Genomic DNA, 56503 nt, shown 5'->3' with positions numbered 1-56503 from the left:
GACCCGCATGGACGAGCAGGCACTGCATGCCGCTGCCTGCACCTGGGGCCAGCGGATCAGCGAGCACCACGAATAACCGGCTGGCAGCTGCGGCTGCCGACCTGTAACACCTTTAATCAAAGTTTCAGAGGACCGTTCCATGAGCAACGTCGACCACGCCGAAATCGCCAAGTTTGAAGCCTTGGCCCACCGCTGGTGGGACCGCGAGAGCGAATTCAAACCGCTGCACGACATCAACCCGCTGCGGGTCAACTGGATCGATGAGCGGGTCAAGCTGGCCGGCAAGAAGGTCCTCGATGTTGGTTGCGGCGGCGGTATCCTCAGCGAAGCCATGGCCCAGCGCGGCGCCACCGTTATGGGCATCGACATGGGCGAAGCGCCGCTGGCCGTGGCTCAGTTGCATCAGCTCGAATCCGGCGTAGAAGTCGAGTACCGGCAAACCACCGCCGAAGCCCTGGCCGAAGAAATGCCCGAGCAGTTCGATGTGGTGACCTGCCTGGAAATGCTCGAGCACGTACCAGATCCGTCGTCGGTGATCCGTGCTTGCTACCGCATGGTCAAGCCCGGCGGCCAGGTGTTCTTCTCGACCATCAACCGTAACCCCAAGGCCTACCTGTTCGCGATCATCGGCGCCGAATACATCATGAAGCTGCTGCCGCGCGGCACCCATGACTTCAAGAAATTCATCCGCCCTTCCGAGCTCGGCGCCTGGAGCCGCGAGGCCGGCCTGAACGTCAAAGACATCATCGGCCTGACCTACAACCCGCTGACCAAGCACTACAAGCTGGCCAACGACGTTGACGTCAACTACATGATCCAGACCCTGCGCGAGGAATGAGCATGCGCCTGAGAGCAGTACTTTTCGACATGGACGGCACCCTGCTCGACACGGCGCCGGACTTCATTGCCATCTGCCAGGCGATGCTCGCCGAGCGCGGCCTGCCAGCGATCGATGATCAAAAGATCCGCGACGTGGTTTCCGGTGGCGCCAAGGCCATGGTTTCGGTGACCTTCAATCTCGACCCTGAAGATCCGTCGTTCGAGGCCCTGCGCCTGGAGTTCCTTGAGCGTTATCAACAGGGCTGCGCAGTGCACAGCAAGCTGTACGACGGCATGGCCGAACTGCTGGACGATATCGAGAAAGGCAACCTGCTGTGGGGCGTGGTCACCAACAAACCGGTGCGCTTCGCCGAGCCGATCATGCAGCAGTTGGGCCTGGCCGAGCGCTCAGCCTTGCTGATCTGCCCGGATCACGTGAAGAACAGCAAGCCGGACCCCGAACCGCTGATCCTTGCCTGCAAAACCTTGAACCTCGACCCTGCCAGCGTGCTGTTCGTCGGTGATGACCTGCGCGACATCGAGTCGGGCCGTGATGCCGGCACCCGCACCGCAGCGGTGCGCTACGGCTATATTCATCCCGATGACAACCCCAACAACTGGGGTGCGGATGTGGTCGTCGATCATCCGCTGGAGCTGCGCAAGGTGCTTGATAGCGCGCTTTGCGGCTGCTGAATCTTGTATCGGCAAGGCTTTGCCTTGCATCGCCGGCAAGGCCGGCTCCTACAGGAGCTGGCTAGTCAGTGATGACGTCATCACCCATTTAGAGGTAACTCCATGTTCGATTACTCCGCCCGCCCCGACCTGCTCAAAGGCCGGACCATCATGGTCACCGGCGCCGGTCGCGGAATCGGCGCAGCCGCTGCCAAGGCCTACGCGGCCCATGGCGCCACCGTACTGCTACTGGGCAAGACCGAAGGCAACCTGAGCCAGGTCTATGACGAGATCGAAGCCGCCGGCTATCCCAAGCCCGCCGTGATTCCGTTCAACCTGGAAACCGCGCTGCCGCACCAGTACGACGAGCTGGCGGCGATGATCGAAAGCGAAATCGGCCATATCGACGGCCTGCTGCACAACGCCTCGATCATTGGCCCGCGCACGCCGCTGGAGCAACTGTCCGGCGACAACTTCATGCGCGTCATGCAGATCAACGTCAATGCCATGTTCATGCTCACCAGCACCCTGCTGCCGCTGCTCAAGCTGTCGCAAGATGCCTCGGTGATCTTCACCTCCAGCAGCGTCGGACGCAAAGGCCGGGCTTACTGGGGCGCCTATGGCGTGTCGAAGTTCGCCACCGAAGGTCTGATGCAGACCCTCGCCGACGAACTGGAAGGCGTGGCTCCGGTGCGCGCCAACAGCATCAACCCCGGGGCCACCCGCACCAGCATGCGCGCCCAGGCCTATCCGGGCGAGAACCCGGAAAACAACCCGCTGCCTGAGCAGATCATGCCGGTTTACCTGTACTTGATGGGCCCGGACAGCACTGGCGTCAACGGCCAGGCGTTCAACGCCCAGTAAGTTCAGCCTTCGACCAGTTCCGCCTGGACACGGGCGGACTGGTGCTGTTCCAGCTGCATGCAGCGCTCAAGGAACAGGAACATGTAGTCGTAACTCTTGCAGATCGCCCGACGCAGTTCAGTCTGCAACGCCTGGCTGGGGTTATTGCCGGCCAGGGTGCAGACGATTTCCAGTGCTTCCCACGGGTGGGCATCGTCATACTGGGCATGCATCTTCAGCCACTTCATGGCGCGCTTGCGGCCCTCTTCGGGGAAGCCCTGGGCATACACACCGGTCGAGCAGACCACCGCCGACCATTCGCCGGTTGCCCCTTCGATCGCATAGTTGGTCGCCGCTACGGCAATCACCAGAGCGTCAGCCGCGCAGGTATGCCAGCACCAATCACTCAGGGCATTGAGCTCGGTGGGCACCTCCTGGGCTTGCAGGTCTTCCAGGCTCACACCATGGGCCTGGCTCCAATACAACCAGTAGTCGGCATGATTGAGTTCGACGCGAATGTTGCGCATCAGCCAGCGACGCGCCATGTCTTCGCCGGGATGACGTGCGTAGCGGGTCTTGGTCAGGTTCTTGGCCATGTACAGGGAGAACTGCTCGACCACCGGCCAGCCACCAATCAGGTACTGGCGCATGGTCCGGCCACTGAGCCGGCCGTCACGCATGCGTTGATAGAGTTCGTGCTCGACGACCCGGCGCTTGCTCTCATGGCAATCCTTGATCAGTTGCTGGGCCCAAAGCGGGTAACTGGTGGGGTCCATCAATGGACCGGTGCGGATAAACGCGTCAATCACTGTCAGCTCCTTGTTCCTTGTGATTATCGTGCGGATCTTCAGCGAAAGGTCCCTGGTGCCTTGAACAACAAGGGCCTTGCGGTAATCCGTTGGCGTTGCAGACTGTCGCAGGTAAACGCCTGCGGTCGCTCGATCAGGTAGCCCTGAGCGTAATCGACGCCGATTTCCTGCAGGGCCTGCTCGATCAACGGCGTTTCGACGAACTCGGCAATGGTACGCTTGCCCATGACATGACCAATATGGTTGATGACTTCGACCATCGCGCGATTGACCGGGTCGTCGAGCATGTCTTTGACAAAACTTCCGTCGATTTTCAGGAAGTCTACCGGCAAATGCTTCAAATACGCGAACGACGACATCCCGGCACAGAAGTCATCCAGGGAGAACCGGCAGCCCAGGCCTTTGAGTTCGTTGATAAAGCGTATGGCGCTGCCCAGGTTGGCGATAGCGCTGGTTTCGGTGATCTCGAAGCAAATCATTTGCGGCGGGATGGCATATTCACCAAACAAGCGCCGCAGGTACTCAAGGAACTTATCATCACCAATGCTACTGCCAGACAGGTTGATCGCGCACATGGCCAGGGGGCCTGAGCGCCGTTCGTCCAGGCACTGACGAATGACGGTGAAGACGCTGCGTACCACCCAACGATCAAGGGCGGTCATCAAACCATAGCGTTCCGCGGCAGGAATGAAGCTGTCGGGGAGAATGATGCGCCCGCTTTCATCTTGCAGACGCAGGAGGATCTCAATATGCCCGGCCCCCTCATCTGGCCCAAGGGCAGCGATTTCCTGGGCATATAGGCAGAAGCGGTTTTCTTCAAGGGCCACATGCAAACGCTGAATCCAGGCCATTTCCCCAAAGCGCATGGACAACTCGCTATCGTCGGCATGGTAGACCTGCACACGGTTACGGCCTTTCTCCTTGGCCATGTAGCACGCCATGTCCGCCGCCCGTAGGGAAGCCTCGAGCGTGGTCGGCGCTTGCGCAATATGCACCAGCCCCAGGCTCACCGTGGTCATGAACGGACGGCCCTTCCAGACAAAATGCAGACTCTGCACCGCCTGGCGCAAACTTTCGGCGATGCGCTCTGCCTGCTCTTGCGGGCAATTCTCGAGGAGGATCCCGAATTCATCGCCGCCCAGGCGCGCCAGGGTGTCCCCCTCGCGCAGGCCTGCCTGGAGCACGGCACAAATGTGCCGTAACAGCTCATCGCCGGCCGCATGGCCGCAGGTATCGTTGACCAGCTTGAATTGGTCGAGGTCGAGAAACATCAAGGCATGCCGCGCCGACTTGCGCGTCAGGCCATTGAGCGCTTGCTCGAGGCGATACTCGAACTCACGGCGGTTGGCCAGGCCCGTCAGCGCATCATGGGTCGCCTGCCAGGACAGGTTGGCGATGTATTGGCGCTCCTGGGTCATGTCATGCAGCACCAGGACGATACCGCTGATCTGTCCATCAGCCATGATCGGCGCGCCCACCAGCGTCACCGAGACGGTACTGCCATCCAGGCGCTGAATCAGCTTGGTGTGTTCACTGCCGCCCTTGAGGCCACCACTGAGGATGCGCTCAACCAGGGTCAGGCTGTCTTTCTCGGCATTCTCGTCCAACAGGCTGAACAACGCCGCCAATGGCAGGCCATGGGCCTGAGCGGCGTGCCAGTGGGTGAGCTGCTCAGCGGCCGGGTTCATGTAGGCAATACAGCCTTCGACGTCGGTGGTGATCACCCCGTCGCCAATCGATTCGAGGGTGATTTGCGCGCGCTCTTTTTCCACCTGCAAGGCGTTGGCAAAGGCCTGACGCTGGGCCAGCAACTTGCTTGAACGCATCCAGGCCAGGGCGATCAGAAACAGTGCCGTGGCCAAGTTAGTCACCAGCAAAATCCGCAACAGCATCCGCGAGCCTTCGCCCAAGGCATCACTGAACGCGCGCGCGGCAGGCGTTACACCGTCGTTGATGGTGGCAATGCGCGCCTTCCAGGCGGCGACATCATCGGCACTCGCCGTCCCTGATAGAAAGCCCTGGTGCATCTGCAAGGCAACTTCGTGCAACTGGCTGAGAAAACCGTCACCCACCGCCCACAACTCGATGGCTTTTTCCAGGTAACTGACCTGGCGAAAGTTCAGGTACAGCCAGATAACGCTGGAGATGTCGTCAGGATGATTGCCGCCTTGAAGAATGCCCCGTCGCGCCGCTTCCAGATCGGGGTTCGGCATATCCAGGGCAACCCGCAGGTCATGGCCGCCCTGTGGCACGGCAAAGGCCTTTTGGTACTTGTGAAAATTGGCCTCGTCACGGCTATCGGCATACAGGTTGAGGTAGTAGATCGCGTCCTTCTGTCCCTTGGACCAGAGGCTCTCCCCCGCCACGTAACCACGCACCGCCGACAAGGCGTACAGGCTGATGCCCCCAAGCAATGCCTGAAACACTACTACCGCAACAAAGGGCCAAATGATGCCCAACAAGTTCGGTGCTTCGAGAATCCGTGTTCGCTTCATGAGGTCCCTTGCACACAGAGCCGGATAAATCTCTATCTTATAAACGCACAGCCTAGGCTATTTGCCCCCACTTCTGGAGAGCTTTTCTCTATTACCGCTATTTTTGCCTCAACTCTGTTGCAAATGCCCGTACAACTTGGCGTACAAACCGCCATCGGCGATCAGTTGTTGGTGATCGCCATCTTCGGCGACGTGCCCACCATCGAAGACCAATACGCGGTCGGCCTGCTTCACGGCGGACAAGCGGTGGGCAATGATCAAGGTGGTCCGCGCGCTGAGGAAGCGGGTCAACGCCTGATGCAGGTTGTACTCGGTGGCCGCATCCAGCGCCGAGGTGGCTTCGTCGAGAATCACCACCTTGGGCTCGGCCAGTACCATCCGCGCAATCGCCAGGCGCTGACGCTGCCCGCCCGACAAGCGCACACCCGAACGCCCGACCACGGTGTCCAGGCCATGCGGCAAGGCGGCAATGGTGGTGTCGAGCTGAGCGATACCCAGCGCCTGCCAGCAGGCGTCGTCGCTGCAGTCGCGGCCCATGGTCAGGTTGGCGCGCACCGTGTCGTTGAACAGCGACGGATGCTGCAGCACCACCGCGACATGTTCGCGCAAGGTCTCCAGGCCGATGTCCTGCAAGGTCGAGCCGCCGAAACGGATCGTGCCGGCCTGGGCGCTGTAGAGCCCAAGCAGCAGCTGCACCAGGGTGCTCTTGCCGCCGCCACTGGCACCGACGATCGCGACCTTTTCGCCAGGGGCGATGGACAGGTTCAACTGGTCAAGCACCGGCTCTTCACCGTAGGCAAAGCGCAATCCCTGCACTTCGATGCCGACCGTGTCACGGCCCTTGAACGGATCGACACCACCGGGGTACTGCGGCTCATCGGCGCGCGCCAGCAGCTCGTTGAGCCGACTCAAGGCGCCGCCGGCAGCGTAGTAGGCGTATTGCAGGTTGAGCAGTTGCTCAACCGGGCCAATCATGAACCACAGGTAGCTGAACACCGCGAGCATCTGCCCGATCGACAGGTCGGAGAACAAGACCGTGAGCATCGCCGCTGCGCGGAAAATATCAATACCGAACTGGAACAGCAGACCACTGGCGCGTCCACTGGCATCACTCTTCCATTGCGACGCCACGGCGTAATTGCGGACCTCTTGAGCCCGCAGTCCCAGACGCCCAAGGAAATAGCCCTGGCGGTTGCTGGCACGGATTTCCTGAATGGCATCGAGGGTTTCGGTCAGTGCTTGGGTGAAACGTGAGGTGCTGTCGTTCTCAAGCTTTTTCAGGTGCTTTACCCGCTTGCCCAACTGCACCGTGGCAAAGATCACCAAGGGGTTGAAGAGCAGGATCAGCAATGCCAGCTTCCAGTGCATCCACATCAGGATCGCCGCAGTGCCGGTCAGGGTCAGCATGGCCACCAAGAAACGGCTAAGGGTTTCGCCGACGAATTTATCCAGGGTGTCCAGGTCGGTAACCAGATGGGTGGTCACCGTGCCGCTGCCCAGGCTTTCGTACTCTTTCAAGGAGATACGCTTGAGTCGCTCGATCAGGCGGATACGCAGGCGATAAACAATATCTTTGGCCAGACCGGCGAACAGCTTGGCCTGTATCACGTTGAAGGCCAGTGCGGCGCAACGCAGACACAAGGTCAGCACCAACATCAAGCCGATATAACCGGCCGCCACCTGCCAACTGTCCGGCAGGAACTGATTCATCCACTTGAGCGCGGCATCGCCGTGGCCAAGCAGGACTTCATCGACCAGCAACGGCAGCAGCAAGGGAATCGGCACGCTGCACAGCGCCGCCAGTACGGCGATGCCATTGGCGACCCACAGGGCTTTGCGATGATGCAGGGCCAGGCGACGGATTTCTGCCCAGCTCAAGCGATCGGCAACAGTGGGTGCTGGCCCCGGCACAGGGTCGGGTGAGCCTGGCAGGTCAAGCACAAACGGCCTGCTGTAGCCAGCGGCCAAGCAACGGGCTCAACACCTCGAGCGGCTGATAGCCATTGGTCAGCAACGCCAGCTGGCCGTTACGTTCGGCCAGCAAGGTGGGGAAACCAGCGATGCCCAGGTCCTGTACCCAGGTGAAATCTGCAGCTGTGGCCGAACGCACGTCGGCACTGGTGAAACACTCGGCAAAGGCAGCACGCTCAAAACCCACCTGCTCAGCCAGCGCCACCAGTTTTGGCGCTAGGGTGACGTCTTCGCCACCCTGATAAAACGCTTGCTGGATCGCCGCGAGCAATGCCCAGGTGCGCTGCGGGTCCAGACCACGGGCGGCCACCAGCGCGCGGCAGGCAGGTTCTGTGTCGTAGACAAAACCGTCCGGCATCGCCCCTTCCAGAGTGAAGGGCTGACCGGTAGCTTGATTGACTGCCTGCCAGTGCTCAAGGATGTAACCGCGGGTCGATGCGTCCAGGGCGCTGCTACCGGTACGCAAGCCGCCCGGCACCAACTGGGTGTCGATCCCGGCGGCACGCGCCTGGGCGATCAGGGCCTGGGCCACCGGCGCAAACCCCCAGCACCAGGAACACATCGGATCCATCACATAGAGCAAGCGTGCAGACATCAATCAGGCCTCAGCAGCTTTGCGGTAGTTGTGACCGATCGGGTGCGGCATGTTGCGGGCCTTGGCCAATTCGATCTGCTTCTGCCGGTCAATGGCGCTGCGTCGGGTCTTTTCGCTCAGGCTGTCCCAGCAATGCGGGCAACTGATACCTGGCGAATAATGCTCGGACGCACGGTCTTCCACGCTGATCGGGGTACGGCAAGCATGGCACTGGTCGTAGTCGCCTTCGCTGAGGTCGTGACGCACGGTGACCCGGTTGTCGAACACGAAGCAATCGCCCTGCCAGCGGCTTTCGTCCTGCGGCACCTCTTCGAGGTATTTCAGGATCCCGCCTTTAAGATGATAGACCTCTTCGTAACCTTCACCGAGCATGTAGCTGGAGGCTTTTTCGCAGCGGATGCCACCGGTGCAGAACATCGCCACCTTCTTGTGCCGCGAGGGATCGAAGTTGGCCTTGATGTACTCAGGGAACTCGCGGAAGGTGGTGGTTTTCGGGTCGATCGCGCCTTCAAAGGTGCCGATGGACACTTCGTAATCGTTACGGGTGTCGATCAACAGGACTTCCGGGTCGCTGATCAGCGCGTTCCAGTCCTTGGGCTCGACGTAGGTGCCGACCTTGTAGTTCGGGTCCACGCCCTCGACGCCCAGGGTGACGATCTCTTTCTTGAGCTTGACCTTGGTGCGGTAGAACGGCTGTTCGTCGCAGTAGGATTCTTTGTGGTCGATGTCCACCAGGCGCTCATCGCTGCGCAGCCAGGCCAGTAGGCCGTCGATCCCTTCACGGGTACCGGAAACGGTGCCGTTGATGCCTTCTTCGGCCAGCAACAGGGTGCCCTTGATGCCGTTGGCGGTCATGCTTTCGAGCAGCGGTTCGCGCAACTCGACGTAATCTTTCAGGGTGACGAACTTGTACAGCGCCGCCACGACGATAGCTTGGGTCATGCAGTCAATCTCCAGGTGGTCACCCTCGCAAAGGGCGGACCGGATGGCAAAAAAAACGCGCCGACGAGCGGCGCGTTGCACATTCTAGCAAAAACCTGACGATGAAATCAGTGTTTGCTACCACCTGCACAGGTGGGTGATGCGGGTGCGGCGCCAACCTTCTGCCACTCCTCGGGGGTGTAGGTGTGCAGGGCCAGGGCATGCACCTGCCCCATCAGTTCACCCAAGGTGGCGTAGACCTTCTGGTGGCGCTTGACGCTGTTCAGGCCAGCAAACTGCTCGCTGACCAGCACTGCCTTGTAGTGGGTTTCTTGCCCACGGCTGTGCATATGGCTTTCGTCGAGCACCGACAGGTGCTGCGGCGCCAACGCGGCCAGGCTTTGTTCAATCTTTTGCTGCATGGACATGGACGGCTCCACGGTTTACTTCTTCGCTGGCGCGGCGGCCTTGCCAGCGTTCGGGTCGAGTTCCTTGGTCATGTCAGCCAGCAGCTTGTTGACCACCGGCACCGCGCTTTCCAGCTTCTTCTGGGTCAACTGGGCCGACTGCTGGGTAACCTGCGGCATCTTTTCCAGGACTTTCTTGCCCAGTGGCGACTGATAGAAGGCTACCAGGTCCTTGAGCTCTTTTTCGGTGAAGGTAGTGGTGTACAGCTTGACCATGTCCGGCTTGAGCTTGTTCCAGCCAATGGCCTGGTCCAGGGCGGCATTGGCCTTGGCCTGGTAGGTGTCGAGCACGGCTTTTTTCGAGGCTGGGGCCTTGGTCTGTTCAAAGCGCTGGGCAAACATCTGTTGCACCTGCATGTAGACCGGAGTGCCCAGCTTGTCAGCATGCGCCATCATGAGGAATTTTTCGGCACTGGCGTTGTGGCTAGCGGTATCGGCAAGCACCTGGCCGCTGGCGCAGACCAGCGCAACAGCAGTGCAAAGGGCGCGAAGACGGGTCATCGTTATTCCTTCATTAGACAGAGGAGGTAGTACCCCAGAGTAGAGCATTCTGCGCCGACTCGGGCACGGCACTCAAGTGGGTCGACGAGCGATGGAACCGCTGCGACAAAAAGGGACCTAAACTGCGAATTCAGACCACAAGGGAGTGAGCGCAGCATGAGCCGTATCGAAACTGACAGCCTGGGCGAGGTCGAAGTTCCTGAGCAAGCCTATTGGGGTGCCCAGACGCAACGCTCGCTGATCAACTTCGCCATCGGTAAAGAACGCATGCCCCTGGCTGTTTTGCATGCCCTGGCGATGATCAAAAAAGCCGCTGCACGCGTCAACGACCGCAACGGTGACCTGCCGGCCAACATTGCCCGGCTGATCGAACAGGCGGCTGATGAGGTGCTCGACGGCCAGCTCGACGACCAGTTTCCACTCGTCGTCTGGCAGACCGGCAGCGGCACCCAGAGCAACATGAACGTCAATGAAGTGATTGCCGGGCGTGCCAACGAACTGGCGGGCAAGGGCCGTGGTGGCAAGGTTCCGGTACACCCCAACGATCATGTCAATCGCTCACAAAGCTCCAACGATTGCTTCCCCACCGCCATGCACATCGCCGCCGCCCAAGCGGTCCAGCACCATCTGCTCCCGGCGATCGCCGAACTGTCATCGGGGTTGGCGGAGCTGGCGGCGCGTCACCAGCACCTGGTCAAGACCGGCCGTACACACATGATGGACGCCACGCCGATCACCTTCGGCCAGGAAGTCTCGGCCTATGTCGCACAACTCGATTATGCCCAGCGGGCGATTCGCAGCGCCCTGCCGGCCGTGTGTGAACTGGCCCAGGGTGGCACGGCGGTCGGCACCGGGCTGAATGCCCCACACGGGTTTGCCGAAGCCATTGCCGCCGAACTTGCCGCCCTCTCCGGCTTACCCTTCGTCACCGCGCCAAACAAGTTTGCCGCCCTCGCCGGGCATGAACCGCTGACCACCCTGGCAGGTGGCCTGAAAACCTTGGCGGTGGCGTTGATGAAACTGGCCAACGACCTGCGCCTGCTCAGCTCCGGCCCACGTACCGGGCTTGCTGAAGTGCGCCTGCCAGCCAATGAACCCGGCAGCTCGATCATGCCCGGCAAGGTCAACCCGACCCAATGCGAGGCGCTGTCGATGTTGGCCTGCCAGGTGCTGGGCAACGACACCGCCATTGGCTTTGCCGCCAGCCAAGGCCATCTGCAACTGAACGTGTTCAAGCCGGTGATCATTCACAACCTGCTGCAGTCGATCGAGCTGCTGGCTGACGGTTGTCGCAACTTCCAGCAGCATTGCGTGGCCGGTATTGAACCGGATGCCGAACAGATGGCCGCGCACCTGGAGCGCGGGCTGATGCTGGTCACCGCGCTCAACCCGCATATCGGCTACGACAAGGCCGCGGAAATTGCCAAGAAGGCCTATAGCGAAGGCACCACCTTGCGTGAAGCGGCCTTGAGTCTCGGCTACCTGAGCAATCAGCAGTTTGACGAGTGGGTACGCCCGCAAGACATGCTCGAACCAGGCAAGAAAGGTTGAGCTTACCGGGCCAGGCGCAGGCGCCTGGCCCGCCAACCGGCCATCAGCGACGGGCCCAGCGCGGTCAGTGCTGAGCCCAGTACCACCACCAGCGCACCAATATAGCCCAACGAATTGATTTGCTCGGCATGCACATAGTCAGGCCAGAACCAGGCGGCCAAGGCTACGGCGACAAAGGTCACCAGCGGCGTCAGTGCCAAGGTGGCGCTGACTTTCGAGGCTTCCCAGTGCGCCAGCGCTTCGGCGAAAGCGCCGTAGGCCACCAGCGTATTGAGGCAGCAGGCGAGCAACAGCCACCCTTGCAGCGGGCTGAGTTGCAGCGCTTCAAGCGGGTGCACCCACGGTGTCAGGAGCACCGCACAGCACAGGTAGATAACCATCATCACCTGCATCGAATTCCACACCGTCAACAGTTGCTTCTGGCTCAGGGCGTAGAACACCCAGATCGTGGTGGCCAGAATGATCGTCAGCACACCGGTGGTGTACACGCTAAGGGAGGTCAACAGCTCTTCCAGGCGCTGATTGAAAAACAGGCCAAAGCCCATCAGCAGGATGAGCAGGCCGATGCCTTGGCCGAGGCTGAAGCGCTCTTTGAACAGGAATACACTGGCCACCAGCAACAGCACCGGGCCAAGCTGCACCACCAATTGCGCGGTGCCGGGGCTGAGCAGGTTCAGGCCCATCAGGTACAACACATAGTTGCCGACCAGCCCGCAGGTGGCCAACGCCACCAGGCCCCAGCCCTTGCGCCCGAGGCGGTTGAACCTCGGCAGGCGCTTGCTGGCGGCCAGCCAGGCAAACAACAGGCCGCCGGAAACCGCCAGGCGAAACCAGGTGACAGTGATCGGGTCCATCACCTGCAGCACCTGTTTGAGCTTGATCGGCAGAATGCCCCAGAGCAAGGCGGTCAGTAATGACAGCGACAGACCGTAGACCCAGCGTCCGGAAGAAATATGCATAACAGCCTCAAAAGCCCTGTGGAGGGGGGAGGCTGAATTCTACGGGCTGGGCATGCGGGCCGACAGGTACAATTGCGGAAAAGAATTCAGTATTTCATTCCCTCAGTTCCTGCGCGTCGTCCGCATCGCTGGCAAGGCCGTCTGCCACAGGAAATAGCGCCTATTTCTTGTCTTTCTTGAACGCTGCCTCCAACGCGTTGTTGATGGTGCGCAGCACCTTGACCCGGGCCCAGCGCTTGTCATTGGCCTCGACCAGCGTCCAGGGTGCAATTGCGGAACTGGTACGGTCGACCATATCGCCCACCGCTTCAGCGTACTCACCCCACTTTTCGCGGTTGCGCCAGTCTTCTTCGGTGATTTTGAAGCGTTTGAACGGAATCTGCTCACGCTCCTGAAAGCGCTCAAGCTGCGTCTGCTCATCAATCGACAGCCAGAACTTGACCAGCACCACCCCGGCATTGACCAACTGTTCTTCAAAATCGTTGATCTCACCGTAGGCGCGCATCCAGTCGGCTTGACTGCAAAAGCCCTCGACCCGCTCGACCAGTACCCGGCCATACCAGGAACGGTCGAACACAGTGAACTTGCCACGCGCCGGAATGTGCCGCCAGAACCGCCATAGGTACGGTTGCGCACGTTCTTCTTCGGTGGGCGCGGCAATCGGCACGATGCGGTACTGACGTGGGTCCAGCGCATCGGCGACGCGGCGGATGGCACCGCCCTTGCCCGCCGCATCGTTGCCTTCGAACACCGCAATCAGTGCATGGCGGCGCATGCGCTTGTCGCGCAGCAAGCCAGCCAGACGCGCCTGCTCGCTGATCAGTTGCTCCTGATAGTCACTTTTGCTCAGGCTCAGACTCAGGTCCAGGCTATCCACCAGGCTGCGCTCATCAATGCTCCTGCCCAGCGGCGCAATGTTGGTGTGATGTAGCGGCGCATGCTGGACCTTTAGCGCCGCCTGCAACCCTTCCAGTAAAATGCGCCCGACCGCCAGGCTGCGATAATGCGGATCAACCCCTTCGATCACATGCCAAGGGGCATAGTCGCGGCTGGTCTGGCGCAGAACGCGCTCGCCGAAGCGCACGAAACGGTCATAGGTTTCCTCCTGCTGCCAGTCCAGCGGGCTGATGCGCCAGCTGTGCAACGGATCTTCCTTGAGCGCCTTGAGGCGTGCTTTCATCTGTTTCTTGGACAGGTGAAACCAGAACTTGAAGATCAGCGCGCCTTCATCGCAGAGCATCTCTTCCAGGCGTTCAGCGCCGCGGATCGCCTGGTCAAGTACGGCGTCCTTGAACTCGCCATGCACGCGGCCCTGCAGCATCTGGCTGTACCAGTTGCCGAAGAACACGCCCATCCGCCCCTTGGCCGGCAGTGCCCGCCAGTAGCGCCAGGCCGGTGGCCGGGCAAGCTCCTCATCGGTTTGTTGGTCAAAGGTGCGCACTTCGATCAAGCGCGGGTCCATCCACTCGTTGAGCAGCTTTACCGTTTCGCCCTTGCCGGCGCCTTCAATGCCATTGATCAGCACAATCACCGGGATACGCGCCTGTTGCTTGAGTTCGTATTGCGCCTCAAGCAAGGCCTCACGCAGCGCCGGCACCTCGGCGTCGTAGGTTTGTTTGTCGATGGCGTGACCAATTTCAGCGGATTCGAACATACCAGGCTCCCTACATGGATAAGCAAGACTAGCGGATCCGGGTAGAGTTTGTCCGGGTAAGCTAAAATGCCGCTCTAGACATGCCTGAGCCGACCATGACCGAAGTAACCCACTACGCCCAGATCGACTGGGACGACCAGGGCCGTCCCCACTCACGCCAGTTCGATGACATTTACTTCTCCAAGGATCAGAGCCTGGAAGAGACCCGTCATGTGTTCATCGAACAGAACAATTTGCGCCAGCGCTTCAGCACGATGGCCCCCGGACAGTGCCTGGTGATTGGTGAAACCGGCTTCGGCACCGGGCTGAACTTCTTCTGTGCCTGGCAACTGTTCAGCGAGTGTGCGAGTCCTGACGCACGCCTGCACTTCATCAGTGTCGAGAAGTACCCGCTCAGCCACACCGACCTGACCCGCGCCCTGGCCCTGTGGCCGGAGCTGGAGCCCTTCAGTAGCCAACTACTGGCGCACTACGTGGCGGTGCATGACGGCTTCCAGACCTTCGTCTTCGACCAGGGCCGGGTACGCCTGACGCTGATCATCGGCGATGTGCTGGAGCAGTTGCCACAACTGGATGCCGAGGTCGATGCCTGGTTCCTCGACGGCTTTTCCCCGGCCAAGAACCCGCAAATGTGGACCCCGGAACTGTTCACTGAGGTCGGACGGCTGTCAGCGGCCAATGCGACCCTGGGTACTTTCACCAGCACCGGTTGGGTGCGCCGTGGCCTAATCGCCGTAGGCTTCGAGATGAAGCGCATACCCGGTATCGGCAAGAAGTGGGAGATCCTGCGAGGCGCCTTCCGCGGCCGCCCCGCCGAGCTGCAATTGCCAGCCAGTGCCCCTTGGTTCGCCCGCCCCGCAGCCCTGCCCGGCCCGCGTCAGGCCCTGGTCATCGGCGCGGGCCTGGCCGGTTGCGCCACGGCGGCGAGCCTGGCAGCGCGCGGCTGGCAGGTGCAGGTTCTGGAGCGCCATGCAACGCCAGCGGCCGAAGCATCGGGTAACCCGCAAGGGGTGCTCTACCTCAAGCTTTCCGCCCATGGCACCGCCTTGTCGCGCTTGATCCTCAGTGGCTTCGGTTACACCCGGCGCTTGCTTGAGACGCTGCAGCGTGGCCGCGACTGGGATGGCTGTGGGGTCTTGCAACTGGCCTTCGACGCCAAAGAAGGCCAACGCCAGACGCTGCTGGCCGAAGCCTTTAACCCGCAGTTGTTGCAACGCCTGAGCCGTGAGCAGGCCGAGTCCGTCGCAGGAGTAAGCTTGGCCAGCGGCGGGCTGTACTATCCAGAAGGGGGCTGGGTGCATCCACCGGCCTTGTGCCAGGTTCAACTGCAGCACCCCAACATCACCGTGCTAACCCACCATCAGGTGCTGGAGCTGCGTAAGGTCGACGACCTTTGGCAGGCCTGGGAAAGCGACAAGCTGCTGGCCAGTGCACCGCTGGTGGTGCTGGCCACTGCTGCCGAGATTCAGCGTTTCGAACCCTGCGCGAACCTGCCGCTCAAACGTATTCGCGGCCAAGTCACCCGCCTGCCAGCCACGGCGCCAAGCCAGGCCTTGAACTGCGTGGTGTGCGCCGAAGGTTACGTCGCGCCGCCACGTGAGGGCGAACATACTCTGGGCGCCAGTTTCGACTTTCACAACATCGACCTGACCCCGACCGCTGGCGAACACATCGGCAACCTGGCCTTGCTGGAGGAGATTTCCAGTGACCTGGCCGAACGTCTGAACGCCCACCGGATCGATCCGCACACCCTGCAGGGCCGCGCCGCCTTTCGCTGCACCAGCCCTGACTACCTGCCGATCGTCGGCCCACTGGCCGACCAGCAGGCATTCGCACAGTGCTATGCGGTGTTGGCCAAAGATGCCCGGCAAATACCGGCCACGCCCTGCCCGTGGCTCGAGGGCTTGTACATCAACAGCGGGCATGGCTCACGCGGGCTGATTACCGCGCCCTTGTCCGGCGAACTGATCGCCGCCTGGGCCGACAACGCCCCCTTGCCGCTGCCGCGAAGCGTCGCCGAGGCCTGCCACCCGAATCGCTTCATGCTGCGCGAGCTAATAAGAGGGAAAACAGCGGCAAGCGGCAAGCTATAAGCGGTAAGTGGATCGGGGTGATTCTCGCTTGCGGCTTGTAACTTGCCGCTTGTGGCTGCGCTTTATAACTTATTGTTCTAAAACTCTCACGATGGCGCTAGGTCAGTTTCCTTGTGCCTGTGTATTGGCACCTTCCCCAACGGCAAAACCGGTAAGGACTTATGTGCGGATTAGCTGGAGAGTTTCGTTTCACCCCTGTAGACCACCCACCACGCCCGGCGGACCTCGCCGCGGTCGAGCGAATAACCCATCACCTGGCGCCTCGCGGCCCCGATGCCTGGGGCTTTCATAGCCAGGGACCGATTGCGCTGGGCCATCGTCGGCTGAAAATCATGGACCTGTCCGACGGCTCGGCGCAGCCGATGGTCGACAACCAGTTGGGTCTGTCACTGGCCTTCAACGGCGCTATCTACAATTTCCCGGAACTGCGCAGCGAGTTGGAAAGCCTGGGTTACGCGTTCTATTCCGAGGGCGACACCGAAGTGCTGCTCAAGGGCTACCACGCCTGGGGCGCCGAGCTGCTGCCGCGCCTGAACGGCATGTTCGCCCTGGCGATCTGGGAGCGTGACAGTCAGCAGCTGTTCCTTGCTCGCGACCGCCTGGGAGTTAAGCCCTTGTACTTGTCGCGCAACGGCGAACGCCTGCGCTTCGCTTCAAGCCTGCCGGCCTTGTTGCAGGGTGGCGACATCAACCCAATGCTCGATCCGGTCGCCCTCAACCACTACCTGAATTTTCATGCCGTGGTGCCCGCCCCGCGCACCTTGCTGGCCAATGTCCAGAAGCTGCCACCGGCCACCTGGATGCGCGTCGATGCTCAGGGCCGGGTTGAACAGCAAGTCTGGTGGCAGTTGCATTACGGCCCGCGCTCCGACGAACACGATCTGACCCTGGAAGACTGGCGCGACCGGGTACTGGAAAGCACCCGCGAGGCCGTGGCAATCCGTCAACGCGCCGCCGTGGATGTCGGCGTGCTGCTTTCGGGTGGGGTGGATTCGAGCCTGCTCGTCGGCCTGCTGCGCGAAGTCGGTGTCGAAGACCTGTCGACCTTCTCCATCGGCTTCGAGGATGCCGGTGGCGAACGCGGTGACGAGTTCCAGTACTCCGATCTGATCGCGCGCCACTACGGCACTCGTCATCACCAGTTGCGCATTGACGAACGGGAAATCATCGAGCAACTGCCGGCCGCGTTCCGCGCCATGAGCGAGCCGATGGTCAGCCACGACTGCATCGCGTTCTACCTGTTGTCGCGCGAAGTGGCCAAGCACTGCAAGGTGGTGCAAAGCGGCCAGGGCGCCGACGAGTTGTTCGCCGGCTATCACTGGTACCCGCAGGTGGATGGCACGCAGAGCCCTTATAACGCCTATCGCGACGCCTTCTTCGACCGCAGCTATGACGACTACGCCACCACCGTCCAGCAGCCGTGGCGACTCGATCACGACGCCGCCGGCGATTTTGTCCGCCAGCACTTCGCCCAGCCAGGTGCCAGCGCGGCGGTGGACAAGGCACTGCGCCTGGACAGCACAGTGATGCTGGTCGATGACCCGGTCAAACGGGTCGACAACATGACCATGGCCTGGGGCCTGGAAGCACGCACGCCGTTTCTCGACTACCGACTGGTGGAATTGTCGGCGCGCATCCCGGGGTGCTTCAAGCTGCCCGACGGCGGCAAACAGGTGCTCAAGGAAGCGGCGCGCCTGGTCATTCCCAGCGAAGTGATTGACCGCAAGAAAGGTTACTTCCCGGTGCCAGGCCTCAAGCATCTGCAAGGGGCAACTCTGGACTGGGTGCGCGAGCTGCTGCTGGACCCCAGCCAGGACCGCGGCCTGTTCGAGCCGGCAGCGCTGGACCGCCTGCTCAGCGATCCGCATGGCCAACTGACGCCGTTACGCGGCTCGAAACTGTGGCAACTGGCAGCCTTGAACCTGTGGCTCAGCGAGCAAGGAATCTGACCGATGAAAGCCCACGCATCACCTTATGGCCAGCGTCTGCTGCGCGGCCAGGTGCCGTCCTATGAGCGCTTGCAGGCGCAATTGGCTGGCGACGGCAGTCAACCTCACGATCAGCCGCGGTCATTGCATTGCGGCTGGGGGCGGTTGCTGATCGGCCACACCTTCCCCGATCCGCAAAGCCTGGCCATCGCCCTGCAAGAGGAGCGGCCCGGCGAGCGGGACATCGCCCTGTACGTGGCGGCGCCGCAGCAAGTACTGGCCCAGGCACCGCAACAGCTGTTCCTCGACCCCTCCGACACCCTGCGCCTGTGGTTCAGCGACTACCGCCCGGCGCAGCGGGTGTTTCGTGGTTTTCGAATCCGCCGCGTGCAGAGTGACAGCGATTGGCAGGCGATCAATGCCCTGTACCTGGCCCGGGGCATGCTGCCGATCGACCCAGCGCTGCTGACCCCGCGCCACCTCGGTGGGCCGGTGTATTGGTTGGCCGAGGACGAAGACAATGGCGCGGTGATCGGTAGTGTCATGGGTCTGAATCATCACAAGGCCTTTGCCGACCCCGAGCATGGCAGCAGCCTCTGGTGCCTGGCGGTAGACCCGCACTGTACCCGGCCTGGGGTCGGCGAAGTGCTGGTGCGGCACTTGATCGAGCACTTCATGAGCCGCGGCCTGAGCTGCCTGGACCTGTCGGTGCTGCACGACAATCGCCAGGCCAAACGCTTGTATGCCAAGCTCGGTTTTCGCACCCTGCCGACCTTCGCGGTCAAGCGCAAGAACGGCATCAACCAGCCGCTGTTCCTTGGCCCAGGGCCTGAAGCCGGGTTCAATCCCTACGCCCGGATCATCGTCGAAGAAGCGTATCGGCGCGGCATCGATGTGCAGGTCGATGACGCCGAGCGCGGGCTGTTCACCCTTAGCCTGGGCGGACGGCGGGTGCGATGCCGCGAATCGCTCAGTGACCTGACCAGCGCTGTAAGCATGACCCTGTGCCAGGACAAGAGCCTGACCCACAAGGTGCTGAACAACGCCGGGCTGCAACTGCCGGCGCAGCAACTGGCCGGCAATGCCGACGACAACCTGGCGTTTCTCGAAGACCACGGCGCGGTGGTGGTCAAGCCGCTGGACGGTGAGCAAGGCCAAGGGGTGGCGGTCAATCTGACCAGCCTGGAAGAGATCAACCAGGCGGTGGAAAACGCTCGACGTTTCGACAGCAACGTGTTGCTGGAGAGTTTCCACGAGGGCCTGGATTTGCGCATCGTGGTGATCGGCTTTGAAGTGGTCGCCGCCGCCATTCGTCATCCGGCGCAGATCGTTGGCGACGGCCAGCATGCCGTGGGTGCCTTGATCGAAGCGCAAAGCCGCCGACGCCAGGCCGCTACCGGCGGCGAAAGCCGCATCCCACTGGATGAAGAAACCCAGCGCACCCTGCACGCTGCTGGGGTCGATTACGACACCGTGCTGCCCGCTGGCCAGCGCCTCACCGTACGGCGCACTGCCAACCTGCACACCGGCGGTTGTCTGGAAGACGTCACCGAGCGCCTGCATCCGCAATTGGTTGATGCTGCCGTGCGTGCCGCCCGCGCCCTCGATATTCCCGTGGTCGGTTTCGATCTGATGGTCAAGGCCGCCGATCAGCCCGAGCACGTGTTCATCGAAGCCAACGAACGCGTTGGCCTGGCCAACCACGAACCGCAACCCACCGCCGAACGCTTCGTCGACTTGCTGTTCCCACACAGCAAACCGACGCCATGAGCCCAGGAGGCCGCATGCCCGAACAACTGCCGGAACCCGATCTCAATTACCTGCAGAAAGTCTTGCTGGAGATGCTCGCCATCCCCAGCCCCACCGGTTTTACCGACACCATCGTGCGCTATGTCGCCGAGCGCCTGGAAGAACTCGGCATCCCTTTCGAGCTGACCCGCCGCGGCACCATCCGCGCCACCCTCAAAGGGCGCAAGAGCTCACCGGACCGCGCCGTGTCGGCGCACCTGGATACCATCGGCGCCAGCGTGCGGGCGATCCAGGACAACGGCCGACTGTCGCTAGCGCCGGTGGGGTGCTGGTCCAGTCGTTTCGCCGAAGGCAGCCGCGTCAGTGTGTTTACCGACAACGGCGTGCTGCGTGGCAGCGTCCTGCCGTTGATGGCCAGCGGGCACGCTTACAACACCGCCATCGACCAGATGCCGGTGAGCTGGGAACACATTGAGCTGCGCCTCGACGCCTACTGTGCGACCCGTGCCGACTGTCAGTCACTGGGCATCGATATCGGTGATTTTGTCGCTTTCGACCCGCTGCCGGAGTTCACCGAAAGCGGTCACATCAGCGCCCGCCACTTGGATGACAAAGCAGGCGTAGCGGCGCTGCTGGCGTCGCTCAAAGCCGTGGTCGACAGCGACGCCCAGCCATTGATTGACTGCCACCCACTGTTCACCATCACAGAGGAAACCGGCTCAGGCGCTGCTGCCGCCCTGCCCTGGGATGTCAGCGAGTTTGTCGGCATTGATATCGCCCCGGTCGCGCCCGGCCAGCACTCCAGCGAGCATGCCGTCAGCGTCGCCATGCAAGACTCGGCCGGCCCTTACGATTATCACCTGTCGCGCCATCTGCTCAAGCTGGCCCGTGACAACGAACTGCCGGCACGCCGCGATGTATTTCGCTATTACTTTAGCGACGCTCACTCGGCGATCACTGCCGGTCACGACATCCGTACCGCGCTGCTGGCCTTTGGTTGCGATGCCACCCACGGCTATGAACGAACCCATATCGACAGCCTGGCAGCACTGAGCCGCCTGCTCACGGCCTACCTGCTCAGCCCGCCGGTATTTGCCAGCGACTCGCACGCCACCGGCAGTTCATTGGAAAGTTTCAGCCATCAGCTTGAACACGACGCGCAGATGGAAACCGAAACCCGCGTGCCTGCGGTCGACAGTCTGGTCGGCATCAAGCACTAGCGCCTACACAGCCAGGACAGGTTTCGCGTAGCATGGGTGCTCACTTCGCCAAACCTGTCTTGCATATGCTGATTCCCTACGACCAACTCGAAGCCGAGACCCTCACGCGCCTGATCGAGGACTTCGTCACCCGCGACGGCACCGACAACGGCGACGACACCCCGCTGGAAACCCGCGTGTTGCGCGTGCGCCAGGCCTTGGCCAAACAGCAGGCTTTCATCCTCTTCGACCTCGAAAGCCAGCAATGCCAACTGTTGGCCAAGCACGACGTGCCCAAAGAACTGTTCGACGGATCAATCTGAACCCTTGCCTGACAGCTCGGCTATCCGCCGATAGATTTCTGCTCGATGCACCTCAATCTCGCGCGGTGCGCTGATACCGAAGCGCACCACGTTGCCCTCTACCGAGAGCACCTTGACCTTGATGTGTTCATCAATGGCGATGACCTCGCCTACTTCGCGGCCTATAACCAACATGCTCCGATCCTCCCTAACGCTGAGAATTCGGAGACTGCACGGGGTGGCAGAGCGCCACAATCCTTCGTCAAACAAATAGACCAGTCCTACTTTGATTGACGAATTTACCTACAGATTTTCGCTGTTTAAGCACTCTGCAGGCGCGGTCCCAACACAATGATACTGGCCCCCAACACACACAGCAGCGCGCCGATCCAATCGCTGCCGAGCGGCCGAGCACGTTCGACCAGCGCCAGCCACAGCAACGACGTGACGATGTAGATGCCACCGTAGGCGGCGTAGGCGCGCCCGGCGTAAGCGGCCTCGACGCGGGTAAGGATCAGGGCGAACAGGGTCAGGCTGAGCAGCGCCGGGGCAATCCACCAGCCGCTCTTGCCTAGTCGCAGCCACATGTAAAAGGCATAGCACCCGGCGATCTCGAAGACCGCCGCAAGGAAAAACCACAAGTAATTGATCACGCCCGCAACCCCGGCACCGTTAAAAAGGGCCTAGGGTAACCTGTCCAACTTCTTGACAGTCAGTCCATCTACAACGCCTAGGACGCCGGTTTGGCTTTGGCGCGCATTTTTTCGGCCATGGTCGCCATCTCGTCGTAAATCACCTGTGGATTGCGCTGCTTGAGCTGCCAGGCGTCACGCCCCAGTTCATGCGGCAGAATCAGGAACTGGCCCTCTGCAACCTGGGCGAAAATATACTCGGCAATCTCGGCGGCGCTAATCGGCGAGCTTTCCAGCAATTTGCCAACCTGGGCTTTCATCGCCGGGGTCGGGCCGCGGAACGAATCGAGCAAGTTGGTCTGGAAGAACGACGGGCACACCACATGTACTGCAACGTGGAGTTGGCGCAACTCGATCAGCAAGCTCTCCGACAGCGCCAGTACGCCGGCCTTGGCCACGTTGTAGTTACTCATCGCCGGCCCCTGCATCAACGCCGCCATTGACGCGATGTTGATAATCCGGCCTTTGCTGCGCTCAAGCATCGGCAAGAAGGCCTTGCACCCCTTGACCACACCCATCAGGTTGACCGACAACTGCCACTCCCAGTCTTCCAGTGACAGTTCCGAGAAGAAGCCACCCGAGGCAACCCCGGCGTTGTTGACGATGACATCGATACCGCCAAACTTCTCTTCACAGGCCTGGGCCAGTGCCGTGAGTTGACTGTAGTCGCGCACATCGCAGCGTTGTACAAAGCCTTGGCCACCCGCCTCTTTGACCCGTGCCAGGGTGTCTTTCAGGCCCGCTTCGTTGACATCCGCCAACGCCAGTTGCCAGCCCTCGCGTGCCCAGCGCAGCGCGATCTCACGGCCGAGCCCGGAGCCTGCGCCAGTAATCATCATGCGGTTTTGCATAGCCGGATGCCTTGTACGGTTCTGGAAAGTTAGCGCCAGTGTAGCGAAGGCAAGCGCCGCACCCACGCTGTATCAGGATGCTGAATGACCCGGGCAAACAGGGGTGAAACCGGTTTATTAAACTTTTCGTCGCGGACAGGAGTCGGAATTAACAGGCGGGCATGAATTACATGGCCGAACAGCAGGATTGAACTGAAACGCCTACCCCCTCAAGCCAAACAAGGATACTGCCATGGGCACCATACTCATCATCATTCTGATACTGCTGTTGATTGGTGGCTTACCTGTCTTCCCGCACTCCAGAAGTTGGGGCTATGGCCCGTCCGGTGTCATCGGTGTGGTGCTGGTGGTCCTGCTGGTATTGCTCTTACTCGGCATGATATGACCCAGGCGTTACCTGTAGGAGCCCGCGTACTCAGGCTTCTACAGGTAGCGCCCCTGAGGAAGCGCTCGGGTTATATCAACAGGTTGCGCCGTGCCAGATCGGCGAGGTCGATCAGCGACTTGACCCTGAGTTTCTCGATCAAACGCGTTTTGTAGGTACTGATGGTCTGGTTGCTGAGCAACATGGCTTCGCCGATTGCCTTGTTGCTCAAGCCACGAGCCAGTTGCTGCAGTATCAACACCTCACGGTCGCTCAAGCGGGCGATGCACTGCGCTTCGGTGGCCCGCAAATCCTGCTGATTAATCGAACTGAGCACCACCTCGGGAAAATAGGTGTAGCCGGACGGCACCGCCCTGACAGCCTTGCTCAGTTCCCGCAGATCAAATGCTCTATACATGGTCCTTCCTCACTGGAAATTCGGCGTCCTACAACTCTGCATCGAATACCACTGTCACCTGGCCTGTGTAGGTACCGCCGGGTGGGCGAGCATGCTGCCAACATCGTCACGTGCAACCTCGAAGTGCAGCTGGCCCGCTCGATTAAGGGTGGGAGTCGCGGCCTCGAACTGCAGGGCCGCAGACCGGCCAGTAGGCAGCGCCAATCGGCTGACCGCCCCGCCCCGATGCTCAACATCCGCCGGCAGGCTGAGCGCGATCGTTACGGGGACCTGATCGCTGTCATCGTTACGGATACCACAGCGGTCGCCGTCCTCGTACTGACACTGTTTGTAAACCTTGAACGGCCCGGTCGACCAGAGTCGAAACGGCAAGTCCCGGTAGAGCCGCCCAGGCCGGCGTGCGCCGGTCAGCCAGGCATCCCAGCCGCCTTGAGGCTCCAGTACGGCGCGATCCGAGCCCGGCGGGAACTCGAAAATGAAGGCGTGCTGCACGTCGAGCACAAAGTTGACAGTCAAACTGTCTCCACTAAGTTCGGTGGCATCGTTGCCAAAATCAAAGTCGCCGCCGGGGCCGATGCTGTAGGTCAGGCTGCCGCGGTAGGTGCCAGCTTTCAATCGGTACGGCGGCGGTATGTCCATGGCGTAGGCTGCACTGGTGTCCAAAACCTTGGCGACTTCGACTTGCCCAACTGGTGCATTTTTGCCGTTGGCCCAGCACGCACCGGGAGGTTGTGGGCTACCTACGTCCCACAGGTAAGTGACGAGAGCTGGCCGGAACTGGGCGATGTGGCCTGCTGGGGAGCAACCACCGTGCAGATCAAACTGATAAAGAGGATGGCGAATCTGGCTCGATGCCAGCACCTGCTGACTGATAGCCGTCCACTGGAAGTTCATGCGTCGCGGCTCGCCGGTCTGATCATGGAAAACATCAACCTCCCTGCGTCCTGGCAGCTGCAGGAAGTACTCATCTCGCGAGTCCGCCGCGCCTTTGGTGGTTTTCTTGGCATAGGTAATGGGCAGGCTCACCGTCATACGGTTGAGTCAGCGTGCAGGCACTCATCCCTTGAGCACCATAAGCTGAAGGTTTTCCCCTTCATGCAGTTCGAACTGATGCACCTTATCCGACTCACCGTCGAACTGCCGGCTGCGCCCCGGTAGCAGGTGGTGTTTAGTGGCCGGTTCGCAGGTCTGATTCGGCGTCGAGCATTGGGGAAAATGGTCGAGCACTACGGTCGTGTGACCTTCGTTGATAACTGTCAGTTGCCCGTCCTGACGCCGCACCGGCGTTTGGAAACGCGCCTCGCCGGGTCGTACAAACAACAGCGAGCCGTAGCCGGCCAGGAGATTGACACCCGCCTTGAGCTGCTCGCGATAACGTTCAGCATCTTGCGCATCGACAGCAAAGCCATCGCCGCTTTCCGGCAACACCGGTATGAAGCGCAGGCGGAAATAGCGCTCTCTATCCCGCGTACCGCGATACAGCACGCGCACAGCCTGAGTGCCCTGGGCCGGCACAATCAGGCGAGCCGGGCTGGCCACTACCCCACGCTGGCTTTCCTGGGTCTCGGTGAACTCGAGCAACTGCACGCGCTCGTCACGGCTGAGCACGACCATGGCATCGCCCAAATAGCGGCCATCAAGGTCAACACGTACAGCCAGAGGCACGTCGAAGAGGTGTTCTTCGAATTCCCGTGGCAGGCCCTGAACCTGAGCCCGGCCACCAAGCACGCTGGACGCCGCCGCACTGGCCGGAACCAACAACAGGCAGACGAGCAGCCAGCTGATCGAAACGAAGAAGGTATGCATAGTTGGCATGGTGTCGCTTGCATGCAATACCCGCCCTCACCCGCGGATAAACACCGCGGAACAGGGCAGGTAATAACGGATGGGTGAAAAGCTTGGCGACGTCTGTTAGGGAGCAGCGGTCTCGAACATCATGCTTACCAGCCCCTGATAGTTGCCCGGCTCGTAGCCGCCGGCACCCGCCGCCTGAGCCGCGGCCTCAAAACCGATGACGGCGCCAGGGGCAGCCTGGGCGGCGCTGACGACCTCGGCGGTGGTAGTGGTCAACACGGTGTCAGCCACCTTGACGTCCAGGCCGATGCAGTTGCTACCGCTGGCGACGACCGCAGGTGAAAGCAGGTAGGCGGAAATCGGGCCGATCGTGCTCTTGACCTGCAGCTGCTTACGGATCGGTTGCAGCTCGCTGCGGAACGAGTTCCAGGCCATTTCCTGCGGGTCATTCATCCAGTTGCCGCCCACAGGTTCGACGTAGAAGGCATCAGTGGGGACCTGGGCGGTGATTTGAACCTGCTTCTCGATGGGCTCGACGGCATAAGCCGAGCCAACGCTGAGTAGAGCCAGAGGGAAGGCAAGTAACATACGTTTCACGAATCAATCTCCTTATAGGGTGAACGCTGAGCGACGTTGCGTCGTCAACAAGGAGAATTATTCGTAAGTGACTGTCGCCAAAGAATAGGACCGTTCCGACCAAACTTGGGAAATTTCCCAACGACTTCAGAATGCCATTAGCGCAAAAGACAACGCCCCGGCAAGCGGGGCGTTGTCTGGTTACAGCCAGGGGGTCAATCAGTGCGAAACCGCACCTGAGGCACCCAGGCCAGTTTGCGAGCGAACGAACTGCGGGAAGAACAGCGCACGTTCTTCATCAGCCGCCTTGGACTTGTCAGTGATCGAGAAGAACCAGATCCCAACAAAGGCGATGAGCATCGAAAACAGCGCTGGGTACTCGTACGGGTAGATGGCTTTCTCGTGGCCGAGGATCTGCACCCAGATGGTCGGGCCGAGAATCATCAGTGCCACAGCACTGACCAGGCCCATCCAGCCACCGATCATGGCGCCACGGGTGGTCAGCTTTTTCCAGTACATCGAGAGCAGCAGTACCGGGAAGTTGCAACTGGCCGCAATCGAGAACGCCAGGCCGACCATGAAGGCGATGTTCTGGCTTTCGAACAAGATACCCAAGCCAATGGCCAGAATCGCCAGGGCGATGGTGGTGATCTTCGAGACGCGGATCTCATCCTTCTCGTTGGCCTTGCCTTTCTTGATTACGCTGGCATACAGGTCGTGGGACACCGCCGAAGCACCGGCCAGCGTCAGGCCAGCCACTACCGCCAGGATGGTCGCAAACGCCACCGCCGAGATAAAGCCGAGGAAAATACTGCCACCGACGGCATCGGCCAGGTGCACCGCGGCCATGTTGTTGCCACCGATCAGGGCGCCAGCAGCGTCTTTGAAGTCAGGGTTGGTGCTGACCAACAGGATCGCGCCAAAGCCGATGATAAAGGTCAGGATGTAGAAGTAGCCGATGAAACCGGTAGCGTAGAGCACGCTCTTACGCGCTTCTTTGGCGTCGCTGACGGTGAAGAAGCGCATCAGGATGTGCGGCAGACCAGCGGTACCAAACATCAGCGCCAGGCCCAGGGAGAAGGCCGAGATCGGATCTTTGACCAGACCACCCGGGCTCATGATCGCTTCACCTTTAGGGTGAACCTTGATGGCTTCGGAGAACAGCGCGTTGAAGTCGAAGTTGACGTGTTTCATCACCATCAGCGCCATGAAGCTGGCACCGGAGAGCAGCAACACCGCCTTGATGATCTGCACCCAGGTGGTAGCCAGCATGCCGCCGAACAGCACGTACATGCACATCAGGATACCGACCAGGATCACCGCAACGTGATAGTCCAGACCGAACAGCAGCTGGATCAGCTTGCCGGCACCGACCATTTGCGCGATCAGGTAGAACGCCACCACCACCAGCGAGCCGGAGGCCGACAGGGTGCGGATTTCTTTTTGCCCGAGGCGATACGAGGCCACGTCGGCAAAGGTGTATTTACCCAGGTTGCGCAGGCGCTCGGCGATCAGGAAGAGAATGATCGGCCAGCCGACCAGGAAGCCGATCGAGTAGATCAGGCCGTCATAGCCAGAGGTGAACACCAGGGCGGAAATACCCAGGAAGGACGCTGCCGACATGTAGTCACCAGCAATCGCCAGGCCGTTCTGAAAACCGGTGATACGCCCGCCGGCGGCATAATAGTCAGAAGCGGACTTGTTACGTTTAGAAGCCCAGTAGGTAATGCACAGGGTGGCACCGACGAAGGCGACGAACATGAGGATCGCCGCAACGTTCAAGGGTTGCTTGTGCACCTCGCCGGTGAGGGCGTCGGCGGCCCAGACGGCAGGTGCGAACACGCCGAAGGCCAGGGTTGCCAGAAGACGCCGGATCATTGCTGTGCCTCCTTGAGAATCGCTTTGTTCATCTCATCGAACTCACCGTTGGCGCGACGCACATAAATGGCAGTAAGAACGAAGGCCGAGAGGATCAAGCCGACACCAAGAGGAATCCCCCAGGTAATCGACGAGTCAGGGCTGAGCTTGGCACCCAATAAGTGCGGGCCATAGGCGATCAACAGGATGAAAGCGGAGTAGAGGCCGAGCATGATCGCCGAGAGAATCCAGGCGAAACGTTCGCGCTTTGACACCAGCTCTTTGAACCGCGAGCTGTTTTGTATCGAGAGATAAATGCTGTCGTTCATTGTTTTTGTCCTCGCAGCACAGATTAGGTAGTACCCGCTCCACTTTATGCTGCCTTTGGACGCACTCCAGACGACCTTAGTCTTAGATGCAAAACTCTTTTACCAAATCGGTAACAGCCAGTAACGACAAGGGCCGCAACACCGTTAGCGGTGTTGCGGCCATGGAAGGTGCCAGATAGAAGCCTTAAGCCATTATTTGGCGGTCCACTCGGCGACGCGTTCCGGGTGTTTGGCGACCCAATCCTTGGCGGCGGCTTCGGGTTTTGCGCCCTCTTGAATGGCCAACATGACCTCGCCGATTTCATCCTTGGACTGCCACTGGAATTTTTTCAGGAACGCTGCGACTTCCGGGGCCTTGCTGTCCAGCTGCTTGCTGCCGATGCTGTTGACGGTTTCAGCGGCGCCGTATACGCCTTTGGGGTCTTCGAGGAATTTCAGCTTCCACTTGGCGAACATCCAGTGCGGCACCCAGCCGGTCACGGCGATCGATTGCTGCTTGGCGTACGCACGCCCCAACTCTGCGGTCATCGCTGCACCGGAACTGGCCTGGAGCTTATAGCCGCTCAGGTCGTAGTCCTTGATAGCCTGATCGGTCTTGAGCATCACGCCAGAGCCGGCGTCGATGCCAACAATCCTTTTTTTGAAGCTATCGTCGCCCTTGAGATCTTCCAGCGATTTCGCCTTGACGTATTCGGGGACGATCAGACCGATCTTGGCATCCTTGAAGTTGGGGCCGTAGTCGACCACGTTGTCCTTGTTCTTGGTCCAATAGTCGCCGTGGGTCACGGGTAGCCAGGCCGACATCATCGCATCGAGCTTACCGGTGGCCACCCCCTGCCACATGATCCCGGTGGCAACGGCCTGCAGTTTGACGTCATAACCGAGCTTCTGTCTGATCACTTCGGCTGCCACGTTGGTGGTCGCCACACTGTCGGACCAGCCATCGACGTAGCCGATGCTCACTTCCTTGGCCATCGCTGATGCAGCGCCAATGGCCATTGCCAGGGCGGTGCCCAGCCCCAGGAGTCGTCGCATTTTCATCAAAGCTTCCCCTCGTCGCGTCACGGAACCTGCATGATCAACTGCTGATGCCCGCTGACCTGCTCTGGTAGCGACCTCCAGGCAACGACAAGCGACATCACATCGCCAGCAACCAATGGATACATCAAGCAACATCCAGCGCAGATTAGTTTGCCGGCCAAGGCTTTAGCCCGTGCCATTTGCAGGTACTATTGGCGGCTTTGCTCTCTGACGGTCCGATCCATGTCTTCGACTGCCCGCTTCCCGATACTGCCCTATCTGTTTGCCTGCCTGCTCGGCCTGTTTGCGCTGGGAGGGCTCTGGTACGGGCTGGGCAAGTCGGTGGTGCTACCCGACGCGGCCAGTGCCTCGCACAAGCTGCAGTGTGCCTCGTACACACCGTTCGACAAGGACCAGTCGCCGTTCGACCAGCCGTTCCAGCTACGCCCGGCGCGCATGGACGCCGATCTGGCGCTGCTGTCGCAGCGCTTTGAATGCATCCGCACCTATTCGATGACAGGGCTTGAGGCGATCCCGCAACTGGCGCGCAAGCACGGCTTGAAAGTCATGCTCGGCGCCTGGGTCAACGCCAACCCGGTCGACACCCAGAAAGAGGTCAAGGCCCTGATCGCCGCCGCCAACGCCAACCCGGATGTGGTCAAGGCGGTGATCGTCGGCAACGAAGCGCTGCTGCGCAAGGAAGTCACCGGCCCGCAGTTGGCCGCGTTGATCAAGCAGGTGAAAAGCCAAGTCAGCGTACCGGTGACCTATGCCGATGTCTGGGAGTTCTGGTTGCAGCACCCGGAAATCGCGCCAGGCGTGGATTTTCTGACCATTCACTTGCTGCCGTACTGGGAAGATGACCCCAAGGGTATCGATGATGCCTTGGTGCATGTCGGTGAGATCCGCCAGGTGTTCGGCAACCGGTTTGCGCCCAAGGACATCGTCATTGGCGAAACCGGCTGGCCGAGCGAGGGTCGTCAGCGCGAGACTGCCCTGCCCAGCCGGGTCAACGAAGCACGCTTCATTCGCGGCTTTGTCGCCATGGCCGAACAGCACGGCTGGCACTACAACCTGATCGAAGCCTTCGACCAACCGTGGAAGCGTGCCAGCGAAGGTGCAGTGGGCGGTTACTGGGGCCTGTATGACGCCGACCGCGAGGACAAGGGCATTCTCGAAGGGCCAGTGAGCAACCTCGCGTTGTGGCCGCAATGGTTGATTGCCAGTGGCCTGTTGTTTGCCGCCACCTTGCTCCTCGCCGGTCGCGTGCGCGGCACCCGCTCCGCTTTGCTGCTACCGCTGCTGGCCGCCTTGGGCGCGGCGAGCCTGGGGCTGTGGGGCGAATTGGTGCGGATCAACAGCCGCTTTGTTGGCGAATGGATCTGGGCGCTGCTGCTGGCTGGCTTGAACCTGATTGTTCTCGCCCATGGCGCCTTGGCCCTGTCGCAACGGCAAGGCTGGCGCGAGCGAGTCTTTGCCTGGCTTGAGGCACGAGCCGGCGGGTGGTTGCTGGCTGCAGGTTTTGCCGCCGCCGTGAGCATGCTGGCGCTGGTCTTCGATCCGCGTTATCGCAGTTTCCCGAGTGCGGCGCTGGTGTTGCCGGCGGTGGTTTACCTGTTGCGCCCGGTCCGTGGACCGCGGGCTGAGATTGGCTTGCTGGCGTTCATCGTCGGTGCCGGGATCGCACCGCAGCTGTTCCGTGAGGGCTTGAGCAACCAACAGGCGTTGGTCTGGGCGGGGGTCAGTGTGCTGATGGTGGGGGCGTTGTGGCGTAGCCTGAGGGTTCGCGTCCAGTCCTGAAAAGGGCTGCTGCGCATCCCATCGCCAGCAAGGCCGGCTCCCACCGGGCTCAGTGGGGGCGGCGCACCAGGCGCAACCCTGCCAACACCAGGGCGAACACCGCGATACTGGCGCTGTACAGCACCAAGGCTGGAATTGCGACTACCAGCGCCAGCACCGCTAAACGCCACCCCGCACGCGCAGGCACTACCTGCGCCAACAACGCCAGCCCCAGCGCGGTCCAGGCGATTACCCCGAAGTGAATCATCAAGCCCAGGGTCGAGCGCGCCTGACATTGCCAGATCTGTGCTTGTTCGGCGCAGACCCCGACCCACTGAGCATCCTCCATCAGGGCATAACGCACCGCGTAACTGGCTGCCAGCCACAAGGGCACAAACAGCAACAAGGTGATCAGCGGCAAACGGCGGGACATAAAGGCTCCGGAATCTTCGAAATCGGCGCCCAGCATAAAGCGCCGAGCCGTCTATGCAAGGCAAAAGCGCCAGCCTCGACTACTTTGAACTGAAGATAAATGGAACCAATTGTTGCCGTGCCACAACCGAAGACGGCAACATCGGGATCGATAAATGCCGTAGCGTCAGGCAACTTTGCCCAGGACATCATGGTCCTAGCCTGCGTAACGCACTTTGCTGCTGCTTTTTTTGGGGATCCGTCATGCTTCGATTACTGCGCCTCGCTGCCCTCTCGGGCGGCCTTATCCTGAGTGCGTCCGCTTCGGCACAAGATATCGATGCCGCCAGTTACGGCTACCCACTGACCAATCCGTTCGAGGCGACCATCGCCACCACGCCGCCGGACTTGCGCCCACAGCTGCCCAGCGACGATGACATCGACCAGGCCGACTACAGCCTGAACATGCGCCCGGAGCGCGCCTTCACCCTCCCTGATAATTTCTGGGCGGTGAAACAACTTAAATACCGCCTGGCCGAACAGGACCACCCGGCACCGCTGATTTTTCTGATTTCCGGAACCGGTGCGCCGTATGCCAGCAGCATCAACGAATACCTCAAGAAGCTCTTCTACAAAGCCGGCTACCACGTGGTGCAGCTGTCTTCACCGACCAGCTTCGACTTCATCACCTCGGCCTCGCGCTACGCCACCCCTGGGGTGAGCAAAGACGATGCCGAAGACCTTTATCGGGTCATGCAAGGCGTGCGCGCCCAACACCCGCGCCTGCCGGTCACCGAGTACTACCTCAGCGGCTACAGCCTGGGTGCCCTGGATGCAGCATTCGTCAGCCACCTGGATGAAACCCGGCGCAGCTTCAATTTCAAGCGCGTGCTGCTGCTCAATCCACCGGTCAACCTCTACACCTCGATCAGCAACCTCGACAAGCTGGTACAGACTGAAGTCAAGGGCGTCAACAGCAGCACCACCTTCTACGAACTGATGCTGAACAAGCTCACCCGCTACTTTCAGCAGAAAGGCTACATCGACCTCAATGACGCGCTGCTCTACGACTTCCAGCATTCACGCCAGCACCTGAGCAACGAGCAGATGGCAATGATCATCGGTACCTCGTTCCGTTTCTCCGCAGCTGACATCGCCTTCACCTCGGACTTGATCAACCGCCGCGGGCTGATCACCCCGCCCCAGTACCCGATCAGCGAAAGCAGCAGCCTCACACCGTTCTTCAAGCGTGCCCTGCAGTGTGACTTCGATTGCTACATGACTGACCAGATCATCCCCATGTGGCGTGCCCGCACCGATGGTGGCAGCCTGTTGCAACTGATTGACCAGGTCAGCCTCTATGCACTCAAGGATTACCTGCAACAGAGCTCGAAGATTGCCGTGATGCACAACGCCGATGACGTCATCCTCGGCCCGGGCGACATTGGCTTCCTGCGCAGCACCTTTGGTGATCGCTTGACCCTCTACCCCCACGGCGGCCATTGCGGCAACCTCAACTACCGCGTTAACAGTGACGCCATGCTGGAGTTTTTCCGTGGTTAAACGCCTATTGATTGCTAGTGCTTTTCTTGCCAGTGGACTGGCCCAGGCTGCGCAAGAAACCGCACCGCGCGCCAGCGTGATCGAAGCCGATGGCTTCACCGAGCCGCTCAAAGAGCTCAAATTCAACCCGGGGCTAGACCAGCGTGAATTCGAACGTTCGACCCTGGCGGCACTGAACGTCTATGACCCGCTGGAGTCGATGAACCGGCGGATCTACCACTTCAACTACCGCTTCGACCAGTGGGTGTTCCTGCCGGTGGTCAATGGCTACCGCTACGTTACGCCCTCGTTCGTGCGCACTGGGGTAAGCAACTTCTTCAGCAATCTGAGTGACGTACCTAACCTGTTCAACAGCGTGCTGCAGCTCAAGGGCCAGCGCTCGATGGAGATCACTGCACGGCTGATGCTCAATACCATCATTGGCGTGGGCGGCCTGTGGGACCCGGCGACCAAGATGGGCCTGCCCTATCAGGGCGAAGACTTCGGACAGACCCTGGGGGTCTATGGCGTGCCTGATGGCCCGTACCTGATGCTGCCGATTCTCGGCCCTTCGAACCTGCGCGATACCGGCGGCTTAGTGGTGGACTTTGTGGTCGAGGACCAGGCCAACTTTCTCAACGTTGCCGAAGTCAGCCGCGATCACCCGGAACTGGTGGTTCTGCGTGCCGTCGACAAGCGCTACACCACGAAATTCCGCTATGGCCAGCTGAACTCACCGTTCGAATACGAAAAGGTCCGCTACGTCTACACCGAGGCGCGCAAGTTGCAGATTGCGGAGTAACCGAAGCGGTTTATAAACCGAGGAAATTGCACAGCTCCCGGCGCTTGGCCAGGGCGTCGCGGCGGCCTAGCTCGATCAGTTCGCTGCAGTAACCGGCTTCGAACAACAGGTAGCTGAGCACTCCGGCGCCACTGGTCTTGGTCGCTCCCGGCCCCCGCAAAAACAGACGCAGCGCCGCCGGCAGCTCGCGTCGATGACGGGCGGCTATTTCATCCAGCGGCTGGCTTGGCGCGACCACCAGCACGTCCACCGGCGCCAGGCCCAGGCGCCGCCGTTCCACGTGCTCGGGCATCAAGTGGCTAAGGTGGTTGAGGCGCTGGAGCAACTCGATGTCATCTTCCAGGCTATCAATGAACGTACTGTTGAGCATGTGCCCACCGATCTGTGCCAGGCTCGGTTGCTGTCCGCTGAACAAGCGTGGCCGCGGCTCACCCTCGGCCGGGCGCTGCGGGTTACCACTGACCCCGACCACCAGCACGCGACTGGCGCCCAGGTGCAGGGCCGGGCTGATCGGTGCCGACTGACGCACCGCGCCATCACCAAAGTACTCCTCACCGAGCTTGACCGGCGCGAACAGCAGCGGAATGGCTGAGCTGGCCAGCAAATGCTCGACACTCAGGCGGGTGGGCAGGCCGATGCGCCGGTGACGCAACCAGGGATCAATGGCGCCGCGGCCCTGATAGAAGGTGACGGCCTGGCCGGACTCATAACCGAAGGCAGTCACTGCCACTGCATGCAGGTGCTGCTGCTCGAGGGCCTGAGCGATGCCGTTGATGTCCAGGTGCTCGTTTAGCAACTGACGCAGCGGTGAGCTGTCGAGCAAGGCCACCGGTACCGGCGCGCCCAAGCCGAGCAGGCTGTGGCCGACAAAGCGGCTGGCTTGGCGAATCACCCCGGGCCAATCGCTGCGCAGCACCTGATGGCTGCGAAAGCCCTGCCAGAAGCTGGTGAGGCGGCGGATCGAATCGGCAAAGTGCGTTGCGCCACTGGCCAGGGTCACTGCATTGATCGCACCGGCCGAGGTGCCAACGATCACCGGAAAGGGATTGGCCGCACCGGCGGGCAGCAGATCGGCAATGCCGGCCAGCACACCGACCTGGTAAGCGGCGCGGGCGCCACCGCCGGAGAGGATCAATCCTGTGATCGGTTGTGCTGACATGGGTCTTCCTGAGTGCGATGGATTCAACGCCGCTTGTCGTACAGCTTGGGCTCCCCCGGCGGGCGCGACTTGAAGCGGCGATGCGCCCACAAATACTGCTCCGGGCACTCGCGCAAGGCCACTTCAATCCATTGGTTGATGCGCAGGCAGTCGGCTTCTTCACTCTCGCCAGGGAAATCCGCCAGCGGTGGGTGAATAACCAGGCGATAACCACTGCCGTCTGCCAGGCGCTGCTGGGTGAACGGAATCACCCGGGCCTTGCCCAAACGTGCAAACTTGGTGGTCGCTGTCACCGTCGCAGCCTGAATACCGAACAGCGGCACGAACAGGCTCTGTTTGGCGCCGTAGTCCTGGTCCGGTGCATACCAGATCGCGCGACCGGCGCGCAGCAGCTTGAGCATGCCGCGCACGTCTTCACGCTCCACTGCCAGCGAATCGAGGTTGTGCCGTTCGCGACCACGGCGTTGAATGAAGTCGAACACCGGGTTGCCGTGCTCACGGTACATGCCGTCGATGGTGTGTTCCTGCCCCAACAGAGCCGCACCGATTTCCAGGGTGGTGAAGTGCAAGGCCATAAGAATGGCACCTTGGCCATCACGCTGGGCAGCCTGCAAGTGCTCCAGCCCTTCGATGTGCGCCAGGCGCGCCAAACGGGCCTTTGGCCACCACCAACTCATGGCCATTTCGAAGAAGGCAATGCCGGTGGATGCGAAATTTTCCTTGAGCAACCGCTGCCGTTCGACGGACGGTAGTTCCGGGAAGCACAGTTCAAGGTTGCGCGCAGCAATATGCCGACGCTCACCGGCGACCAGGTACATCAAGGCACCCAGCATACGACCGATCACCAGCAATACCCGATACGGCAACTGCACGATCAGCCACAGCAGCCCCAAGCCCAGCCACAGCGGCCAGAAGCGTGGGTGCAGAAAGTAACGACGAAAACGCGGGCGATCCATTAAAGATTCCGGAAAGACAATGGCCGGGCATTCTACAACGGTTCGGCACGGGTTGCGGCTAACCGGCGTTCTCGTTATAAGTCTGGGCACTTTTTCGTAACAAGCCGCCCAATGCAGACCATGAGCCAAACCCAATCGCCAGACCAAGATCCCGTGTTCCAGCTCAAGGGCAGCATGCTCGCCATTACCGTGCTTGAGCTTGCCCGGAACAACCTCGAAGGCCTCGACCGGCAGTTGGCCGCCAAAGTTGCCCAGGCGCCAAATTTTTTCAGCAACACGCCGCTGGTGCTGGCCCTGGACAAACTGCCGCCAGGTGAAGGTCCAATCGATCTGCCTGGGCTGATGCGCGTCTGCCGCCATCATGGCCTGCGCACCCTGGCCATTCGTGCCAGCCGTATCGAAGACATCGCCGCCGCCATCGCCATCGACCTGCCCGTGCTGCCGCCGTCCGGCGCACGCGAGCGGCCGGTCGAACCTGAGCCTGAGGTGAAGAAGCCAGAACCTGCGCCGCCTCCGGCGCCAGCGCCTGAGCCAAGCATCCGCCCGACCAAGATCATCACCACGCCAGTACGCGGTGGCCAGCAAATCTACGCCCAAGGTGGCGACCTGGTCGTAGTGTCATCGGTCAGCCCCGGCGCGGAACTTCTCGCCGATGGCAACATCCATGTGTACGGTGCCATGCGTGGACGGGCGCTGGCCGGGATCAAGGGCAATACCCGGGCGCGCATCTTCTGCCAGCAGCTGACCGCCGAGATGGTCTCGATCGCCGGCCAGTACAAGGTCTCCGAGGACCTGCGCCGTGATCCGCTGTGGGGGACCGGCGTGCAGATCAGCCTGTCTGGTGACGTGTTGAACATCACCCGTCTTTAACGGATACTTGCCGCCATTTTCCGCGCAACTTTTTTCGACGTTGCCGTTTTTAGTATTTTTTGGGACTCAACGTCCTTTTTCTTTAGGGGTGATACACCTTGGCCAAGATTCTCGTGGTTACATCCGGCAAGGGTGGTGTGGGTAAGACCACCACCAGCGCCGCTATTGGTACCGGCCTCGCACTGCGCGGTCACAAGACAGTCATCGTCGACTTCGACGTCGGCCTGCGTAACCTCGACCTGATCATGGGCTGCGAACGCCGCGTAGTGTACGACTTCGTCAACGTCGTCAACGGCGAAGCCAACCTGCAGCAGGCCCTGATCAAGGACAAGCGCCTTGAGAACCTCTACGTACTGGCTGCCAGCCAGACCCGTGACAAGGACGCGCTGACCCAGGAAGGCGTGGAAAAGGTCCTGATGCAGCTCAAGGAAGACTTCGAGTACGTGGTCTGCGACTCCCCGGCCGGTATCGAGAAAGGTGCCCACCTGGCGATGTACTTCGCCGACGAAGCGATTGTCGTGACCAACCCGGAAGTGTCCTCGGTACGTGACTCGGACCGCATGCTCGGCCTGTTGGCCAGCAAATCGCGCCGCGCCGAGCGTAACGAAGATCCGATCAAAGAACACCTGCTGATCACCCGCTATCATCCAGAGCGCGTGAGCCAGGGCGAAATGCTTGGCGTCGAAGACGTCAAGGAAATTCTCTCGGTTGCCCTGCTCGGCGTGATCCCGGAATCCCAGGCGGTGCTCAAGGCATCCAACCAGGGCGTACCGGTGATTCTCGACGACCAGAGCGACGCTGGCCAGGCCTACAGCGATACCGTTGACCGCCTGTTGGGTAAAAATGTGGAACATCGGTTCCTTGATGTGAAGAAGAAGGGATTCTTCGAGCGCCTGTTTGGAGGCAACTAACCAATGAACCTTTTTGACTTCTTTCGTGCCAGCAAAAAAGTAAGCACCGCGTCGGTCGCGAAAGAGCGTCTACAGATCATCGTGGCGCACGAACGCGGCCAACGTAGTACTCCGGACTACTTGCCAGCCCTGCAGAAGGAACTGGTGGAGGTGATCCGCAAGTACGTCAACATCGGCTCCGATGATGTGCATGTCGCTCTGGAAGACCAGGGCAGCTGCTCGATCCTGGAACTCAACATCACCCTGCCCGATCGTTGATCGGCTTCTACGGGTAACCTGCCACGGCGACGGCCGGGCCTGGGCTTTACAGTCCGGGTTCGACCGTCGCCGTTGGCGTTTGCAGAGAACACGTAATGCCGCTGTCCAATGTTCACGTCCTCTTCGAAGATGACGCCATCCTGGTGATCAACAAGCCGACCCTGCTGTTGTCGGTGCCAGGGCGCGCCGACGACAACAAGGATTGCCTGATCACCCGCCTGCAGGAAAACGGCTATCCCGATGCGTTGATCGTCCATCGACTGGATTGGGAAACCTCCGGGATCATCCTCCTGGCCCGCAATGCCGACAGTCACCGCGAGCTGTCCCGCCAGTTCCATGACCGCGAGACCGAGAAAGCCTACACCGCCTTGTGCTGGGGCCAACCGGAACTCGACAGCGGCAGCATCGACCTGCCCCTGCGTTACGATCCGCCGACCAAGCCGCGTCATGTGGTCGACCATGAGCAGGGCAAGCATGCCCTGACCTTCTGGCGCATCCTCGAACGCTGCGGCGATCATTGCCGGGTGGAATTGACGCCGATTACCGGGCGTTCGCACCAATTGCGCGTGCACATGTTGTCGATGCGTCATCCGCTGCTGGGTGACCGGCTGTACGCCTACCCTGAAGCCCTCGCTGCTCACGAGCGCCTGTGTCTGCATGCGAGCATGCTCAGCTTTACCCACCCGGTTTCCGGTGAGCGCCTGCGCTTCGAGTGCCCGGCGCCGTTTTGACGGCGCCAGCGGCAAGCCACAAGCTACAAGCTTCAAGCAGTCACCTGCACCGAGCTGCACCGCCTCTTGCAGCTTGCAGCGTGCAGCTCACCCGCTAAAATGCCGCCACTGCTGTCTGGAGTGACCTATGCGAGATGCACTGAATCAAGGCCTGATCGACTTTCTCAAGGCCTCCCCTACGCCGTTCCACGCCACCGCTGCGCTGGCCCAACGCCTGGAAGCCGCCGGTTATCAGCGCCTGGACGAACGCGACAGCTGGGCCACGGTGGCCGGCGGTCGCTACTACCTGACCCGCAACGACTCCTCGATCATCGCCTTCAAGCTCGGCCGCCATTCGCCGCTGCTCGACGGCATTCGCCTGGTCGGCGCCCATACCGACAGCCCATGCCTGCGGGTCAAGCCGCAACCGGAGCTGCAGCGCCACGGTTTCTGGCAGCTCGGTGTGGAAGTCTACGGCGGCGCCCTGCTTGCGCCGTGGTTCGACCGCGACCTGTCACTGGCCGGCCGAGTAACCTTCCGTCGTGATGGCAAGGTTGAAAGCCAACTGGTCGACTTCAAACTGCCAATCGCCGTCATCCCTAACCTGGCGATCCATCTCAACCGCACCGCCAATGAAGGTTGGGCGATCAATCCGCAGACCGAACTACCACCGATCCTGGCGCAAGTCGCCGGCGACGAGCGCGTTGACTTCCGCGCCCTGCTCACCGACCAACTGGCCCGGGAGCATGGCCTGAACGCCGATGTGGTGCTGGATTACGAGTTGAGCTTCTACGACACCCAGAGCGCCGCCCTGATCGGCCTGCACGGTGAGTTCATCGCCGGTGCACGCCTGGACAATCTGCTGTCCTGCTATGCCGGCCTGCAAGCATTACTCAACGCCGACAGTGACGAAACCTGTGTGCTGGTGTGCAACGACCACGAAGAAGTCGGCTCCTGCTCAGCCTGCGGCGCCGACGGCCCGATGCTGGAACAGACCCTGCGCCGCCTGCTGCCGGATGGTGACGACTTCGTCCGTGCGATCCAGCGTTCGCTGCTGGTCTCGGCCGATAACGCCCATGGCGTGCACCCCAACTACGCTGAAAAACATGACGCCAACCATGGTCCCAAGCTCAATGCCGGGCCGGTGATCAAGGTCAACAACAACCAGCGCTACGCCACCAACAGCGAGACCGCCGGCTTCTTCCGCCACCTGTGCATGGCCGAAGAAGTGCCAGTGCAAAGCTTCGTGGTGCGCAGCGACATGGGTTGCGGCTCGACCATTGGCCCAATCACCGCCAGCCACCTGGGGGTGCGCACGGTCGATATCGGCCTGCCGACCTTTGCCATGCATTCGATCCGTGAGCTGTGCGGCAGCGAAGACCTGGCGCATCTGGTCAAGGTGCTGACCGCATTCTACCGCAGTCGCGACTTGCCTTAACAAGACTCATGCAGGGGCGGATTCAACCGCTCCTGCATGAGCCGCTCTACTGACCTCAATCACCCCCCCTCAAAGCCATACCCGCTATGCTTGCCGGATAAACTCGAATCCAAGGACCTTGCCGCATGTCAGCTTTTCAATCCCTGTTCCTTCCCGTCATCGCCGGGCTGATCCTGCTGACCGTAGGTTTCAACATGCGCGATCGTAATATCGGCGTGTTCATGATGTGGATCGGCACCCTCGGAATGATTGGCATCATGTGCTGGAAGATCCTCGAGAAACTCAACTGACAAATACACTACACTCGGGCGATTGATCGTTTTGAGGTTGATTGTCCGGTGCCTGCCTTTTTCCGTGTTTTAGCGCTGTTCCTGACGTTGTTTACTTTGGCCCCGGCCCACGCCGCCGGTTTGCCGAGCCTGCTCGGCGGCAGCAAGGCCCAGCCCGAGGCCACGGAGCCGCTGGGCCAGTCGCTAGACGAAGTGATCAAAACCCTGGAAAACGACCAGCAACGCAGCAAACTGTTGGCCGACCTGAAAAAGCTGCGCGACAGCACCAAACAGGCACAACCCCCTGCCGAGCAAGGGGTGCTGGGCTTGATTGGCAGCACCTTCGCCGAGCTGGAAAAGCAGTTCAGTGGCGAAGCCAGCCCACTCACGCGCTGGGGCCGCGAACTTGAGTTAGCACAGATCGAACTCAATGCCCGCCTGGTGCCGCTGCAGGAGTGGCCGCCGATCCTGTTCGGTTTTGCCGCCATCATCGCCCTATGGAGCTTGCTGGCCTACGCCTTGAACTGGGTGAGCCATCAGGTGCGGCTGCGCTTTGGCCTGAGTGAGGAATTGCCACAGCATCCACGCACCTGGGACCTGGTGCGTTTCGCCTTGCGCAAACTCGGGCCGTGGCTGGTGGCGCTGGTGATCACCGTGTACCTGAGCTTTGCCCTGCCCTCGTCACTGGGCAAGTCGATGGCCATGGTCCTGGCTTATGCCTTGGTGGTCGGCACCTGCTTCTCGGCGATCTGTGTCATTGCTTTTTCGCTGCTCGACGGCCCACACCGCCATCGCGCCCTGCATATTCTTCGGCACCAGGCGTTCCGGCCGTTGTGGCTGATCGGCAGCTTCGCCGCCTTCGGCGAGGCCATGAACGACCCGCGTATGGCCAGCGCCCTCGGCGATCATCTGGCCCATACCCTGGCAACCCTGGCCAATATCCTCGCCGGGCTGTCCACCGGCTTGTTCATCCTGCGTTTCCGTCGGCCCATCGCCCACTTGATCCGCAACCAGCCGCTGTCTCGACGCCTGACCCGCCGGGCTTTGAGCGACACCATCGAAATTCTCGGCACCTTCTGGTACTTGCCAGCCTTGGTACTGGTAGCGATCTCGCTGATCGCCACCTTTATCTCCGCTGGTGACACTAGCACCGCCCTGCGCCAGTCGCTGATGTGCACAGTGCTGTTGATCCTGTGCATGGTCATCAATGGCCTGGTGCGCCGCCAAGGCCTCAAACCGCAACGCGCCAACCGCCGTCATGCAGTGTATGGCGAACGCCTGCGCAACTTCGCCTACACCCTGGTGCACATGGGGATCTGGCTGCTGTTCATCGAGTTGGGCCTGCGCGTCTGGGGCTTTTCCCTGATCGGCTTTGCCGAAGGCGAAGGCCATGAAGTGGCCGTGCGCTTGCTCGGCCTGGCCGGCACCCTGATTGCCGCCTGGCTGGTGTGGATTCTCGCCGACACGGCTGTGCACCATGCTCTCACCCGCTCGCGCAAAGGCCTGGCCAACACCCGCGCGCAGACCATGATGCCGCTGATCCGCAACGTGCTGTTCGTGGCGATTTTCATCATTGCGGTGATCGTTGCCCTGGCCAACATGGGCATGAACGTCACCCCCCTGCTGGCCGGTGCCGGGGTGATCGGCCTGGCCATCGGTTTCGGCGCTCAGTCGCTGGTGGCCGACCTGATCACCGGCCTGTTCATCATTATCGAAGACTCGCTGGCCATCGATGACTATGTCGATGTCGGCGGCCACCTGGGCACGGTCGAAGGCCTGACCATCCGCACCGTGCGCCTGCGCGATATTGACGGCATCGTCCACACCATCCCGTTCAGTGAAATCAAGAGCATCAAGAACTACTCGCGCGAGTTTGGCTACGCGATTTTTCGCGTGGCGATCCCGCACAGCATGAACATCGACCAGGCCATTACCCTTATCCGCGATGTCGGTCAGAAGCTGCGCAACGACCCGTTGATGCGCCGGATTATCTGGTCGCCGCTGGAACTGCAAGGGGTGGAAAGCTTCGAGTCGGGCTCGGCGATCCTGCGTGCGCGCTTCAAGACCGCGCCGATTCGCCAGTGGGAAGTGTCGCGGGCGTTCAACCTGGCCCTCAAGCGTCAGCTTGACGAAGCCGGCCTGGACCTGGCAACCCCACGCCTGAGCGTCCAGGTGATTACCGCTGGCGCCGGCACGCCGTTCAGCGAAGCCGAGGGCAAAACCTAACCAGCCTCGGCCTTGATGCGGATCGCATCGTGACGCCAATACTCAAGGTCACAGTCGATCAGCCGACCCTGCTGGTCGCTGTTGACCCGGGTGATGTGCAGGCCTGGGCTGCCGGCGGAGACTTTCAGCGCCAGGGCGGCGGCCACCGGTAACGCCGTGGGCAGGATCTCGAAGCGCACGCGGCCATAGCCAATCGCATAGTGGCGCTGATAAAGCTCGGTCAGCGACTGACTCAAATCGTGCTCAAGAATGCCGGGGAAATACTCGGGGTTCAGATAGTGCTCGGCATACAGCACCGCCCGCCCATCGATCCTGCGCAAGCGACAGACCTGGATCACGCTCGATAGCGCCGGCAGTTGCAAGCGCGCGCAGACGCTTGCCGCAGCCGGCTGCAGCCGCGCCGACAACAGCGCGGTAGAGGCTTCCCGACCCTGGGCGCGGACCATCGCATGAAAATGGCTGCGCTCGATCAAGTCGTAAGTCAAACGCTCGGGCGCCACGAACCAGCCGCGCCGCTCCTCGCGGTAAATCAGCCCACGTGCCTCCAGTTGCACCAGGGCCTCGCGCAAGGTGATGCGCGTGGTGTCGAACACCTCGCTCAACTTGCGCTCGGCCGGCAACTTGCAGCCGGGCGAGAGCAGGCCATGCTCGATTTGTTCCTGCAGGGCATGACAGATAGCTGTTACTGCTCGCGGTGGCAGTGGCGGCATCAAAGGTTACCTATCTGGACTAGTCCAGCACCGGCGGCGCGCACAATTGGCGCCTTCAGGGCTATGAGAATAGTGCAAGCCTAGGCAACACAGATGAACGCCAGATGACAGCCAACCTGGTCTACGCTTGATTTTCAGGGGCACAGACCGTGGCCGGGGACCGGCATCGACATCAAATTGTCATGCTACCAACCTACCTTGGCTCGGGTATTGCTGACCTAGACCAACCGAATCGCAACGACGTCCAACAACACTTCGCGTTTGCAAGGCACCCACCCAAGGAGCTTCGGATGAAACAGTTTTTTCTGGCCTCACTGCTAGGCTCGACCATCGCCCTATGCACGTCGGCGATGGCCGCCGACACCGACCTCAAAGCCCTCGAGGACGCCGCCCGCAAGGAAGGTGCCGTCAACAGCGTGGGCATGCCTGATGCCTGGGCCAACTGGAAAGGCACCTGGGAAGACCTGGCGAAAAAATACGGCCTCAAACACATGGACACCGACATGAGCTCGGCGCAGGAAGTGGCCAAGTTCGATGCCGAAAAAGACAACGCCAGCGCCGACATCGGTGACGTCGGCGCCGCCTTCGGCCCCATCGCCGTGGCCAAAGGTGTGACCCAGCCCTACAAACCAAGCACCTGGGAGCAGATCCCGACCTGGGCCAAAGACAAAGACGGTCACTGGGCACTGGCCTATACCGGCTCGATTGCCTTCATCATCAACAAGCAGTTGGTCAAAGAAGCGGACATGCCGAAAACCTGGCATGACCTGGAGAAAGGCAAATACAAGGTCGCCATTGGCGACGTCGGTACTGCCGCCCAGGCTGCCAACGGCGTACTGGCTGCCGCCATCGCCTACAAGGGCGATGAAAAGAACATCGAACCAGGCTTGCAGTTGTTCACCAAACTGGCCCAGCAAAAACGCCTGTCACTGGCCAACCCGACCATCCAGACCCTGGAAAAAGGCGAGATTGAAGTCGGCGTGGTCTGGGACTTCAACGGCCTGAGCTACCGTCAGCAGATCGACCCGAATCGTTTTGAAGTGCTGATCCCGTCGGACGGCTCGGTGATTTCCGGCTACACCACCATTATCAACAAGTACGCCAAGAACCCCAACGCGGCCAAGCTGACCCGTGAGTACATCTTCAGCGATGCCGGGCAGACCAACCTGGCGATTGGCCACGCCCGGCCGATTCGTGCCGAGCATTTGAAGCTGCCCGCGGATGTTCAGGCCAAGCTGCTGCCAAACGAACAATACAAAGCGGTGCAACCGATCAAGGATGCTGCGGCCTGGGAAGCGACCTCCAAGCAGCTGCCGCAGATGTGGCAGGAGCAAGTGATTATCGAGATGGAGTAAGGCTTCAGGCAGTCAGGGAAACCTTGTCGCCCTTATTCGCCGGCAAGGCCGGCTCCTACAGAGATTGTGGGAACCGTCCTTGCCGGCGAAGCGGTTACCAGCTAATCCGGAGTACCCATGAACCACAACGTCATCCTGGTCCTGCTCGACGGCCTCAACCATCAAGTCGCCTACCACGCCATGGGCCACCTGCATGCCTATGTCGAAGCCGACCGCGCCGCCTTGTACCGCCTGGAATGTGAACTGCCCGCGCTGTCGCGGCCACTGTACGAATGCATCCTCACCGGTGTCCCCCCTATCGACAGCGGTATCGTCCATAACAACGTCACCCGCCTGTCCACTCAGCGCAGCATCTTCCACTATGCCCGTGAAGCTGGCCTGGGCACGGCGGCAGCGGCCTACCATTGGGTCAGCGAACTGTACAACCGCTCGCCCTTCGACCCGCTGCGCGACCGTCACACCCATGCGCCCAAGCTTCCGATCCAGCATGGCCTGTTCTACTACGCCGACCACTACCCGGACTCGCACTTGTTCGCCGACGCCGAGTACCTGCGCCGTCGTCACGCGCCGAACTTTCTGCTGGTGCATCCGATGAACATCGATGATGCCGGTCACCGCCACGGTCTGGACAGCAGCCAGTACCGCAACAGCGCCCGCAGCGCCGACATCCTCCTGGCCGACTACCTGCAGACCTGGCTGCAAGAGGGTTACCAGGTGCTGGTCACCGCCGACCACGGCATGAACAACGACCGCTCGCACAACGGCCTGTTGGCCGAAGAACGCGAGGTGCCGCTGTTCGTGTTTGGTGACGCCTTCAGCCTCGACCCTGCCGCCAAGCCGCTGCAAACCGATTTGTGCGGAACAATCTGCGAGCTGCTTGGTGTGGCCCATGACAAGCCAGTGTGTCGGGAGCTGCTCAAGTGAACTCGATCAAACGCAACCGCTGGCTGGCAGCCTTGTGCCTGCTACCGTTTGCCGTGTTTTTCATCATTTTCCAGCTCGCGCCGCTGGCCTGGGTGGCGATCCATAGCCTCCAGGCGGAAAGCGGTTGGGGCCTGACCAACTTCAGCAAGGTGTTCAGCTCCAGATTCTACCGCCAGGCGATTCAGCACAGCCTGGAGATCAGCTTCTGGTCAAGTGTGTTCGGCCTGCTGATCGCCATTCTCGGCAGCTATTCGCTGCGCAAGGTCGACTCGCGCCTGCGTGACTTCGTCAACGCCTTCGCCAACATGACCAGCAACTTTTCCGGGGTGCCGCTGGCCTTCGCCTTCATCATTCTGCTCGGCTTCAACGGAGCCTTGACCCTGCTGCTGAAACAGGCCGGGATCATCGAAGACTTCAACCTCTATTCGAAAACCGGGCTGATCATTCTCTACACCTATTTCCAGATTCCCTTGGGCGTATTGCTGCTCTACCCGGCCTTCGACGCCTTGCGCGAAGACTGGCGCGAATCGGCCGAACTGCTCGGCGCCAACGCCTGGCAATACTGGCGCCTGATCGGCCTGCCAGTACTGACGCCGGCGCTGCTGGGCACCTTTGTGATCCTGCTGGCCAACGCCCTGGGCGCCTATGCCACGGTCTATGCCTTGACCACCGGCAACTTCAACGTCCTGCCAATCCGTATCGCAGCGCTGGTAGCCGGCGACATTTCCCTGGACCCGAACCTGGCCAGCGCCCTGGCAATGATCCTGGTGGGGCTGATGAGCCTGGTGACCGTGGTCCATCAATGGCTGCTGAAGAGGAGCTACCATGTCGCGCGCTGAACCCGGCACCAGCAGCCTCTACCATCGCCTGGTGGTTTATTTGCTGTTCATCATTCTGTTGCTGCCGCTGGCCGGCACCCTCCTCTATTCATTAGCTACCAGTTGGTCAGCGAGCCTGTTGCCCAGCGGCCTGACCTTCAAGTGGTACCTGGCGCTGTGGAGCGATCCACGTTTTCTCGCCGCGTTCGGCCAGTCCCTGCTGGTGTGCGCCGGCGCCTTGATACTGGCCGTGCTGCTGATCTTGCCGTTGCTGTTCGTGGTCCACTACCACTTTCCGCGGCTCGACGCGCTGATGAACATTCTGATTCTGCTGCCCTTTGCCGTGCCACCGGTGGTGTCGTCGGTGGGGCTGCTGCAACTGTATGGCTCGGGCCCGATGGCCATGGTCGGCACACCGTGGATCCTGATCGGCTGCTACTTCACCGTGGCCCTGCCGTTCATGTACCGGGCGATTACCAACAACCTGCAGGCCATCAACCTGCGCGACCTGATGGACGCGGCCCAACTGCTCGGCGCCAGTACCTTCCAGGCTGCATTTCTGGTGGTCTTGCCGAACCTGCGCAAGGGCTTGCTGGTGGCCTTACTGCTGTCGTTTTCATTCCTGTTCGGCGAATTCGTGTTCGCCAACCTGCTGGTCGGCACCCGCTACGAAACCCTGCAGGTGTACCTGAACAACATGCGCAACAGCAGTGGCCACTTCAACAGTGCCCTGGTGATTTCCTATTTTTTCTTCGTGCTGGTGCTGACGTGGGCAGCTAACCGCCTGAACAAGGACAAGTCCTGATATGAGCTTTGTCAGCGTACAGAATCTGCAAAAGAGCTATGGCGCCAGCGCGGTGTTCAATGACATCAACTGCGAAATCCAGCGCGGCGAATTCGTCACCCTGCTCGGGCCCTCCGGCTGTGGCAAGTCCACCCTGCTGCGCTGCATCGCCGGCCTGACGGCGGTCGACAGCGGCAAGATTCTCCTCGACGGCAACGACCTGGTGCCACTGAGCCCGCAAAAGCGTGGCATCGGCATGGTGTTCCAAAGCTACGCGCTGTTTCCCAACATGACCGTGGAACAGAACGTCGCCTTTGGCCTGCGCATGCAAAAGGTCAATGCCGATGACAGCCGTAACCGGGTGCGCGAGGTGTTGCAACTGGTAGAGTTGCAAGACTTCGCCAGTCGCTATCCGCATCAGCTATCCGGTGGCCAATGCCAGCGGGTGGCGCTGGCACGCTCGCTGGTGACCCGACCGCGCTTGCTGCTGCTCGATGAACCGTTATCGGCGCTCGATGCCCGGATTCGCAAGCACCTGCGCGAACAGATCCGCCAGATCCAGCGCGAGCTGGGCCTGACCACCATCTTCGTCACTCATGACCAGGAAGAGGCGCTGACCCTGTCCGATCGTATCTTTCTGATGAACCAAGGCCGCATTGTTCAAAGTGGCGATGCCGAAACGCTCTACACCGCACCTGTGGATGTATTCGCCGCAGGTTTTATCGGCAACTACAACCTGCTCGACGCCCACAGTGCCAGCCGCTTGCTGCAGCGCCCGGTGAACAGCCGTCTGGCGATCCGCCCGGAAGCGATTGTCCTGAGCCTCAATGGCGAACTGGAAGGCCAGGTGCGCAGCCACAGCCTGCTCGGCAACGTGATCCGCTACCGGATCGAAGCACGCGGGGTAGAATTGCTGGTCGATGTGCTCAACCGCTCGTCCGCCGATCTGCACCCCGATGGCCAGCGCGTATTCTTGTCGATCGATCCCACCGCCCTCTGCGAAGTCGCCTGAGGGTTGCACAGGAGTTTTTCTGAACATGGCACTAGCGATTTTCGATCTGGATGAAACCCTGATCCACGGCGACTGCGCCTCACTGTGGAGCGAGCAGATGGCCCGTCTTGGCTGGGTCGACGGCGAATCTTTCCTGCGTCGCGACCGCGAGCTGATGGACGCCTATGGCAAGGGGCATTTGGCAATGGAGGACTATATGGCCTTCAGTCTGGAGCCGCTGATCGGGCGGACACCGGAAGAAGTCGATCATCTGGTCGGGCCGTGGGTGGAAGATTTTATCGAACCGATCATTTTCAGCGACGCAACGCGAACCATCGCCGCTCACCGCAAGGCAGGCGACCGGATTCTGGTGATTTCGGCGTCCGGCACACATTTGGTCCGGCCCATTGCCGAGCGCTTGGGCATCGATGAAATACTTGGCATCGAACTGGAGGTCGCTCATGGCGTGTACAGCGGCAAGACCACCGGTGTGCTGACCTACCGCGAAGGCAAAATCACCCGCCTGCTGGAATGGCTGGATCAGGAAGAGGAAAACCTGGAAGGCGCGAGTTTCTATTCCGACTCGCGTAACGACCTGCCGCTGTTAGTGAAAGTAGACTACCCGCATGTGGTCAATCCGGATCCGGTACTGCGTGAGCATGCCGAGAAGAACGGCTGGCCGATCCACTCCTGGTCCTGAAGGGCCGTCCATTTGGTAGGAGCGGACTCATCCGCTCCTACAGTCGTGAGTTAAACCAGGCTGTCGTCGATCACCAACACCAGCTTGCCCGATACCTGATTACTTGCCAGCTCGGCAAATGCAGCTTCGGCATCCTTGACCGCGAACGCCTTGGCCAGTTGCGGCTTGAGTCGGCCTTCGCTGAACAACGGCCAGACCTGCTGGCGTAAATCGCTGAGCAGATCTGCCTTGAACTGATCATCACGGGTGCGCAGCGTCGAGCCGATCACCTGCACGCGCTTGGCCAGCACCTGCGCCAGATCCAGTTCTGCCTTGCGTCCGCCCATCAAGCCGATGATCACCCAGCGCCCGTCACGGGCGAGCAACTTGAGGTTGAGTTCAGCGTAACTGGCCCCGACCGGGTCGAGAATCACGTCGAAGGGCCCAAAGTCGTTCAAGCCGTTGAGGTCATCACCGCGCACCACGCCTGCGCTGGCCCCCAGTTCTTCACAGTAGGCCAAGCGTTCGGCCGAGCCGACGCTGACCCAGCACGGGCTGCCAAACGCCTTGCACAGCTGGATCGCCGCCGAACCCACGCCACTGGCGCCAGCATGCAACAGGACCTTCTCGCCCGGCTTCAGCCCGGCCAGCTGGAACACGTTGAGCCAGGCCGTGGCGTACACCTCGGGAATTGCCGCGGCCTCGTGCAGGCTCAGGCCTTCCGGCACCGGCAGCACATGACGTGCATCAACCACCACGTCCTCGGCCATACCGCCACCGGCCAGCAGTGCGCAGACCCGGTCTCCAAGCTGCCAGGAGGCGCCAGCGCCGACTTCAGTGATCACCCCGGCGCATTCCAGTCCAAGAAATTCGCTGGCCCCCGGCGGTGGCGGGTACAGCCCGGCACGCTGCAGCAGATCGGCACGATTGAGGCCGGCGGCGGCCACGCGAATTCGTACTTGACCGATATCGCAGGTTGGACTTGTCGTCGCAACCCACTCCACATGTCCGTCAACGCCTTGCAATGCCTTCACAGTGCCTCCATAGTTGAGTCATGACTGAGCCCGGGTGCTGTAGCCCCGGGCTTTTTGCATTATGCGTCCGGTTCTGATGGAACCGGCGAATTCAAAGACGGCCTAATATGCGTGATCAATTGTCCCTACGTCGAATCAGCATGAAGCATTTTTTGCCAAGCACCACCCTCGCACTGTTGATCGGCCTGGGCAGTCTGCCGTTGGCAGGCAATGCATGGGCCGCCAACAGCTGGGATAAACTCCAGCCAGATCGCGATGAAGTGGTCGCCAGCCTCAACGTGGTCGAGCTGCTCAAGCGCCACCACTACAGCAAGCCGCCGCTCAACGATGCGCGCTCGGTGATTATCTACGACAGCTACATCAAGCTGCTCGATCCGGCACGCAGCTATTTCCTGGCCAGCGATATCGCCGAGTTCGACAAGTGGAAGACCCAGTTCGACGATTTCCTCAAAAGCGGCAATCTCGACCCCGGCTTCACCATCTACAAGCGCTACCTGGACCGGGTCAAATCGCGTCTGGACTTCGCCCTGGCTGAGCTGAACAAGGGCGTCGATAACTTCGACTTCACCACCAAGGAAACCCTGCTGGTCGACCGCAAGGACGCCCCGTGGGTCAAGAACCAGGCTGAACTCGACGACCTGTGGCGCAAACGTGTCAAAGATGAAGTGCTGCGTCTGAAAATTGCCGGCAAAGAGCCCAAGGCAATCCAGGAACTGCTGACCAAGCGCTACAAGAACCAGCTCTCGCGCCTGGACCAAACCCGCGCCGAAGACATCTTCCAGACCTACATCAACACTTTCGCGCAGTCCTACGACCCGCACACCAACTACCTGTCGCCAGACAGCGCGGAAAACTTCGATATCAACATGAGCCTGTCGCTCGAAGGTATCGGTGCCGTCCTGCAAAGCGACAACGATCAGGTCAAGATCGTGCGCCTGGTCCCGGCCGGCCCCGCCGCCAAGACCAAGCAAGTGGCCCCGGCCGACAAGATCATCGGTGTTGCCCAGGGCGACAAGGAAATGGTCGACGTAATCGGCTGGCGCCTGGATGAAGTGGTCAAGCTGATCCGCGGGCCGAAGGGCTCGGTGGTGCGCCTGGAAGTGATTCCGGCGAGCAACGCGCCAAACGACCAGACCACCAAGATCGTGCCGATCACCCGTGAAGCGGTGAAGCTTGAAGAGCAGGCGGCGAAAAAATCGGTGCTCAAACTCAAGCAGGATGGCCGCGACTACAAGCTTGGCATCATCGAAATCCCCGCCTTCTACCTGGACTTCAAGGCCTTCCGTGCCGGCGATCCAGAGTACAAGAGCACTACCCGCGACGTGAAGAAGCTGCTCACCGAACTGCAGAAGGAAAAAGTCGACGGCGTGGTCATCGACCTGCGCAACAACGGCGGCGGTTCCCTGCAGGAAGCCACTGAACTGACCAGCCTGTTCATCGACAAGGGCCCAACGGTGCTGGTACGCAACAGCGATGGCCGTGTCGACGTGCTCGAAGACGAAAACACCGGGGCCTTCTACAAAGGCCCGCTGGCCTTGGTGGTTAACCGCCTATCGGCCTCGGCGTCGGAGATTTTCGCCGGTGCCATGCAGGACTATCACCGTGCGCTGATCCTTGGCGGCCAGACCTTCGGCAAAGGCACCGTGCAAACCATCCAGCCGCTTAACCATGGCGAACTGAAGCTGACCCTGGCCAAGTTCTACCGTGTCTCCGGGCAGAGCACCCAGCATCAGGGCGTACTGCCGGACATCGACTACCCGTCGATCATCGACACCAAGGAAATTGGCGAGAGCGCGCTGCCTGAAGCCATGCCGTGGGACACCATCCGCCCGGCAATCAAGCCTGCGGTTGATCCGTTCAAACCGTACCTGGCCCAGCTCAAGGCGCGTCACGACAGCCGCACTGCCAAGGACCCGGAGTTCGTGTATATCCGCGACCGCCTGGCGCTGACCCAGAAGCTGATGAACGAGAAGACCGTCAGCCTCAATGAAGCCGAACGCCGTGCCCAGCATGCCGACATTGAAAGCAAGCAACTGGCACTGGAAAACACCCGACGCAAGGCAAAGGGCGAAGAGCCGCTCAAGGAACTGAAAAAGGAAGACGAAGACGCCCTGCCGGTTGAGCCGGACGACACCAAACCGGAAGACGATGCCTACCTGACGGAGTCCGGGCGAATCTTGCTTGACTACCTGGGGCTAAATTCGGCCGTGGCGAAAAACAACCCGTAAAACGGTGATGGCAAAATAATGTGACTGTGCCGCTATTGAGTCATTAAACAGTCACCATTCTGTCGTGAAAAAAGGGACTGAGCGCCGTTGGCCTCAGTCCCTTTTTTGGTTTTTCACGTAATCCCGGGAAAATGTTTTGGGTGCTGGTCTTGCCGGCGATGGCATCGAGGCCGTGTCAGGCCGTATGCAGGAGCTAGCGGTTTTGCCTACTTTTTCCAAGAAAAAGTAGGCCGCCGTAAAGGCGGAAGGGGCCAGCAGCATCGCCACATTGAATGGATAGCCCCCGACCCTAAGCCCGACCTAGTCCTGATAAGCCTCAGGCCTCTTCTTTTTCCGGGTAGCTGTACTCGAACACCCGCACCACTTCCGATGCATGCCAGGAAGCGGCGGCCATGCCATCCGACGGCCCGGAAAACCGCCCCAGACGTTCTACGCACTCGAAAAAACCGGTGCGTGGCAAACGGCTGGCGCCTTGGCTGATCACCAATGAACTGCGCAGCGGCTGCTCAGCACGGGCATCGAGCGCCGCCAGATGCTCCAGCGCTGCGGTCAGGGTCTGCATGGCCGGGCTTGGCAACTGCAGGCGCTCGAGCAATGCACGATAGGTCAGCAGATGACGTTGGCGGCGGGCCAAGTCCAATTCACCAAGCAAGCCATCCCAGTGCTGGCGGCTGATCCTGACACTGCTCACGACGGCTCGCTCCAGCCTGCGACACCCAATTCCCAGGCCAGACTGCGGCGAATCGCGGCATCCGGCTGGCGCTCACCACTTTCAATCAGCGCCAGGTACACCGGGCTGATGCCAACGCTACGCGCCAACTGCTCTGGCGCCAGCCCCTTGCCTTCACGCAAACGCGCCAACTCGCTGAAACACGGCAAGCTGGCGCTTTCTTGAGGGGTGGTTTGTGTGTTGTCGACGACAGCTGACTCACGTTGGCCGGCCGCCTTCAGTAGTGCCTGGTACTGCTCCCAGGGTACAACCGCATACTCGGGTTGACCGTCCCGGCTGATGACCTGAATACCCATTACAACCCCCTTGTAGGATTACGATATGTAATCGGTAGGCATAATCCTTATGCCAATTATATTACCAGCCAACAAGGGTGTGCAGGGAGCGGATGTAATTAGCCTTTGGGTTGTTCCAATCGCAGGGCTTCAGGGGTCGCAGGCAAGCGCTCGACCACGCGCAGTTTTTCCGGTGCCTGACGGTTGCGCCAGGTATTGAAGGCAGCCAGTTCATTCGACACAGCCTTCATCACCCAGGCCAGCACCGCGATGTCATCGAGAAAGCCCACGCCCAGCAACCAGTCGGGGATGGCGTCCAGGGGGCTGACGAAATACAGCAGCCCGGCCACTACCGTCACCAGTGCTTTGGGGCTGATCGAACGGTATTCGCCACGCCACCAGGCCAGGCACAAGGCCTGCATCAAACGCACGTCTTCACGCAACCTGCCCAGCCGTGGCCCTTTGCGTGCCACGGCAAAAATCAGGGCCGGCAGACGGCCCCGGCTGAGCAGGCGCTCGGCCAGGGGCAGAAAGCGGGCGAAACTCCACGGTGCTTTCATATAGCCTCCAGGGACCAACCAGGGAAAGGTTATCCACAATTATTGTGGATAACCTTGTGAACAGAGCTACTTTTAGAGCTCAAGGCGCCCGCCCTACAAGGGCCGGGCTTAAATCGGGCGTTTTTTACACACCTGTTTCAATCGCGCAAACGTTTTGTTTATCCTGCACCTTTTCTGCATCAGGTGCAGCTTTTCAGACCGTTGCTAACCTGCAGGGTTCGAGCCGGTTTCAGAAACGACAACGCCCCGTCGAGACGGGGCGTTGTCAAATACCGCGAGCGAATTACTCGGCAGCGGTATCGGCGTCAGCGTCAGGCTTGGCCTGATCCTTGATGCCTAGCAGTTCCAGTTCGAAAACCAGAACCGAGTTGGCCGGGATCATCGGGCTCGGGCTCTGGGCGCCGTAGGCCAGGTCGGACGGGATGTACAGCTTGTACTTCTCGCCAACGTGCATCAGTTGCAGGCCTTCGACCCAACCTGGGATCACGCCGCTGACCGGCAGGTCAATCGGGCTACCACGCTCAACCGAGCTGTCGAAGACCTTGCCGTCGATCAACTTGCCTTCGTAGTGAACCGTCACTACGTCAGTCGGCTTTGGCTGAGCACCGTCGGCCTTCTTGATCACTTCGTACTGCAGGCCCGAAGCGGTGGTGACGATACCGGCTTTCTTGCCGTTTTCTTCAAGGAACTTCTTGCCGGCGGCAGCCGACTCTTCGCTCATCTTGGCCAGGCGCTCTTCAGCGCGCTTTTGCAGGGCTGCAAAGGCTTCGACCAGTTCTTCGTCCTTGATTTTCTGTTCTTTCTTGCCGACAGCATCTTCGATGCCTTGAGCAACAGCTTTTGAATCAAGGTCGTCCATGCCTTCCTGAGCCAGGCTCTTGCCCATGTTCAGGCCAATACCGTAGGAGGCTTTCTGTGCCGGAGTCTTGAGCTCGACGCTGGTCTGCGAATCGCAACCCGCCAGGACCAGACCAACCAGGGCAACCGCAGCCGCCAACCGATGCTGTTTCATGCTATTTCCTTGTTCATGCGCCAATAGGGCAATCGAGTAAAGCCGCGAGCTTATCAGGCGGCCACGACCAATGGCTACCGGCATAGGAGCAAGAAAAGCCGGATAAGTTCAGCCAAGTAAACGGTTCTTCATACAAAGCTGCAGCCAGTGGCCAGTATTGACGGGACAACGCACTTGAGCAACTTCCCCGTGCAGGTTTTGTAGCTGTTTGTAAGTTCATGAAGATTTCATGGATAGCTGCCATCGCGGTACTGCCCGGCCACTTCGCGCAGCACCTCGCACAACCAACGCGCGGGCAAACTCAGCGGTAAAGCGGCGTTGCTGCAGATGCCCACTGAACCGCCCGGTTCTTGCACGCCCAGGTTCAACTCACACAACTCACCGCGCCCCAGATCAATGCGTACGGCGTCACGGGGCGCGATCCACACCGCGTCACTGCTTTGCACATAACGTCGGCTCAGGGCCGGTGAGAGGGTTTCCAGGCGCTGCGCCGGTTGCTCGATGGCGCATTGCACGAACAGGCTGTCGGCATGCTTGCGGATGGTCGTGCCGGCCAACGGCAGCACCAGCGGATAGCGCCCGAGCTGACTGCGCTCAACGGGCTGACGGGCGAGCAAAGGATGCCCAGGGCGTACCACCAACGACATCGATTCGCTGTACAGGTGCTCGAACAACAAGCCCTGAATCTGCGGACTGTCGGTCATGCGCCCGATCACCAAATCCAAGTCGCCGACATGCAGTTGCGCCAGCAAGTGCGCACTCGGGCCCGTGGCAACGCTGACCACCAGGGCGTCATGACGTTGATGCAGACGGCAGAGCACCTCTGGCATCAGCAGGCTTTCCACCGTCGACAGCACACCGATGCGCACCTGTGGTGGCGCATGCTCTTCGCCGCGCACACTGCTCACACCCTCACGCAGCGCCTGCACGCTGGGCCCGGCGTAGCGCATGAAACGCACGCCGGCCGGGGTCAGCTCGACCCCTTGCTTATTGCGCTCGAACAGCCGCGTTTGCAGCAGCTCTTCGAGCTCCTTGAGGGTTTTGGAAATGGCCGGCTGACTGATTGCCATGGCATCAGCGGCTTTGGCGAAACTGCCCTGGCGGGCGATTTCGAGAAAGCACAGCAGATGGCGAAATTTGATACGGGTGTCGAGGTTCATGCCCGGAGTTTATCGAGGGCTTGCGCAGACTGCGACTGCTTTGCAGTTCACCGTGGCAGAAGATCCCGCTACGCGCTACCGCACCCACAAAGCGAAATATCCCACACGTTAAAAACCAAATTCCTACACCAAACTCAGATCACGCCTGGCATACAGCGCGCATACCAACGGATTCAATCCACGCTTTCGTTCGCTCTCGCCTTGATTTTCTTTCCAGTGCAACAGGGCTGCATTTCCCTCGGAGTACAGATGTTAAAGGACCTAACCCTGCTACCTACAGTGGCGTTCGGCATCAGCTCGCGCCAGAAAATAGCCCGGCGCTGTTCAACCTGCTGCTTGCCGTGCACTTTCTCGTCAACACGCACAAGCGGGGTCTGCAATGAGCAACCCTGACCAATACTGCGTTGCTGAATACAACATACGTTTGCTGCCCAACTGCAACACTGCACGCAAAATGGAAGTACCTGCCGACCTGCCGGGTGT

56 protein-coding genes and 1 pseudogene (1 of these 57 cut by a window edge) are annotated in these 56503 nt (G+C 60.7%); 28 read left to right on the top strand and 29 right to left on the bottom strand.

What is annotated here, in order from left to right:
- The 4 genes from ACQRAX_RS21165 to ACQRAX_RS21150 form a co-directional block, all read left to right on the top strand.
- A protein-coding gene (locus ACQRAX_RS21165; RefSeq protein WP_412041186.1) for a TRZ/ATZ family hydrolase crosses the window boundary here: on the top strand, positions 1–76 show its end. Its footprint begins 1256 nt before the window's first position; only the last 76 of its 1332 coding nucleotides appear in the window; the start codon falls outside the window, past its left edge; the stop codon is at positions 74–76.
- A gap of 63 nt (positions 77–139) precedes the next feature.
- Positions 140–838: a bifunctional 2-polyprenyl-6-hydroxyphenol methylase/3-demethylubiquinol 3-O-methyltransferase UbiG gene (gene ubiG / locus ACQRAX_RS21160; protein ID WP_045180076.1), complete on the top strand. Its 699-nt coding sequence runs from the start codon at positions 140–142 to the stop codon at positions 836–838.
- A gap of 2 nt (positions 839–840) precedes the next feature.
- A complete protein-coding gene (gene mupP / locus ACQRAX_RS21155; RefSeq protein ID WP_412041187.1) occupies positions 841–1512 on the top strand; it encodes an N-acetylmuramic acid 6-phosphate phosphatase MupP in 672 nt (223 codons plus the stop codon).
- Positions 1513–1614: 102 nt separating this feature from the next.
- A complete protein-coding gene (locus ACQRAX_RS21150) occupies positions 1615–2355 on the top strand; it encodes a YciK family oxidoreductase (RefSeq protein WP_412041188.1) in 741 nt (246 codons plus the stop codon).
- A 2-nt stretch (positions 2356–2357) separates the two neighbouring features.
- Here the strand turns inward: ACQRAX_RS21150 and ACQRAX_RS21145 are convergent, their stop codons facing one another.
- The 7 genes from ACQRAX_RS21145 to ACQRAX_RS21115 form a co-directional block, all read right to left on the bottom strand.
- Positions 2358–3110, bottom strand: coding sequence for a TenA family transcriptional regulator (locus tag ACQRAX_RS21145; protein ID WP_412041234.1), 753 nt, complete (start codon positions 3108–3110; stop codon positions 2358–2360).
- A gap of 71 nt (positions 3111–3181) precedes the next feature.
- Positions 3182–5638 carry an EAL domain-containing protein gene (locus tag ACQRAX_RS21140; RefSeq protein WP_412041189.1) on the bottom strand — a complete coding sequence of 819 codons (2457 nt, stop codon included), beginning with the start codon at positions 5636–5638 and terminating at the stop codon, positions 3182–3184.
- A 108-nt stretch (positions 5639–5746) separates the two neighbouring features.
- Entirely contained in the window at positions 5747–7579 is a 1833-nt protein-coding gene (locus ACQRAX_RS21135) for an ABC transporter ATP-binding protein (protein ID WP_412041190.1), read from the bottom strand.
- Positions 7572–8204 carry a DsbA family protein gene (locus ACQRAX_RS21130; RefSeq protein ID WP_412041191.1) on the bottom strand — a complete coding sequence of 211 codons (633 nt, stop codon included), beginning with the start codon at positions 8202–8204 and terminating at the stop codon, positions 7572–7574. The genes ACQRAX_RS21135 and ACQRAX_RS21130 overlap by 8 nt, the downstream gene beginning before the upstream one ends.
- 3 nt (positions 8205–8207) lie before the next feature.
- Positions 8208–9146: a rhodanese-related sulfurtransferase gene (locus ACQRAX_RS21125; RefSeq protein WP_412041192.1), complete on the bottom strand. Its 939-nt coding sequence runs from the start codon at positions 9144–9146 to the stop codon at positions 8208–8210.
- A gap of 107 nt (positions 9147–9253) precedes the next feature.
- Complete coding sequence (locus ACQRAX_RS21120; protein WP_203543002.1) at positions 9254–9553, bottom strand: BolA family protein; 300 nt, start codon at positions 9551–9553, stop codon at positions 9254–9256.
- Between the two features lie 15 nt (positions 9554–9568).
- Entirely contained in the window at positions 9569–10093 is a 525-nt protein-coding gene (locus ACQRAX_RS21115; RefSeq protein WP_412041193.1) for a DUF2059 domain-containing protein, read from the bottom strand.
- Between the two features lie 156 nt (positions 10094–10249).
- Between ACQRAX_RS21115 and ACQRAX_RS21110 the strand changes: the two genes are divergently transcribed.
- Complete coding sequence (locus tag ACQRAX_RS21110) at positions 10250–11644, top strand: class II fumarate hydratase (RefSeq protein WP_412041194.1); 1395 nt, start codon at positions 10250–10252, stop codon at positions 11642–11644.
- Between the two features lie 2 nt (positions 11645–11646).
- Here the strand turns inward: ACQRAX_RS21110 and ACQRAX_RS21105 are convergent, their stop codons facing one another.
- Both ACQRAX_RS21105 and pap read right to left on the bottom strand, forming a co-directional pair.
- Positions 11647–12603: a DMT family transporter gene (locus ACQRAX_RS21105; RefSeq protein WP_412041195.1), complete on the bottom strand. Its 957-nt coding sequence runs from the start codon at positions 12601–12603 to the stop codon at positions 11647–11649.
- A 160-nt stretch (positions 12604–12763) separates the two neighbouring features.
- Complete coding sequence (gene pap, locus ACQRAX_RS21100; RefSeq protein WP_412041196.1) at positions 12764–14257, bottom strand: polyphosphate:AMP phosphotransferase; 1494 nt, start codon at positions 14255–14257, stop codon at positions 12764–12766.
- Positions 14258–14352: 95 nt separating this feature from the next.
- Here pap and mnmC point away from each other — a divergent pair, with 95 nt between their 5' ends.
- The 5 genes from mnmC (at position 14353) to ACQRAX_RS21075 (ending at position 21549) form a co-directional block, all read left to right on the top strand.
- Positions 14353–16350 (top strand): bifunctional tRNA (5-methylaminomethyl-2-thiouridine)(34)-methyltransferase MnmD/FAD-dependent 5-carboxymethylaminomethyl-2-thiouridine(34) oxidoreductase MnmC, encoded by a 1998-nt coding sequence (mnmC, locus tag ACQRAX_RS21095; RefSeq protein WP_412041197.1) that lies wholly within the window; start codon positions 14353–14355, stop codon positions 16348–16350.
- Between the two features lie 161 nt (positions 16351–16511).
- On the top strand, positions 16512–18299 hold the full coding sequence (locus tag ACQRAX_RS21090) for an N-acetylglutaminylglutamine amidotransferase (RefSeq protein ID WP_412041198.1): 1788 nt from the start codon (positions 16512–16514) through the stop codon (positions 18297–18299).
- 3 nt (positions 18300–18302) lie between these two features.
- On the top strand, positions 18303–20048 hold the full coding sequence (gene ngg / locus ACQRAX_RS21085) for an N-acetylglutaminylglutamine synthetase (RefSeq protein ID WP_412041199.1): 1746 nt from the start codon (positions 18303–18305) through the stop codon (positions 20046–20048).
- 14 nt (positions 20049–20062) lie between these two features.
- Positions 20063–21247 (top strand): osmoprotectant NAGGN system M42 family peptidase, encoded by a 1185-nt coding sequence (locus tag ACQRAX_RS21080; protein ID WP_412041200.1) that lies wholly within the window; start codon positions 20063–20065, stop codon positions 21245–21247.
- A gap of 65 nt (positions 21248–21312) precedes the next feature.
- Complete coding sequence (locus tag ACQRAX_RS21075; RefSeq protein WP_412041235.1) at positions 21313–21549, top strand: YheU family protein; 237 nt, start codon at positions 21313–21315, stop codon at positions 21547–21549.
- Here the strand turns inward: ACQRAX_RS21075 and csrA are convergent.
- The 3 genes from csrA to ACQRAX_RS21060 form a co-directional block, all read right to left on the bottom strand.
- Positions 21541–21723 carry a carbon storage regulator CsrA gene (gene csrA / locus ACQRAX_RS21070; protein WP_412041201.1) on the bottom strand — a complete coding sequence of 61 codons (183 nt, stop codon included), beginning with the start codon at positions 21721–21723 and terminating at the stop codon, positions 21541–21543. The genes ACQRAX_RS21075 and csrA overlap by 9 nt on opposite strands.
- A 125-nt stretch (positions 21724–21848) precedes the next feature.
- Positions 21849–22181 carry a YnfA family protein gene (locus ACQRAX_RS21065; protein ID WP_038608269.1) on the bottom strand — a complete coding sequence of 111 codons (333 nt, stop codon included), beginning with the start codon at positions 22179–22181 and terminating at the stop codon, positions 21849–21851.
- 77 nt (positions 22182–22258) lie between these two features.
- The gene (locus ACQRAX_RS21060) at positions 22259–23071 is read right to left on the bottom strand and encodes an SDR family oxidoreductase (RefSeq protein ID WP_412041202.1); all 813 of its coding nucleotides are present in this window, start codon (positions 23069–23071) and stop codon (positions 22259–22261) included.
- A gap of 232 nt (positions 23072–23303) precedes the next feature.
- Between ACQRAX_RS21060 and ACQRAX_RS21055 the strand changes: the two genes are divergently transcribed.
- Positions 23304–23456: a DUF3309 family protein gene (locus ACQRAX_RS21055; RefSeq protein ID WP_045180117.1), complete on the top strand. Its 153-nt coding sequence runs from the start codon at positions 23304–23306 to the stop codon at positions 23454–23456.
- Between the two features lie 70 nt (positions 23457–23526).
- On the opposite strand, the pseudogene ACQRAX_RS21050 reads toward ACQRAX_RS21055, so the two are convergent.
- The 7 genes and pseudogenes from ACQRAX_RS21050 to ACQRAX_RS21020 form a co-directional block, all read right to left on the bottom strand.
- Positions 23527–23838 (bottom strand): annotated as a pseudogene (locus ACQRAX_RS21050) (LuxR C-terminal-related transcriptional regulator); the annotation flags it as partial.
- 69 nt (positions 23839–23907) lie between these two features.
- On the bottom strand, positions 23908–24885 hold the full coding sequence (locus ACQRAX_RS21045; protein WP_412041203.1) for a hypothetical protein: 978 nt from the start codon (positions 24883–24885) through the stop codon (positions 23908–23910).
- 24 nt (positions 24886–24909) lie between these two features.
- Positions 24910–25668: a molecular chaperone gene (locus ACQRAX_RS21040; protein WP_412041204.1), complete on the bottom strand. Its 759-nt coding sequence runs from the start codon at positions 25666–25668 to the stop codon at positions 24910–24912.
- A 96-nt stretch (positions 25669–25764) separates the two neighbouring features.
- Entirely contained in the window at positions 25765–26244 is a 480-nt protein-coding gene (locus tag ACQRAX_RS21035; RefSeq protein ID WP_412041205.1) for a CS1 type fimbrial major subunit, read from the bottom strand.
- A gap of 198 nt (positions 26245–26442) precedes the next feature.
- Positions 26443–28101 carry a cation acetate symporter gene (locus ACQRAX_RS21030; RefSeq protein WP_412041206.1) on the bottom strand — a complete coding sequence of 553 codons (1659 nt, stop codon included), beginning with the start codon at positions 28099–28101 and terminating at the stop codon, positions 26443–26445.
- Entirely contained in the window at positions 28098–28409 is a 312-nt protein-coding gene (locus ACQRAX_RS21025) for a DUF485 domain-containing protein (protein ID WP_412041207.1), read from the bottom strand. The genes ACQRAX_RS21030 and ACQRAX_RS21025 overlap by 4 nt, the downstream gene beginning before the upstream one ends.
- A gap of 192 nt (positions 28410–28601) precedes the next feature.
- Positions 28602–29450 carry a glycine betaine ABC transporter substrate-binding protein gene (locus ACQRAX_RS21020; RefSeq protein ID WP_412041208.1) on the bottom strand — a complete coding sequence of 283 codons (849 nt, stop codon included), beginning with the start codon at positions 29448–29450 and terminating at the stop codon, positions 28602–28604.
- A 222-nt stretch (positions 29451–29672) separates the two neighbouring features.
- Here ACQRAX_RS21020 and ACQRAX_RS21015 point away from each other — a divergent pair, with 222 nt between their 5' ends.
- Positions 29673–31229, top strand: coding sequence for a beta (1-6) glucans synthase (locus tag ACQRAX_RS21015; RefSeq protein ID WP_412041209.1), 1557 nt, complete (start codon positions 29673–29675; stop codon positions 31227–31229).
- Positions 31230–31278: 49 nt separating this feature from the next.
- Here ACQRAX_RS21015 and ACQRAX_RS21010 read toward each other — a convergent pair whose 3' ends face one another.
- Positions 31279–31641 (bottom strand): hypothetical protein, encoded by a 363-nt coding sequence (locus ACQRAX_RS21010; RefSeq protein ID WP_412041210.1) that lies wholly within the window; start codon positions 31639–31641, stop codon positions 31279–31281.
- A gap of 242 nt (positions 31642–31883) precedes the next feature.
- Here ACQRAX_RS21010 and ACQRAX_RS21005 point away from each other — a divergent pair, with 242 nt between their 5' ends.
- Both ACQRAX_RS21005 and ACQRAX_RS21000 read left to right on the top strand, forming a co-directional pair.
- Positions 31884–33182, top strand: a complete 1299-nt coding sequence (locus tag ACQRAX_RS21005; protein ID WP_412041211.1) for a serine/threonine protein kinase — start codon at positions 31884–31886, stop codon at positions 33180–33182.
- The gene (locus tag ACQRAX_RS21000) at positions 33175–33963 is read left to right on the top strand and encodes an MlaA family lipoprotein (protein WP_412041212.1); all 789 of its coding nucleotides are present in this window, start codon (positions 33175–33177) and stop codon (positions 33961–33963) included. The genes ACQRAX_RS21005 and ACQRAX_RS21000 overlap by 8 nt, the downstream gene beginning before the upstream one ends.
- 10 nt (positions 33964–33973) lie before the next feature.
- Here ACQRAX_RS21000 and ACQRAX_RS20995 read toward each other — a convergent pair whose 3' ends face one another.
- Positions 33974–35122, bottom strand: a complete 1149-nt coding sequence (locus ACQRAX_RS20995) for a patatin-like phospholipase family protein (RefSeq protein ID WP_412041213.1) — start codon at positions 35120–35122, stop codon at positions 33974–33976.
- A gap of 23 nt (positions 35123–35145) precedes the next feature.
- Positions 35146–36078 carry a lipid A biosynthesis lauroyl acyltransferase gene (locus ACQRAX_RS20990; RefSeq protein WP_412041214.1) on the bottom strand — a complete coding sequence of 311 codons (933 nt, stop codon included), beginning with the start codon at positions 36076–36078 and terminating at the stop codon, positions 35146–35148.
- Positions 36079–36189: 111 nt separating this feature from the next.
- On the opposite strand from ACQRAX_RS20990, the gene minC reads away from it, so the two are divergent.
- The 7 genes from minC (at position 36190) to ACQRAX_RS20955 (ending at position 42760) form a co-directional block, all read left to right on the top strand.
- Positions 36190–36948 (top strand): septum site-determining protein MinC, encoded by a 759-nt coding sequence (gene minC / locus ACQRAX_RS20985; RefSeq protein WP_412041215.1) that lies wholly within the window; start codon positions 36190–36192, stop codon positions 36946–36948.
- Positions 36949–37046: 98 nt separating this feature from the next.
- Entirely contained in the window at positions 37047–37859 is an 813-nt protein-coding gene (gene minD / locus ACQRAX_RS20980) for a septum site-determining protein MinD (protein ID WP_045195453.1), read from the top strand.
- Between the two features lie 3 nt (positions 37860–37862).
- The gene (gene minE, locus ACQRAX_RS20975) at positions 37863–38117 is read left to right on the top strand and encodes a cell division topological specificity factor MinE (RefSeq protein ID WP_045180146.1); all 255 of its coding nucleotides are present in this window, start codon (positions 37863–37865) and stop codon (positions 38115–38117) included.
- 95 nt (positions 38118–38212) lie between these two features.
- On the top strand, positions 38213–38848 hold the full coding sequence (locus tag ACQRAX_RS20970; RefSeq protein WP_412041216.1) for an RluA family pseudouridine synthase: 636 nt from the start codon (positions 38213–38215) through the stop codon (positions 38846–38848).
- A 127-nt stretch (positions 38849–38975) separates the two neighbouring features.
- Positions 38976–40265 (top strand): M18 family aminopeptidase, encoded by a 1290-nt coding sequence (locus ACQRAX_RS20965; protein ID WP_412041217.1) that lies wholly within the window; start codon positions 38976–38978, stop codon positions 40263–40265.
- A gap of 125 nt (positions 40266–40390) precedes the next feature.
- The gene (locus tag ACQRAX_RS20960) at positions 40391–40555 is read left to right on the top strand and encodes a hypothetical protein (protein ID WP_167332108.1); all 165 of its coding nucleotides are present in this window, start codon (positions 40391–40393) and stop codon (positions 40553–40555) included.
- 48 nt (positions 40556–40603) lie between these two features.
- A complete protein-coding gene (locus tag ACQRAX_RS20955) occupies positions 40604–42760 on the top strand; it encodes a mechanosensitive ion channel family protein (protein WP_412041218.1) in 2157 nt (718 codons plus the stop codon).
- Here the strand turns inward: ACQRAX_RS20955 and ACQRAX_RS20950 are convergent.
- On the bottom strand, positions 42757–43470 hold the full coding sequence (locus ACQRAX_RS20950) for a UTRA domain-containing protein (RefSeq protein ID WP_412041219.1): 714 nt from the start codon (positions 43468–43470) through the stop codon (positions 42757–42759). The genes ACQRAX_RS20955 and ACQRAX_RS20950 overlap by 4 nt on opposite strands.
- Positions 43471–43760: 290 nt before the next feature.
- Here ACQRAX_RS20950 and ACQRAX_RS20945 point away from each other — a divergent pair, with 290 nt between their 5' ends.
- From ACQRAX_RS20945 to ACQRAX_RS20920, 6 genes are all read left to right on the top strand, one after another.
- A complete protein-coding gene (locus tag ACQRAX_RS20945; protein ID WP_412041220.1) occupies positions 43761–44825 on the top strand; it encodes an ABC transporter substrate-binding protein in 1065 nt (354 codons plus the stop codon).
- Between the two features lie 117 nt (positions 44826–44942).
- Positions 44943–45749 (top strand): alkaline phosphatase family protein, encoded by an 807-nt coding sequence (locus ACQRAX_RS20940; protein ID WP_412041221.1) that lies wholly within the window; start codon positions 44943–44945, stop codon positions 45747–45749.
- A gap of 5 nt (positions 45750–45754) precedes the next feature.
- A complete protein-coding gene (locus ACQRAX_RS20935; RefSeq protein ID WP_412041236.1) occupies positions 45755–46588 on the top strand; it encodes an ABC transporter permease in 834 nt (277 codons plus the stop codon).
- On the top strand, positions 46575–47372 hold the full coding sequence (locus tag ACQRAX_RS20930) for an ABC transporter permease (protein ID WP_412041222.1): 798 nt from the start codon (positions 46575–46577) through the stop codon (positions 47370–47372). Before ACQRAX_RS20935 ends, ACQRAX_RS20930 begins: the two co-directional genes overlap by 14 nt.
- Before the next feature lies 1 nt (position 47373).
- Entirely contained in the window at positions 47374–48363 is a 990-nt protein-coding gene (locus ACQRAX_RS20925) for an ABC transporter ATP-binding protein (RefSeq protein ID WP_412041223.1), read from the top strand.
- Positions 48364–48388: 25 nt separating this feature from the next.
- Entirely contained in the window at positions 48389–49042 is a 654-nt protein-coding gene (locus ACQRAX_RS20920) for an HAD family hydrolase (protein ID WP_412041224.1), read from the top strand.
- Between the two features lie 50 nt (positions 49043–49092).
- On the opposite strand, the gene ACQRAX_RS20915 is transcribed toward ACQRAX_RS20920, so the two are convergent.
- Positions 49093–50055, bottom strand: a complete 963-nt coding sequence (locus tag ACQRAX_RS20915; protein ID WP_412041225.1) for an NAD(P)H-quinone oxidoreductase — start codon at positions 50053–50055, stop codon at positions 49093–49095.
- Between the two features lie 140 nt (positions 50056–50195).
- On the opposite strand from ACQRAX_RS20915, the gene ACQRAX_RS20910 reads away from it, so the two are divergent.
- On the top strand, positions 50196–52283 hold the full coding sequence (locus ACQRAX_RS20910) for a carboxy terminal-processing peptidase (protein WP_412041226.1): 2088 nt from the start codon (positions 50196–50198) through the stop codon (positions 52281–52283).
- 316 nt (positions 52284–52599) lie between these two features.
- On the opposite strand, the gene ACQRAX_RS20905 is transcribed toward ACQRAX_RS20910, so the two are convergent.
- From ACQRAX_RS20905 to pcaQ, 5 genes are all read right to left on the bottom strand, one after another.
- Positions 52600–52974: a hypothetical protein gene (locus ACQRAX_RS20905; RefSeq protein ID WP_412041227.1), complete on the bottom strand. Its 375-nt coding sequence runs from the start codon at positions 52972–52974 to the stop codon at positions 52600–52602.
- The gene (locus ACQRAX_RS20900) at positions 52971–53309 is read right to left on the bottom strand and encodes a helix-turn-helix domain-containing protein (protein WP_412041228.1); all 339 of its coding nucleotides are present in this window, start codon (positions 53307–53309) and stop codon (positions 52971–52973) included. The genes ACQRAX_RS20905 and ACQRAX_RS20900 overlap by 4 nt, the downstream gene beginning before the upstream one ends.
- A gap of 98 nt (positions 53310–53407) precedes the next feature.
- A complete protein-coding gene (locus ACQRAX_RS20895; protein WP_412041229.1) occupies positions 53408–53848 on the bottom strand; it encodes a YkvA family protein in 441 nt (146 codons plus the stop codon).
- 283 nt (positions 53849–54131) lie between these two features.
- Positions 54132–54860 carry an FKBP-type peptidyl-prolyl cis-trans isomerase gene (locus ACQRAX_RS20890; RefSeq protein ID WP_412041230.1) on the bottom strand — a complete coding sequence of 243 codons (729 nt, stop codon included), beginning with the start codon at positions 54858–54860 and terminating at the stop codon, positions 54132–54134.
- A gap of 227 nt (positions 54861–55087) precedes the next feature.
- Positions 55088–56020 carry a pca operon transcription factor PcaQ gene (gene pcaQ / locus ACQRAX_RS20885; RefSeq protein ID WP_412041231.1) on the bottom strand — a complete coding sequence of 311 codons (933 nt, stop codon included), beginning with the start codon at positions 56018–56020 and terminating at the stop codon, positions 55088–55090.
- Between the last annotated feature and the right edge of the window lie 483 nt (positions 56021–56503).

The sequence above is a fragment of the Pseudomonas sp. UM16 genome, assembly GCF_050312595.1.
Classification (GTDB): Bacteria; Pseudomonadota; Gammaproteobacteria; order Pseudomonadales; family Pseudomonadaceae; genus Aquipseudomonas.
The sequence above is the reverse complement of the archived record's forward strand: the minus strand, read 5'-3'. Positions and strand labels throughout refer to the sequence as shown.

Bases quoted from the DNA above. Each gene is read 5' to 3' on its own strand.
- ubiG (WP_045180076.1), top strand. From the start codon at position 140: ATGAGCAACGTCGACCACGCCGAAATCGCCAAGTTTGAAGCCTTGGCC.
- mupP (WP_412041187.1), top strand. From the start codon at position 841: ATGCGCCTGAGAGCAGTACTTTTCGACATGGACGGCACCCTGCTCGAC.
- ACQRAX_RS21150 (WP_412041188.1), top strand. From the start codon at position 1,615: ATGTTCGATTACTCCGCCCGCCCCGACCTGCTCAAAGGCCGGACCATC.
- ACQRAX_RS21145 (WP_412041234.1), bottom strand. From the start codon at position 3,110: ATGGACCCCACCAGTTACCCGCTTTGGGCCCAGCAACTGATCAAGGAT.
- ACQRAX_RS21140 (WP_412041189.1), bottom strand. From the start codon at position 5,638: ATGAAGCGAACACGGATTCTCGAAGCACCGAACTTGTTGGGCATCATT.
- ACQRAX_RS21130 (WP_412041191.1), bottom strand. From the start codon at position 8,204: ATGTCTGCACGCTTGCTCTATGTGATGGATCCGATGTGTTCCTGGTGC.
- ACQRAX_RS21125 (WP_412041192.1), bottom strand. From the start codon at position 9,146: ATGACCCAAGCTATCGTCGTGGCGGCGCTGTACAAGTTCGTCACCCTG.
- ACQRAX_RS21120 (WP_203543002.1), bottom strand. From the start codon at position 9,553: ATGTCCATGCAGCAAAAGATTGAACAAAGCCTGGCCGCGTTGGCGCCG.
- ACQRAX_RS21115 (WP_412041193.1), bottom strand. From the start codon at position 10,093: ATGACCCGTCTTCGCGCCCTTTGCACTGCTGTTGCGCTGGTCTGCGCC.
- ACQRAX_RS21110 (WP_412041194.1), top strand. From the start codon at position 10,250: ATGAGCCGTATCGAAACTGACAGCCTGGGCGAGGTCGAAGTTCCTGAG.
- ACQRAX_RS21105 (WP_412041195.1), bottom strand. From the start codon at position 12,603: ATGCATATTTCTTCCGGACGCTGGGTCTACGGTCTGTCGCTGTCATTA.
- pap (WP_412041196.1), bottom strand. From the start codon at position 14,257: ATGTTCGAATCCGCTGAAATTGGTCACGCCATCGACAAACAAACCTAC.
- mnmC (WP_412041197.1), top strand. From the start codon at position 14,353: ATGACCGAAGTAACCCACTACGCCCAGATCGACTGGGACGACCAGGGC.
- ACQRAX_RS21090 (WP_412041198.1), top strand. From the start codon at position 16,512: ATGTGCGGATTAGCTGGAGAGTTTCGTTTCACCCCTGTAGACCACCCA.
- ngg (WP_412041199.1), top strand. From the start codon at position 18,303: ATGAAAGCCCACGCATCACCTTATGGCCAGCGTCTGCTGCGCGGCCAG.
- ACQRAX_RS21080 (WP_412041200.1), top strand. From the start codon at position 20,063: ATGCCCGAACAACTGCCGGAACCCGATCTCAATTACCTGCAGAAAGTC.
- ACQRAX_RS21075 (WP_412041235.1), top strand. From the start codon at position 21,313: ATGCTGATTCCCTACGACCAACTCGAAGCCGAGACCCTCACGCGCCTG.
- csrA (WP_412041201.1), bottom strand. From the start codon at position 21,723: ATGTTGGTTATAGGCCGCGAAGTAGGCGAGGTCATCGCCATTGATGAA.
- ACQRAX_RS21060 (WP_412041202.1), bottom strand. From the start codon at position 23,071: ATGCAAAACCGCATGATGATTACTGGCGCAGGCTCCGGGCTCGGCCGT.
- ACQRAX_RS21055 (WP_045180117.1), top strand. From the start codon at position 23,304: ATGGGCACCATACTCATCATCATTCTGATACTGCTGTTGATTGGTGGC.
- ACQRAX_RS21045 (WP_412041203.1), bottom strand. From the start codon at position 24,885: ATGACGGTGAGCCTGCCCATTACCTATGCCAAGAAAACCACCAAAGGC.
- ACQRAX_RS21040 (WP_412041204.1), bottom strand. From the start codon at position 25,668: ATGCCAACTATGCATACCTTCTTCGTTTCGATCAGCTGGCTGCTCGTC.
- ACQRAX_RS21030 (WP_412041206.1), bottom strand. From the start codon at position 28,101: ATGATCCGGCGTCTTCTGGCAACCCTGGCCTTCGGCGTGTTCGCACCT.
- ACQRAX_RS21025 (WP_412041207.1), bottom strand. From the start codon at position 28,409: ATGAACGACAGCATTTATCTCTCGATACAAAACAGCTCGCGGTTCAAA.
- ACQRAX_RS21020 (WP_412041208.1), bottom strand. From the start codon at position 29,450: ATGAAAATGCGACGACTCCTGGGGCTGGGCACCGCCCTGGCAATGGCC.
- ACQRAX_RS21015 (WP_412041209.1), top strand. From the start codon at position 29,673: ATGTCTTCGACTGCCCGCTTCCCGATACTGCCCTATCTGTTTGCCTGC.
- ACQRAX_RS21010 (WP_412041210.1), bottom strand. From the start codon at position 31,641: ATGTCCCGCCGTTTGCCGCTGATCACCTTGTTGCTGTTTGTGCCCTTG.
- ACQRAX_RS21005 (WP_412041211.1), top strand. From the start codon at position 31,884: ATGCTTCGATTACTGCGCCTCGCTGCCCTCTCGGGCGGCCTTATCCTG.
- ACQRAX_RS20995 (WP_412041213.1), bottom strand. From the start codon at position 35,122: ATGTCAGCACAACCGATCACAGGATTGATCCTCTCCGGCGGTGGCGCC.
- ACQRAX_RS20990 (WP_412041214.1), bottom strand. From the start codon at position 36,078: ATGGATCGCCCGCGTTTTCGTCGTTACTTTCTGCACCCACGCTTCTGG.
- minC (WP_412041215.1), top strand. From the start codon at position 36,190: ATGCAGACCATGAGCCAAACCCAATCGCCAGACCAAGATCCCGTGTTC.
- minE (WP_045180146.1), top strand. From the start codon at position 37,863: ATGAACCTTTTTGACTTCTTTCGTGCCAGCAAAAAAGTAAGCACCGCG.
- ACQRAX_RS20970 (WP_412041216.1), top strand. From the start codon at position 38,213: ATGCCGCTGTCCAATGTTCACGTCCTCTTCGAAGATGACGCCATCCTG.
- ACQRAX_RS20965 (WP_412041217.1), top strand. From the start codon at position 38,976: ATGCGAGATGCACTGAATCAAGGCCTGATCGACTTTCTCAAGGCCTCC.
- ACQRAX_RS20960 (WP_167332108.1), top strand. From the start codon at position 40,391: ATGTCAGCTTTTCAATCCCTGTTCCTTCCCGTCATCGCCGGGCTGATC.
- ACQRAX_RS20950 (WP_412041219.1), bottom strand. From the start codon at position 43,470: ATGCCGCCACTGCCACCGCGAGCAGTAACAGCTATCTGTCATGCCCTG.
- ACQRAX_RS20945 (WP_412041220.1), top strand. From the start codon at position 43,761: ATGAAACAGTTTTTTCTGGCCTCACTGCTAGGCTCGACCATCGCCCTA.
- ACQRAX_RS20940 (WP_412041221.1), top strand. From the start codon at position 44,943: ATGAACCACAACGTCATCCTGGTCCTGCTCGACGGCCTCAACCATCAA.
- ACQRAX_RS20930 (WP_412041222.1), top strand. From the start codon at position 46,575: ATGTCGCGCGCTGAACCCGGCACCAGCAGCCTCTACCATCGCCTGGTG.
- ACQRAX_RS20925 (WP_412041223.1), top strand. From the start codon at position 47,374: ATGAGCTTTGTCAGCGTACAGAATCTGCAAAAGAGCTATGGCGCCAGC.
- ACQRAX_RS20920 (WP_412041224.1), top strand. From the start codon at position 48,389: ATGGCACTAGCGATTTTCGATCTGGATGAAACCCTGATCCACGGCGAC.
- ACQRAX_RS20910 (WP_412041226.1), top strand. From the start codon at position 50,196: ATGAAGCATTTTTTGCCAAGCACCACCCTCGCACTGTTGATCGGCCTG.
- ACQRAX_RS20900 (WP_412041228.1), bottom strand. From the start codon at position 53,309: ATGGGTATTCAGGTCATCAGCCGGGACGGTCAACCCGAGTATGCGGTT.
- ACQRAX_RS20895 (WP_412041229.1), bottom strand. From the start codon at position 53,848: ATGAAAGCACCGTGGAGTTTCGCCCGCTTTCTGCCCCTGGCCGAGCGC.
- ACQRAX_RS20890 (WP_412041230.1), bottom strand. From the start codon at position 54,860: ATGAAACAGCATCGGTTGGCGGCTGCGGTTGCCCTGGTTGGTCTGGTC.
- pcaQ (WP_412041231.1), bottom strand. From the start codon at position 56,020: ATGAACCTCGACACCCGTATCAAATTTCGCCATCTGCTGTGCTTTCTC.